Raw genomic sequence first — 55,184 nt, 5'->3', positions numbered from 1 at the left:
AACAGAAGCGGCTCATGGAGAGCGCGCTTTCAGACTAGGAGCATGGCCGGCCCGGATTGAAGAGGGGCAACCCGCAAATGGCACCGTGAATAGCGATGGCTCAAGGCTTTTGCGGCGCAGGCCCGGGATAATCCGCTCCCATGAACACCTCCACCAGCGCCGCCCAGGCCTCTGATTCCACCGCTTTCTCGGCGCTGCCCCTGTCCCCCGAAATGCTGGCCAACCTCCAGCAACTCGGCTATGCGCAGATGACGCCCATCCAGGCCGCCAGTCTGCCGCTGACCCTGCAGGGCAAGGACCTGATCGCCCAGGCCAGCACCGGCAGCGGCAAGACGGCTGCCTTCGGCCTGCCCATGGTCGACCGCCTGAACCCGCGCTGGTTTGCCGTCCAGGCTCTGGTGCTGTGCCCCACACGCGAGCTGGCCGACCAGGTCGCCACCGAAATCCGCCGCCTGGCGCGCGCGCAGGACAATATCAAGGTCGTCACAGTCTATGGCGGCGTGCCCTCGCGCAACCAGATCGCCTCGCTGGAAAACGGTGCCCACATCGTCGTCGGCACGCCCGGGCGCGTGATGGATCTGATGGAGCGCGGCAAGCTCGACATCGGCAACCTCAAGACCCTGGTGCTGGACGAGGCCGATCGCATGCTGGACATGGGCTTTCTCGGCGACATCGAAACCGTGGTGCGCCAATGCCCGGCGGACCGTCAGACCTTGCTGTTCTCGGCCACCTACCCCGATGGCATTGCCTCGCTGGCCAGCCGCTTCATGCGCGATCCGCAGACCGTCAAGGTCGCGACCCAGCACAGCGCGGGCAAGATCGCGCAGCGCTGGTACGAAGTCGGTACTAGAGAAAAAGTGAGCGCGGTGGCCAAGCTGCTGGCACACTTCCGTCCTGAATCAAGCATTGCCTTTTGCAATACCAAGCAGCAATGCCGCGACGTGGTGAGCGAGCTGCAGGCCCAGGGCTTCAGCGCTCTGGCCCTGTTCGGCGAGCTGGAGCAGCGCGAGCGCGACGAGGTGCTGGTGCAGTTTGCCAACAAGAGCTGCAGCGTGCTGGTCGCCACCGATGTGGCGGCGCGCGGTCTGGACATCGCCGACCTGTCTGCAGTCATCAATGTGGATGTCACCCCCGACCCCGAGGTGCATATCCACCGTATCGGCCGCACGGGCCGTGGCGATGCCGAAGGCCTGGCGCTGAATCTGGTAAGCATGGACGAGATGGGCAGCGTGGGCAAGATCGAGCAGCTGCAAGGCCGTGCTTCACAATTCTTCCCCGTTGACGAACTCACGCCCGCTGCCGGTGGCGAGCTGCTGCCACCCATGATGACCATACAGATCATTGGCGGGCGCAAGGAAAAGATCCGCGCCGGCGATGTGATGGGCGCCATGTGCGCCGACTTCGGCTATAGCCGCGAGCAGATCGGCAAGATCAGCGTCAACGACTTTTCCACCTATGTGGCCGTGGATCGCAAGATTGCCTCGGCGGCCTGCGCCAAGCTCAATGCAGGCAAGGTCAAGGGCAAGACGGTCAAGGCTCGTCTGCTCTGAAAATATCGTCAAATTGGCCTCTGACGCTTATCTATCAAGCGCTGCGTGCTCACAAAAAAGCCTTCTCGGACCGAGAAGGCTTTTTGCTTTGGGCAGCGCTTCAGCCTTTGGCGAAGAACAGCCCTGCCATCACGAGCCCCGTGGCCACAATGCCCCAGCGCAGGACATGGGGTGCAATCTTGCGCGCCACGCGGGCTCCCAGATAGCCGCCCAGGGTGGCGGCCACCATCATGACGATGGCCTGCTTCCATTCCACAATGCCGCCCACGGCGTAGATCACCACGGCAATGGCCGTCAGCAGGGCAGAGACCAGGTTCTTCATGCCGTTCATGGCGTTGAGCGAGGTCTGGCCCAGCAGGCCGAACAAGGCCAGCAGCAAAATTCCCAGGCCGCCGTTGAAGTAGCCGCCATAGATGGCCACGATCAGCATGCCAGCAGCGGCTTTGGCCGCCGATGGGGTGGCATGGGCGGCATTCTTGCCCGAGGTCCAGGCGCGCAGCTGCGGCCCGAAGGCGAACATGGCGGTGGCGGCCAGCAGCAGCCAGGGAACGACCTTGCGGAAGGTGGCGTCGGGCGTGAACAGCAGCAGCGCCGCACCGGCGGAGCCGCCGATCAGGGACAGCGCCACCACCTGTTTCATGGACAGGCCCGGCGGGGACTGCATATCGTCTTTGAAGCCCCAGGCGCCCGCCATATAGCCTGGCAGCAGGGCCACGGTGCCCGTGGCATTGGCAATCACGGGTGGCACGCCGGTGAAGACCAGCGCGGGAAGGGTCAGAAAGCTGCCGCCACCGGCGACGGCGTTGAGCGCGCCGGCCGTGAAAGCTGCGGCCAGCAAAAGGGCGAGGTGGCCCAGGTTCTCCATGTTCTTGTCTCCTGATTTTCTCTATCGGCTTTGCGCCTTGTGGTTGGGGTCGATCTTAGGCGCTGGCCCGCGTCGCCTCTTTTCTTTTTCTTGTGTGGTTAATTATTTTTGGAAATAAAAGAATATGAAAACAGTATTTTGAGGAATAAGTGATTGTTTTGACAATCAACTCCTTAGTTAAGGAGTTTTGCCGTGAATCTGCCCCGTTTACTTTCCCGCACCGCCTGGGCCATGCTGGCTGCAAGCTGTGTATCGGGCGCAGCCATGGCTCAGCAGCCGGAGTTTCCTGCGCGCTCCGTCAGGCTGGTGGTGGCCAACGGCCCCGGCAGCGTCCCGGATCTGCTGGCCCGTCAGGTGGGCAATTTGGTGGGCAGGGACTGGAAGCAGGCCATCGTGGTGGAAAACAAGGGCGCGGCTGGCGGTGTCTCGGCTGTGGATGCCGTGGTCAAGGCCCAGCCCGATGGCTACACCCTTCTGGTGGGCGGCGACAGCGCCATCACCATCATGCCCAATGTGCAGCGCAACCTTCCCTATGACGTCAAGAACGACCTGGTGCCGGTGACCAAGCTGGGCCAGTCCGACTTCGTGCTGGTGGCCAATCCCCGCAAGGGCTTCAAGACCTTGCAGGACTTTGTGGCTTATGCCAAGACCCACCCGGGCAAGATCAACTATGCCTCCTCGGGCACGGGCGGCGCCCAGCATCTGGCCATGGAGCAGTTCAAGCAGCGCGCAGGCTTTTTCGCCACGCATATTCCCTATCGCGGCGGCCCTCAGGGCCTGCAGGATGTGTTGGCCGGCCAGGTCGATGTGATGCTGATTGCGATTGCTCCGGCGCTTACCCAGATCCAGAGCGGCAAGCTCACGGCGCTGGCCGTGTCCGGTCTGCAGCGCCATGCACTGCTGCCCCAGGTGCAGACCCTGGCCGAGAGTTACAAGGGCTTTGAGGCTGGTGCCTGGTTCGGTTTGTTCGCACCCAAGGGCACGCCCGCTGCCGTGGTCCAGGCCATCGCCCAGGACACGGACAAGGCGCTCAAGGACCCCGAGCTGCGCAAGAGTCTGCTGCAGCAGGGCATCACCCCCGTGGGGGAGGGCCAACAAGTGTTTGCCAAGCAGATCAAGACCGAAGATGTGCGCGTTGCCCAACTGGTGCGCAGCATTGGCCTGAGCGTCGAGTAAACGGCTTTACGCACCAGCAGAAAAAGCGGCCGAGGGCCGCTTTTCCTTTGCTCTAGGGAAGTGGGTCAGAAGTTGTAACGCAGGCCGATCGAGATTTCGCTGGCCGTCAGCTTGGCACGCATCTGCTCGTCCTGCAGGCCGCGGACGTTGGCGAAGTTGTTGGCACCGCTCTTGGCCTTGCCCATGTCGATATAGCGCCAGCCCAGGTCGATGCTGAGCTTCTGGATAGGCGAATAGCTGACGCCAAAACCCACGGAATACGCCAGATTGCTCTGGGTGTCGCTGATGTACTGACGGCCCGGATTGCCCTGCCAGCCGCTGGACTCCAGACGGGCCAGCCCCAGGCCGGCCATTCCGTACAGCGAGAACCGGGCGTTCAGGGGGAAATCCTTGTATGCATTGACCATCAGGCGCTGCGAGCGGATCTGGTGGTGGTTGAAGCTGGTGGGGAAGCGGGTGGAGCCGCTGGTGAACTCGTTGTTCTTGGGCAGGGTGTACTCGGCTTCCACGCGCCAGTTCGACGGGAGTTGATAACCAAGGGCCAGCGAGCCCCCTGTGGCGGTATTCGACTCGTCGCCAGGCACGAACTGGCCCAGGCCGGGGCGGGCGCTGGAGTCCATGTCGTGGGCTTGGTAGCGTGCGGAATTGATCCGCAGTGCGCCGTAGTAGCTATCGTCGGCAAAAGCGCTGCCTGCGGCAGCCAGGATCAGCAGGGAGGCAAGGCGTTGAAATTTCACGAAAAATCCTAGATCCGATTACTTCAGCAGGTCCTGCACCTTGGCCAGGGCGGCCTGTGCGCATTGGTCGTCCAGATGGCCGCCGGGCGCACCGGCCACGCCCACGGCACCGATCACCTCATTGCCCACCTTCACGGGCACGCCGCCGCCCAGCAGCAGGAAGCCGGGGATGTCCTTGAGGTTGGTTGCGCCGGCGTTCTTCTGGGAGTTCTCCATGATGGCAAGCGTTGGCGCCTTGGCCGATGCCGAGGTGAAGGCCTTTTCGCGGCTGGCTTCCACGGTGTGTGGGCCGGCGTTGTCGGCACGCTGCACGGCGCGCACGCCGCCGGCGCGATCGACCACGGTGGCGGTCACGGCATAGCTGTTGGCGGTGCAGGCCGAGACGGACTGGGCGGCGATCTGGTTGGCCAGCTCTAGCGACATATTCTTTTCCGTGCGCACGGCCTGGGCGTTGGCGGTGCCGGCGGTCAGGGTGGCCAGAGTCAGGGCGGCGAGTGTCAGAGTGCGTTTCATACGTTTTTCCGGGTGGATGGGTATGAACGCAACTGTAGAAAAACGCCACCCGGGCGTCCATGCGGCAGGCTACGCGCCTACCTCCGTAGAACTACGGAGCGGCGTCCTCGACCAGGGCCGCGTAGCGCCGGATGAGCATGGCCAGCGAGTCGGTCTCCAGCTTAGCGAACAGGTTGGCGCGGTGGGTCTCCACCGTGCGCGGCGAGAGCGACAGCGCGCGACCGATCTCCTTGTTGGTGAGCCCCTCCACGATCAGGCCCAGCACCTCGCATTCGCGGCTCGAGAGCTGTGCATAACGCTCGCGCGCCTGCCGGTCGGCCTGGTGGCGCTCGCGCGAGCGTACATGCTGGCGCACGGAGGCCTGCAGCGCCTCGATGAGCAGCTCGTCATCGACCGGCTTCTCAAGGAATTCCGCAGCCCCGGCCTTGAAGGCGCGGCGGCACATCTCCACGGTTCCATGGCCCGTGAGCATGATCACAGGCTGATCCACCCCTTGCGCCACCAGCCTGTCCAGCACCGCCAGCCCGCTGATGCCAGGCATGCGCACGTCGAGCACGATGGCGCCCACGTCGCTGCGGTCGAACTCGGCGAGAAAGACATGCGGGTCGGACCAGGTTTGGACGCGCAGGCCTACCGTGCCTATGAGCAGTGCCAGGCTGTCGCGCACGGCGGCATCGTCGTCCACAAGGTGAATCAGGGGCGAGAGGGAAGAGGTCATGTCGCGTTCAAGGCTGGTGTGCCAGCGGGAGCTGCAGATGGAATTCGGCCCCAGGCCCATCGGCAGGCGAAGGAGAGGATGGCGCCAAAGTGAGCTCGCCTCCCATCGCCTGCGCCAGGCTTTCCGACAGCGACAGGCCCAATCCCAGGCCGCCGGAGCGTGTGGTGTAGAACGGGGTGAACAGGCGCGCTCGCGCCTCGGGCGCCACGCCGGGTCCGGTGTCGCGCACGCTCAGCAGGACCCGCGCGCCCTGGGGGCTAAGGGTGAGGCGCAAGCGGCGCCGGCCGGGCTCGGTCTGCTCCATGGCCTGCAGCGCGTTCATCACCAAGTTGTGGATGATCTGCTGCAAGGCCACAGGCTCGGCGCGCACGGCCGGCAGGTCTGCGGGAGCATCCACCTGCACGGCAATGCTGCGGCGGCGCAGCTCGGGCTCCAGCAGGTGCAGCGCATCATGTACGGCGGTGGACAGGGACAGAGTCTGGACCTGGCCTGACAGGTCGGGCCGCTCGACCACGCGGCGCAGGCGTCCCACGACGGTGCTGGCGCGCCTTGCCTGGGCCACGGCCTGATTCATGGCATGGCGCGCCATGTCCAGATCTGGCTCCTCATCGCCCAGCAGGCGCTGCGCCGCCTGGGTATTGGCCAGCAGCGCGGTCAGCGGCTGGTTGAGTTCATGTGCCATGCCCGCGGCCAGTTCGCCGAACTGGTTGAGACGGGCGACCTGGCCCAGACGCAGCAGCTCTTCTGCCCGGCGTGCGGCCACGCGCTGGCGCAGCAGGGTGCGCAGTGCGGCCAGTGCTGCAGCGCTGGCCGCCGCCCAGGCCAGCATGGTGGCCCAGGGCAACTCGCTCCAGCCCACGTCGCGCTCCAGCACCACATCGAAGGGCTGGCTCTGCGAGGCCAGCAGCTTGTGAAAGTCGTAATTCCAGCCGCGCTCCAGTTGCCGTCCGGCCTGCACGGTAAAGGCTTGGCCCTGATACTGAAGCCGCACGCGCACTGGACTGGTCCGGGCATCCATGGGCCACTCGTCCCAGGGAATGGTGGCATGCAGATCCAGCAGCAGGGCGTGGTCGGCGGCTGGGCCGGCAAGCGCCAGCCATACCCGGCCTTTGGGCAGGTCGGCACGGGCCAGTTCGGCATGGCCGCTTTGCAGCGAGCGGGCCTCTGCCATATCCAGCGCGGCACCCAGGTCATGGGGCCAGTCAGCCGGCCAGCTGCTGTCCGGTAGGCGGCGCAGTACCTCGATGATTTGCGGATAGGCGGCGGGCAGGCGCGGCAGCGGCAAGGCTACCTTGGCACTGCGGCCTTGCGCAGGTGGCTGCAGCAGGGGCAGCATGGCCATTACCGCATCGTGCTGCACGGCACGCTGGCTCAGCAGCCGGTGCACGATGCGCGCATCCGTCACGAATGCATCCTCCAGGGTCTGCAACCGCGCATGCACGAGCCAGCCTGCGCCTGCAATGGCCACCAGGGCCCAGGCCATCAGCCAGGCCAGGGGGCGGCGCCAGTGGGGGATGATCATGGCCGGTGTTGTCGCGGATTATTTGGCGTAAGGGTCTTCGTAACCCATCTCCTTCATGATGTCGGTCTCGTAAGCCTCCATCTCTTCGGCGTCTTCCTCGCTGGTTTCGTGGTCCCAGCCCTGGGCATGCAGCGTGCCATGCACCAGCAGATGGGCGTAATGCTCTTCCAGGCTCTTGTTCTGCTCCTGGGCCTCGCGCTCCACCACGGGGGCGCAGAGCACCAGATCGGCCATCACGCAAGGCTCCTGCTGATAGTCGAAGGTCAGCACATTGGTCGCGTAGTCCTTTTTGCGGTACTCGCGATTGAGCTTGCGGCCTTCCTCTGTATCCACGATGCGCACCGTGATCTCGGCATCCACGGCCAGCGCATGGCGGATCCAGCGCGTGACGCGGCTGCGGCTCAGCAGTTCGCGATGGGCGGCGGCCTCTGCGCTGGGACCGAATTGCAGCGATAGTTGCAGTTGATTTAAGGTCATTTTGGCTTTTAGCCCTTATGAGGTAAGCGCTAGTAGCTATTAATTTTGATTAAAGTTCGTCTGCCGTTGGCAGCGGGCGGGTCGTTCGGGGGCTGCTGCGGTGCTTGGGCGCCGAAGTGCCTTCGGACACGCGGCCGCGTGCGTCATAGGCGTCCACAATGCGGGCCACCAGCGGGTGGCGCACCACGTCGGCGCTGGTGAAGTGGTTGATGGAGATGCCCTTGACCCGTTTGAGGACGCGCTCGGCATCGACAAGTCCGCTGGGTGCTCCCTTGGGCAGGTCGACCTGGCTCACGTCGCCCGTGACCACGGCCTTGGCGCCAAAGCCGATGCGGGTCAGAAACATCTTCATCTGCTCGGGCGTGGTGTTCTGCGCCTCGTCCAGGATCACGAAGGCGTTGTTCAGCGTGCGTCCGCGCATGAAGGCCAGCGGCGCGATCTCCAGCGCATTGCGCTCGAAAGCCTTCTGCACCTTCTCGTAACCCATCAGATCGTAGAGCGCGTCATACAGCGGGCGCAGATAGGGGTCCACCTTCTGCGTCAGGTCGCCGGGCAGAAAGCCCAGGCGTTCGCCGGCTTCCACGGCGGGCCGGGTCAGCACGATGCGCTGCACGGCGCTGCGCTCCAGCGCGTCCACGGCGCAGGCCACGGCCAGATAGGTCTTGCCCGTGCCGGCCGGGCCGATGCCGAAGCTGATGTCGTGATTGGCGATGTTTTCCAGATACAGCGCCTGGTTGGGCGTGCGGGCGCGCAGATCGGCACGGCGCGTAGTCAATTGCGGAGCCGTCAGGTCGGCCTCCAGCATCTCGACATCGCCGGCCAGCATGAGCTGCAGCGTATCTTCCGCAATCACGTAGTCGGCGATCTCATAGAGAGCCTGAAGCAGCTCCAGCGCCTCATTGGCCTTGGCCTTGGGGCCGTCGATCTTGAACTGCTCGTGGCGGTGAGCGATCTTGACGCCCAGCGCGATTTCGATGGTGCGCAGATGCGCATCTGCCGGGCCGCAGAGATGGGTCAGGCGCGTATTGTTATGGGGTGTGAAGGTATGGCGCAGGATCACGCGGATAATTTCTCAAAAGAATCGCCGCACGGTGCGGCAAAGGATTTCAATGATAGGCAAATTGACTGGAACGCTGCTGGAAAAAAACCCGCCCGAAGTCCTGGTGGACTGTGCCGGTGTGGGCTATGAGGTGCAGGTGCCCATGAGCACCTTCTACAACCTGCCTGCCAATGGTGCCAAGGTAGCCTTGCTGACCCATTTTGTGGTGCGGGAAGACGCCCAGCTGCTGTTCGGCTTCGGTACGGCCCGCGAGCGCCAGACCTTCCGCGAACTCATCAAGATCACCGGCATAGGACCGCGCATGGCACTGGCCGTGCTCAGCGGCATGAGCATCGATGATCTCGCGGACGCGGTATCGCAGCAGCAAGCAGGGCGATTGGTCAAGGTGCCCGGCATCGGCAAGAAGACCGCCGAGCGTCTGCTGCTGGAGCTCAAGGGCAAGATCGGCGCGGATACCGGTGCGCAGTCGCTGTTTGCCAATAACAACGACCAGAACGATATTCAGCAGGCACTGATGGCGCTGGGCTACTCGGACAAGGAAGCATCGGCCGCCCTCAAGAAACTCCCACCCGATGTAGGGGTGAGCGAGGGCATTAAGCTCGCGCTCAAGGCTTTGACCAAATAGCTTCGCTGGCCCTGTGCCAGTCCGATCGTGAACTGCAGGAGAACACGATATGCATTGGTGGATACAGGGCAGGCGCATTCCCTCTCTATGCGCAAGCCTGATGCTGGTGGTGCTGACCGCTTGCGGCGGCGGAGGGGGCGGAGGCAGTGTTCCGGACCCGGGCCCTGGCGGCGCAGGTGTCGGTAACGGCGGCAATGGTGCGGGCGTCGCAGAGACCAGTCCTCCGCCGGGTCCGCCCACGGCCTATGTGCTGGATTCGCTGATAGTGCCTGTCGCCCAGACTGCGGCTTCGGCCAGAGGCGTGGCCGTGGCATCCGTGGCCGTGCGACCCAAGGCCGTCGATCTGGCTTTGCCGCAGTGGAACGACGCGCCTTTGCCGGTCATGCCCATGCCTGGTGTGCCCATGCAAATAGGGGCGCCGCGGGCGCTGTCTTCGCTGCAGTCCACTGGCGACATGGCACGTACGTTGCGATGGGCCGGGGCACCGGATGGCGGACAGGTGGCGGCGATAAGCATCACATCGACCGGCGCCCATGGCCTGCGGCTGGGGCTGGTGGTCGATGCCATGCCCGATGCCGCCGAGCTCAGGCTGTACCGCAAGGATCGCAGCAAGACCGGGTTCGAGACCACGGGCAAGGCCATCAACGAGGCCATTGCGCGCAACCGTCGTGTCGACGGCGATACCCGGGCGGCTGGCATCTGGTGGACCCCCGACCTGGGCGCCGATGAGGTCACACTGGAGATTGCACTGCCTGCGGGACTGTCGACATCGCAGCTGCGCATTGCCATTCCCACACTCACCCATGCCTATGTCAACCTGGCCCTGCCCGTGGAGCTGGAGCTGCGCGATAGCCTTGTGCCCAGAAATGTGGGTGATGCAGCAGGTTGTGAGCTCGATGCCAGCTGCGCCGATCAGTACGCGGTCGAGCGCAATGCCGTGGCGCGCATGACCTATGTGGGCTCCGACAACCGCTACTACTACTGCACGGGCTCCCTGCTGAACAATACCAAGCGGGACTACACGCCGTACTTTCTATCGGCCAGTCACTGCATCTCGACGCAGGTAGCCGCCACTTCGCTGCGCACAGACTGGTTTTTCCGCTCGGCAAGCTGCAATAGCTTCGAGCCGAATGCAAGTACCTCGGCGCTGCAGCGCGGTGCCACGCTGCTGTATTCGACCGCTGTGACCGATGCCACGCTGATGCGACTCAATGAGGTGCCACCTGCCGGCGCGACGCTGGCCGGCTGGGATGCGAGAGGAACGGCGGTGACGGGGACGGCCATCTACGGACTGCATCACCCGCAGGGCGATTTGCTCAAATACAGCGAAGGCCAGGTGCAAAGCTACAGAAACTGCAGTCTGGGCGCCGGCAGCATCACCTGCAGCCCGGGCAATGCCCAGAGCGATTTTGTGAACGTCGGCTGGAGCAAGGGCGTGACCGAAGGCGGCAGCAGTGGCTCGGCCATGTTTGCGGGCGGACGCGTCGTGGGCACGTTGTCCGGCGGCAGCAGCTCGTGTACGGTCAGCGGCGGCTCCGATGTCTACAGCCGCTTCGACCGGACCTTCAGCAGCCAGATCGGGAACTGGCTGGCGCAGTGACCGAGGGCCGGGCCTATTTCCCCTGCAACTGCCTGACGGCCGCCTTGGTCTGCTCCACATGGGCCAGCGGGTCGCTGCTGACAAGGGCGAACTTCACCTTGCCGTCCTGGCCCACCACATAGGAGATGCGGTCGGCCCTGGCAGGGTTGGCGGCAGCACCCGCGTCATAGGCCTTGATGGTGACGGCCCGAGGGTCCGATGCCACGGCAAACTGGTCGCGGCAGGCCTCGGTGGAAAAGCGCTTGAGGGTGTCGATATCGTCATGTGACATGCCCACCACCGTGGCTTTCATGGCGGCGAACTGGGGCGTGGCTTCGGCAAAGGCATGGGCTTCCAGCGTGCAGCCCTGGGTGAAGGCCTTGGGGAAGAAGTACAGCACCACCGGCCCTTTCTTGAGCGCCTCGGCCATATCGAAGTCAAAAGCCTTGCCGGCAACGGCCGCGGGCGTCTTGAAGCCAGGTGCTGCATCGCCGGCCTTGAGCGCAGCCTGGGCAGCGACGGACAGGCAAAGCAGGGCGGCCGTACAGGCCAGGGTGTGAATACGCATGAAAAAGCTCCTCGGATCTTTGCCGTCATTGTGCGCAAAGCCAGGGGCCGGCCGTCAATGTGGGGCACAGCAACTGTGGGATTTTGTTTCCCCTGTATTTTTAATCAGTGTCCCTGTCATGCTTGGGGCACAATTGCTGCCATGACGATTCATGTGGACGAATTTGCGGCCAGCCCCGCACCTGCACGCAAGGCCAGAAGCGCGGCCGCCGACCCCGAGGCGGCTGCGCCGCGCATGGTTTCGGCCGGGCATTCGTCCCAGGGCGAAGAGGCGCTGGAGCGTGCCCTGCGCCCCAAGCAGCTCGACGAGTATGTGGGCCAGGCCAAGGCGCGAGAGCAGCTCGAGATCTTCATTGGCGCTGCCAAGAAGCGCAGCGAGGCGCTCGATCATGTGCTGTTGTTCGGCCCGCCGGGCCTGGGCAAGACCACGCTGTCCCACATCATCGCAGCCGAGCTGGGCGTGAACCTGCGCCAGACCAGCGGCCCGGTGCTGGAAAAACCCAAGGATCTGGCGGCGCTGCTCACCAATCTCGAGCCCAACGATGTGCTGTTCATCGACGAGATTCACCGACTGAGCCCGGTGGTCGAGGAAATCCTCTACCCGGCGCTGGAGGACTATCAGATAGACATCATGATTGGCGAAGGCCCGGCTGCACGCTCCATCAAGCTCGATCTCCAGCCATTCACGCTGGTGGGCGCGACCACGCGCGCCGGCATGCTCACCAACCCGCTGCGCGATCGCTTCGGCATCGTGGCGCGGCTGGAGTTCTATACCTCGGAGGAGCTCTCGCGCATTGTCAGGCGCAGCGCCGGACTGCTCAATGCGCCGATTGACGCGGAAGGCTGCTTCGAGATCGCGCGCCGCTCGCGCGGCACGCCGCGCATTGCCAACCGCCTGCTGCGCCGCGTGCGCGACTATGCCGATGTCAAGGGCGACGGCCGCATCACGCGCGAGATTGCCGACAAGGCGCTGGCCATGCTCGATGTGGACCCCCAGGGCTTTGACATCATGGACCGCAAGCTGCTCGAAGCCGTGGTGCATCGTTTCGACGGCGGCCCGGTAGGTCTGGACAATATCGCGGCGAGTATCGGCGAGGAGTCGGGCACCATCGAGGATGTGATCGAGCCCTATCTGATCCAGCAGGGCTTTTTGCAGCGCACCCCGCGCGGCCGCATGGCCACCCAGGCCGCCTACCGGCACCTGGGCCTGCAGCCCCCCGGAGACAATGCAGCATAAAACTGGCGCAACCCAAACCAGAGACATCGAGCAAGGGCCGCCCCGCAGCGAAGATGTCGTCCCCCTGGGGGAAGCCGCGCAGCGGCTCAGGGGGATCAATTGCTCTGCGGTCCGGCGTTCCAGAAGGCCTGCAGCACGCCGGGCAGGGCTTCGATCTGCGTGACCACCTGGTCCAGCTCCTCGGCATGCACGGCCGTGGCGAACAGCTCGGCCTCGATTTCGGTGTTGTGCGGCGGAATCTCGTGCTTTTCGACTGCGCGCACTGGGTAGTTGGCCGCCTCCAGCAGCTCCTGCATGCCCTCGCGCACATCGGCCTGGGCTTGCTGGCCGCAGATCACATAGACATAGTAGGTGGCCTCGCTGGCATGCTCGGCCACGGGATGGCGGTTGATGTAGTTGACCACGGGGCGCAGCAAGGTGTTGCTGGCCAGCACGAACAGGGTGGCAAGGCCGGCCTCGGGCAGCAGGCCCGCGCCCGCGCAGGCGCCCACGGCGGCCGAGCCCCATAGCGTGGCGGCGGTGTTCAGCCCCGTGATGTTGGCTCCTTCCTTCATGATGGCGCCGGCACCCAGAAAGCCCACGCCCGAAACCACATAGGAGATGACGCGCGTGGCGCCGTCCGCGCCTGAGACGCGCATGGCCAGGTCGACGAACACGGCCGCGCCCACGGCGACCAGGGTATTGGTGCGCAGGCCCGCCGTGCGCTGGCGTATCTGGCGCTCAAGGCCGATGATGCTGCCGCAGACAAAGGCCACGAGAAGACACAGCACCGTGTTCAGCGTGGCGAGCAGATTGAAGTTCTGTAGGGATTGCATGAAGTTCTGATTGTTATTGGTTATGGACAGGTGCTTGGGTTCATGAAATATGCGGCCCGGAGCTCACCAGCCGTACTTGCGGATATAGACGCGCTTGAGCAGCGTGGTCAGCACAGCATAGGCCAGCAATATGACGATGAGCCAGGGGAAATAGCCGAGCGGCAGGGCCTGCAGCTTGAAATGTCCGGCCAGCGGGCCCATGGGCAGGAAGATGCCTATGGCCATGATGGTCGCCGTGGCGGCCAGCAAGGGCCAGGAGGCACGGCTTTGCACAAACGGGATCTTCGGCGTGCGGATCATGTGCACGATCAGCGTCTGCGTGAGCAGCCCCACCACGAACCAGCCAGACTGGAACAGGCTTTGCTCTGCGGCCGTGCTGGTATGGAAGACGAACCACATCAGCGCGAAGGTGAGCACGTCGAACAGCGAGCTGATGGGGCCGAAGAAGAGCATGAAGCAGCCCAGGTCCTGAGGGTTCCAGCGCAGCGGCCGCGCGACCATTTCCTCGTCCACGTTGTCGAAGGGAATGGCGATCTGCGACAGGTCGTAGAGCAGGTTCTGCATCAGCAGTTGCATGGGCAGCATGGGCAGGAACGGGATGAAGGCCGAGGCGATCAGCACCGAGAACACGTTGCCGAAGTTGGAGCTGGCCGTCATGCGGATGTACTTGAGCATATTGCTGAAGGTGCGGCGTCCTTCGAGCACGCCCTGCTCCAGCACCATCAGGCTTTTCTCCAGCAGGATGATGTCGGCCGCCTCGCGGGCGATGTCCACGCCGCTGTCGACGCTGATGCCGATATCGGCGGCGCGCAGCGCGGGCGCGTCGTTGATGCCGTCGCCCATAAAGCCCGTGACATGACCGTTGGCGCGCAGCGCATGCACGATGCGCTCCTTGTGCAGCGGCGTCAGGCGGGCGAACAGCAGGTGCGACTCCACGGTGCGGCGCAGTTGCTCTTCGTCCATGGCTTCGATGTCGTTGCCGACAATCGCCTCGTCCACCTGCAGACCCACGTCGCGGCAGACCTTGCGTGCCACCAGTTCGTTGTCGCCCGTGAGTACCTTGACCGCCACACCGTGCTGCAGCAGCGCAGCAATGGCGGCCTGGGTGGATTCCTTGGGCGGGTCGAGAAAGGCCACGTAGCCGATCAGGGTCAGTCCGGCCTCGTCGGCGATGCCGTAGGTGTTCTTGTCGGGCGGCACTTCCTTCATGGCCACGGCCACCACGCGCAGCCCCTCGCTGTTCAGGCCCTCGGTGACGGCGCGCACCTGCTCGCGGCGCTCGGGCGTGAGCGGCAGCCGCGTGTCTCCGTCGCGCCCGCTGTCTCGAATATGTGTGCAGACCTCCAGGATTTCCTCGACCGCCCCCTTGCAGATCAGCTCGTGGTGGTGATTGCGCTCGGCCACCACCACGGACATGCGCCGGCGCTGGAAGTCGAACGGAATTTCGTCGACCTTGCGGTAGTCCTCGTTGACATGCAGCCGCGTGTGCAGCTCCACATGCTCGAGTACGGCACGGTCCAGCAGGTTCTTGAGCCCGGTCTGGTAGTAGCTGTTGAGGTAGGCGAACTGCAGCACCTCGTCGCTGGGACGGCCCTGCACATCGGTGTGGCGCTCCAGTGCGATGCGGTCCTGCGTCAGCGTGCCGGTCTTGTCGGTGCACAGCACATCCATGGCGCCGAAGTTCTGGATCGCGTCCAGGCGCTTGACCATCACCTTCTGGCGCGACAGCACCACGGCGCCCTTGGCCAGCGTGGAGGTGACGATCATGGGCAGCATCTCGGGTGTCAGGCCCACGGCCACCGACAGCGCGAACAAAAAGGCCTCGCCCCAGTCGCCCTTGGTGTAGCCGTTGATGAACAGCACCACGGGCACCATCACGGCCGCGAAGCGGATCAGCAGCCAGCTGACGCTGTTCACTCCTTGCTCGAAGGCGGTGGCAGTGCGGTCCTGGTGGGTGATGCGCGCTGCCAGTGTGCCGAAATAGCTCTGGTTGCCGGTGGCGACGACCACGGCCATGGCCGAGCCCGAGACCACATTGGTGCCCATGAAGAGCAGGTTGCCGGCTTCCAGCAACTGGCCGGCCTGCAGGGCGGCGAGGGTGCGAGCATCCTTTTCCACGGGCAGCGATTCGCCCGTCATGGCCGCCTGGCTCACGAACAGGTCCTTGGCGGACAGAAGGCGGCAGTCGGCCGGGATCATGTCGCCGGCCGACAGGGCCACGATGTCTCCGGGCACCAGCTCGCGCATGGGCAGCTCGGACAGCGAGGTGTCATGGCCTCCGCCGCTGTCGCGAAAGTCTGCGGCCGGTGCATCGGTCTTGCGGCGCACGGTGACGCGGTTGCTGACCAGGGCCTGCAGGCGTGCTGCGGCGCGCCGCGAGCGCCCTTCCTGGACAAAGCGCAGCAGCGTGGACAGCAGCACCATGCTGGCGATGACGATGGTGGCTTTTTCGTCCTCGGTGACATAGGAGACCACGGCCAGCAGCGTCAGCAGCAGGTTGAAGGGGTTGCGGTAGCAATGCCACAGGTGTTGCCATGCGGGCAGCGGCCTTTCATGCGCCACCTCGTTGGGCCCATGGCGTAGCTGGCGCTGCCGGGCCTGCTCGGGGCTCAGGCCCCGGCTCGATGTGTCCAGCTGCTGCAGCAGCGCAGCCACGGGGCTGCAGGCGGCGGATTGCAGGGCCTGTACCTGTGTCGCAGGCACTGTGACGGCTGTGGTCGGGCCGCCAGCGGGCATGGGCTGGCGGCCGAAGAGGCCGGCCATGCGGTGGCTGCGCAAAAAGGCCCGGAACAGATTTTTGAGAGTCTGCATCACGGCCTCCGGTCAGTGCAGCGTCTTGCCGGAGGTGCCCAATCGCGTCCAGGGCTGCTGCACCTGGCTGGCGCGCAGCTGGTTGTCGATGCGGTTGCGCTGCTCGCGGGTCAGCAGCGACAGCGCATCGGCGCGCTGGCGGATGCTGAGATTGGCCATGGCGCTGGCCATGAGGGGCGCTGCATGGCGGTCGACCAGGTGGCGCAGCACATCGGTGCGGCGCTCGCTCAGTGCCGAGATCACGGCATGGGTCAGGCCATGGTGGCGGGTAGAGTCATTGAAGCGGGATGCGGGGCGGCTGCGTTGCAGCACGCGCAGCCAGGCGAGGCGTTGCATGGGCATACTCCTTGGGGGTGACCCGGGAGCTGCCCGCCGCTGCTAGGGCATCAGGCGCGCGACCCCGGGACGGGGTTCCAGTTCGTGCGCGCAGCCAAGAGGGTCACACGCACGGCAATGGGCTGACAGTGCGCCGCGAAGGGCGCGCTGCAAGATCGACTAGGGTCGGGATCCATACGTGTTCCTTGGTTGAAAGTGAATGAAATGCGGGCCGGAGTCGGTCCGCGACGAGGCTGCTCAGCGTACGCTGCGGCTGCTCAGAAAGCTGCGGATGCGATGCGTGGGCCAACTGGTCAGTGCATCGAGCTCCAGCGTCTGCTCCAGCGCTTGCGGCAAGGCTGCCGGTGCGGCGGGCGCTGCCTGGCGGGGCATAGCGCGGGCGCGCAGCAGCAGGGGGCGCAGCTGGTGCAGAGAGCGGGTCAGGCGGTTGCTCATGGCGTTCTCCTCATCGGTTGAGGGAGCGGGCCAGGCGGCAGCGCGGCACAAACGTTTTGGCGCAGCCACGAGCCGGGGTAAACCAGAGCGAATGGCGGCGCGAAAACTCAGTGAGGAGCAGAGCTTGCGAGCTTGAAGCCTCTAGCCGTGCTGCGCACGGCAGGGCGGCCCGAAGGTCGGGAAGCCAAACAGCAAGTTGCGAGGATCGCGAGGGCGAGGGATGCGGGGCGGTCGATGACGACTCCCGATCCGGGGGAGTCTGTCAGTCGGCCAGCTTCGCAGCCATTGCGGCGTGCGATAAATCACTGGTTGAACTGGCACTGTCCACGTGGGGACTCCTGAAATTGCGATCTGGCAATTATCGGCCGAGACCGGGTTCAGGGTCAACCCTAGGTGGTTTTCAGCTGCAATTGCGCCGGGGCCTGGCGGGTTGCAGGCTCGGCCCATGGGCGCACACAGCCCCAGACGATCAGGGCCTGTGCGGCGTAATAGCTGCCGAGCACGCTCACTGCGGACCAGGGCAGCGGCTGCACAAAACGGTTGATGGCCAGGATGGAGTCGCTGAGCATGAAAAAGCTGGCGCCCAGTGCGGTCAGTAGTGCGGCGCGGCTGCGCAACTGACGATAGCGTCCCCAGGCCTGGGCCGCCATCAAGGCGATGACACCGACATAGGCGGCCACGGGCAGACGCAGGGCGGCGGGCAGGCCATGGGTCCAGAGAAAGACATACATGGCGGCGCCGATCGCAGCCACCAGCAGCAGTGCGCGGCGGTCGGCAAACCAGGCAACATCAAGCTTGAATAGCGCAACGTAGCAGACATGGGCCAGCAAAAAGCTGACCAGGCCGGGAATGAACAGACTGGTGGGCAGCTGTCCGTCCAGCATCAGGAATACATCGCCAGCCATGGAAAAAACAATAGCTGCCAGCAGCAGATGAACATGCTTTTGAGGCAGGTTTTGTATAGTTTTTGAGTTCTGCTTTGCGCAAGAAGCTACGCATATAAGAGCAAAAACCATGGTGGCAGGCTTGAACAGCCAATGCCATTGCTGCAGACCGAGTGCTGCCGTGGCCGTGGCCAGTGCGCCGCTTTGCAGCATCAGCGCCAGCCACAGACTGATGCGTCCCTGCATGGCAGCGCCCAGAGCCCATTGCCCGGTGAGCAGCACGCCGAACCAGATCAGATTGGCGGCCAGCGGCGACTGATCGGCATGCCAGAGAAAGACCGAAGTGCCCGCAACCAGCGCCGCAAACTGCAGGCCGGCAAACCAGCGCAGCGCAGTGCCCATCGGAGGCGCATAGATGATGCGGTGCTCGTCCAGATCGAAGGCGGGCTTGGGAAAGTGCTGCGCCACATCGGCTGGCCGCCAGCCCGGCGGCTTGAACCAGACGCGAAGCTTGTCCAGCCAGCTGCGTGCATGCCAGCTGTCATGCGCCAGCTGGCGGTAGACGCTGAAGTTGGCCCAGAGCGGGTCCCAGCTCTTGAGCAGGCCGCGCGTGCCGTAGACGCAGGGCTCCTCATCATCCTCGGTCTTGTAAGTGCCGAAGAGCCGGTCCCAGACGATGAGAATGCCGCCGTAGTTGCGGTCCAGATAGCGCTCGTTGACGGCATGGTGCACGCGGTGATTGCTGGGCGCGCAGAACCAGCGGTCGAACCAGCCCAGCTTCCTGACCTGCTCGGTATGCACCCAGAACTGGTAGAGCAGGTCGATCAGCCCGACCACGGCAAACACCAGCGGCGGCACGCCGGCCAGGGCCATGGGCAGATAGAAGATCCAGCCCAGCAGCGCGCCGGAGCTGGTCTGGCGCAGCGCGGTGGAGAGGTTGTAGGCCTGACTTTGGTGGTGCACGGCATGGGCGGCCCAGAGCACGCCCACTTCATGGCCCATGCGGTGCAGCCAGTAGTAGCAGAGGTCGTAGAACAGCAGGGCCAGCAGCCAGCCCGGCAGGCTGAGCCAGAAGGCATCGGCCTCGATCAGAGCCACATGGCTGGCCACGACGGTGTAGATGCCCAGCGTCAGCAGCTTGGTGAAGACGGCGCTGGTCTGGCTCAGTACGCCCAGGTTCAGCGAGCTGATGGCATCGGCCAGCGCATAGGCATTGCGCCCGCGTTTTAGGCTGATGGCCCATTCCACGGCAATCAGTGCGAAAAAGACCGGCGTGGCCAGAACGATGACTTGGCTGGGGGAGAGCATGGTCATCGATTGTGGGCAGGGCGCGGCGCGCAGCGCCTCGCATCTTCCCTAGTTGCGGCTCTTGGCGCTGGCTCTCACAACCGTATGCCGCGCTTGTGGATCAACGCGCCCCAGCGCCTGGTCTCCACGGCGATAAGCTCGGTGAAGCGTGCCGCATCCAGCGCCAGGATTTCCGCATCGGTGGCTGCCAGCCGCGCGCGCACTTCAGGCATCGCCAGCGCGCGCTGGAACTGTTGGCTCAGCCACTCGACCACCGGCGCGGGCGTCTTCGCCGGTGCGGCAATGCCGTACCAGGACTGCACCAGGATATCGGGATAGCCGGCCTGCGCGATGGTGGGCACCTCGGGCAGCGAGCGCGTGCGCGCTGCGGCGTTGACAGCCAGAGCCCGTACCTTGCCGGACTGGATCAGCGGCAGCACCAGGTTCTGCGAGATCAGCGCGAACTGCAGCAGGCCGGAGCCCAGGTCCAGCAGCGCCGGCGGCTGGCCTTTGTAGCTCACGTTGGTCAAGCGGATGCCGGTGCGCTCGAAGAACAGTTCCTGTGCCAGGTGGATGGAGCTGCCGGTGCCGGGGTTGGCTGCGTTGAACTCGCCCGGTCTGGCGGCAGCCAGCGCGACGAACTCCTTCAGCGTCCTGGCAGGAACCGTGTCGTGCACCACGAACACCGTCGGCGGCGCGGCCACGCCGCACACTCCCACGAAGTCCTTGCTGCGCGCCTTCATCTCGGGCATCAGGTGCTCGCCCACCGCGAGGATCGGCGCTACGCCGAGCAGCGTGTAGCCATCGGCCGGGGCCTTGGCCACCGCATCCAGGCCGATGCGACCATCGGCACCGGGACGGTTCTCGATCACGATGCGTTGCGGCAGTGCGTTGGAAAGCGGGTCGCAGACGGCGCGCAGCACCACGTCGACGACGCCGCCTGCGGGGTAGGGCACCACGATGCGGATCGGTCGATCGGGGTAGCCGTCCGGGCTCGGCGCGGTGCCTGCGCGGGCCATGCCGGGCACCAGGCCGGCCAGCAACAGTTGAAGGTGGAATTGCCGACGGTCCATGCTTGTCTCTCCGGTTCTAGGCGATGTAACCTGCCATTGATTGCAGGGCCTGGCGTGTCTCGGTCACCAGGCGGTCCATCACGGCAGCCACGGGCTCGATTCCGCGCAGCCAGTGCACGCTCTGCCCTGCGGCCTCGTACATCAGCGGCCCGATCTGGTGCTGTTCCACCGCTGCCAGCAGATCGCCGGTGAGAGCCTGCTGGTAGGGCATAGACAGTGGCTCGGGTGCGCCGGGCTGTGCCCAGGCGTCGCTGAACGCGCTGCGCAGCACGCGGCAGGGCTTGCCGCTGTGGGCGCGCGTGATCACCGTGTCTTCGCTGTCGGCAGCGATCAGCTTCTTTGCCAGCGCCTGCGGCATTTCGTGCTCGCGCGTGCCCAGCCATAGCGTGCCCAGCCAGGCACCCTGCGCGCCCAGGGCCAGCGAGGCCGCCACCTGTGCCCCGGTGCCTATGCCACCGGCCGCGATTACTGGCCGTCCCTCGGCTGCCGCCACTATCTGCGGCACCAGCGTGAAGGTGCCGATGGGCCCTGTGTGGCCGCCCGCGTCATAGCCCTGGGCCACCAGGATGTCGGCCCCGGCTGCGATCGCCTTTTGAGCATGGCGCACGCTGCCGACCAGGGCGATGGTGTGCAGGCCGCACGCCTTGATGCGTGCCAGCGCCTCCACCGGCGTGCCGACGCCGGCGGCAAAGACCTCGATATCGCTGCCCGCAATGGCGTCCACCTGCTCCTCGAACAGGCTCTGCGAGCGCACGTACTGCGAGAAGAAGTTGCCTTCGGTGGCCGGCGGCACGTCGTATTGCCTGAACAGGCCCTGCACGAAATCCCTGTGCCCCTGCGGCAGTGCGGCAGCCACGGCTGCGCGGTCGTCGTGTTCGGGCAGGCCGGAGGGCAGCAGCAGGTCCACGCCCACCGGGTGTTCGGGGCACAGTTCGCGCAGCTGGCGCAGCTTCTTCTGCAGCTCGTGCGGGCCGTCACGCGCGGCGGCATAGACGCCCAGCCCGCCGGCCCGTGAGATCGCGGCGGCCACTTCGATGCGGTGGGCCAGACCAAAGATGGGCAGGCGTATGCCCAGCCGGCGGCAGAGGTCGTTGGTCAGTGCATTGCTCATGTCCACAGCTCCGGCTCCATGTCCAGGCAAGGGTGCTGCGGCAGCACTGCGGCACGGCGCAGCACATGGCGGCCGATCAGCGTCTTGTGAATCTCGCTGGTACCCTCGCCGATCTGGTTCATCTTGGCGTCACGCAGGAAGCGCTCCAGCGGGAAGGCCTTGAGGTAGCCGTTGCCGCCCAGCAGTTGCAGGCAGTCGACCACGATGCGCATGCACAGGTCGGTGGCATGCAGCTTGGCGATCGATGCATGGATGGCCACGTCGGCATCGCCTGCGTCGTAGCGCTGCGCGGTGCTGTAGACCAGACAGCGTGCGGCCTCGATCTGGGCCGCCATCTCGGCCACCATCCACTGGATGCCCTGGTGCGCACCCACCGGCTGCCCGAAGACCTGGCGCTGGTTGGCGTACTGGGCGGCAATCTGCAGCGCGCCTGCGGCGCGGCCCAACGCAATCGCAGCGTGGCCGATGCGTGCGCGCAGCAATGTGTCCTGTGCCAGCGCCATGCCTTCGCCTTCCTTGCCGAGCAGGTGCTCCGGCGCGATGTGCACGTTGTCGAAGCTGACCAGCGCGATCGGCACGCCGTACCAGCCAAGCTTGGGAATCACCGGCGATACCATGATGCCGGGCGTGTCGCGTGGCACGACGAAGGCACTCAGTCCGCGGCCGCCGCCGGGTCCGTCGGCCTGGCGCGCCACCACCACGAACATGTCGGCTACGTTGGCGCGCGTGATGAACTTCTTCTGGCCATTGAGCGTCCAGCCGCCCTGCGGTGCCGGCGCATAGTGCGCCCCCAGCCGCGCCACGTCGCTGCCTGCGCCAGGCTCGGTCAGTGCGAAGGCCGACTGGCGTGCGCCGCTGGCCAGGTCGGGGATCAGCGCGCAGCGCAGCGCCTCGCTGCCACCGGCCACGATGGGGCGCGAGGACAGGTCGGTGCCAGTGACCAGCGAAGCGGCCGTCGAACACACAGACGCTACTTCCTCGATGATGCGCACGCGCAGCATCATCGACGCCTCGCTGCCGCCGTGCGCGCGCGGGAACGCTGTGGCGACGATGCCTTCGCGACATAGCAGCCGGAAGGTATCCCAGGCGAAGACGTCCTGCTGCGCCACGCGGTCGGCGTCCGGCCCGATGCGCTCGGCCACCAGAGTTTTCACGCGCTCAAGCAGTGAGGCTTCATCGGGGGACAGGCGTACAAGCGGGTGGTGAGGTTCGGGAATCGACATGGGGTCTCCTTTGTGTCAGATGTGCCTCAGATGACGCCTGCCTCGCGCAGGCGGGCCAGTTCGGTGGCAGGCATTGCCAGCTCGCCCTGGTAGAACGCTTCGTTGTCCTGCCCCAGTGAACCGCCGGCGTGGCGGATGCTGCCGGGCGATCGGGCGAACCGCGGCACGACATTGGCCATGCGCACGCTGCCGAAGTCCCGGTCGGGCACGTCGCAAAGGGCCTGACGAGCGCGCATGTGCGGGTCGGCCTCGATCTGGTCAATGCCGTAGACCGGGGCGATGGTGCCCTGCGCCGCTTCGAAGGCGGCCAGTACCGCCGCCAGTGGATGTGCTGCGCACCAGGCCGCGAAGATGCCGTTCAGCTCCTGGGCATGCTGCACGCGGTCACGGTTGTTGGCGAAGCATGGCTCGTCTATCAGTTCGGGCCGGCCTATGGCGCGGCAGTTGTTGGCAAACATGGCATTGGTGCTGCCCGACAGCGATACCCATTGCCCGTCGGCAGTGCGGTAGACCGCGGCCGGTGCAGAGTACTGGTTGGCATTGCCCGAGCGCTGATACACGGTGCCTAGCTGCTCGTGCTGGATGGGCAGGAACTCGAGCAGCTTGAGCGTGGCCTCGGTCAGCGATAGATCGATTTCCTCGCCCGGGGCCTGCGGGTTGCGGGCGCGGCGCCACAGCGCAGCCAGCACGCCTACCGCGCCGAACAGTCCGCCGACGTTGTCGGCCAGTGGGTAGCCTGAGTGCATGGGCGCTCCCTGGGCTTCGCCGCTGATGTAGGTCAGGCCGCCCATGGCTTCGAACAAGCGTGCAAAGCCCGGCCGGTCGCGGTAGGGGCCGCTCTGGCCGAAGCCCGTGGTTCGCAGTATCACCAGGCTGGGCTGGGCCTGCCACAAGGCCTCTTTGGTCAGGCACCAGCGGTCCAGCGTGCCGGGGCGGAAGTTCTCGATCAGCACATCGAACTGAGGCAGCATGCGCAGCAGCAGCGCGGCGCCCTCGGGCTTGCGCAGGTCGAGCGTGACCAGGCGTTTGCCGCGGTTGGTTACTTTCCACCACAGAGGCTTGCCGTCCTTGTGCGGTGGGAAGTCGCGCATGCCGTCGCCTGCGCCGGGCAGTTCGGCCTTGACGACGCTGGCGCCGTAGTCGGCAAGGAGGGCCGCGGCCGAGGGCGCGGCAATGATGGTGGCGATGTCCAGGACGCGCAGTCCGGTGAGAGGTCCGTTCATGGTGTGCATGTCTCCTGGAGGTCAATGTAGAAAACAGCTAGCCGCGAGCCAACCAGAAATATGAGAATCAGATATCTCGCTTTCAGATGGATGCAGAAGCTGCCATGACCCACGCCACCGAAGCCCTGGAGTTGCTGACACTGAAGTCGCTGAGGACGCTGGCCGCTGCGATCCAGGGCGGTAGCCTGACACGCGCGGCCGTCGAGCGTGGACTGGCGCAGTCGGCCGTGAGCCGGCAGATCGCCGAACTGGAGCGCGCACTGGGCGGCGCGCTCTTCTATCGCACGGGACGCGGCGTCAAGCCCACGGCACTGGCCGAGCAGATGCTGCCGCGCGTTTCGGCTTTGCTGTCCGAGGCCGAGGCGCTGGTGCGCCTGGGCAAGGAGCTGACCGGTGTGCCCAGCGGCCTGGTTACGTTGGGCCTGGTGCCGGGTGTGGCCGGCTTCATGGCCGCGGCGCTGTATGGCGAGGTGGCGCAGCGCTTCCCCGAGATCCGGCTGCGCGTCATAGAGGGCTATAGCGGGGACATGGAGGTGGCGCTGAGCCAGGGCCGCATCGACATGGCGATCCTGAACCGCTACCGGGCCAGAGGCAGCAACAGCTACCGCAAGCTGGCCGATGCGCAGATCTGCGTGGTGGGCCGCCAGAGTGTGCTGCAGCGCATGCTGGCGCCGGCGGATACGGCCCTGCCGGTCAGCATGGCCCTGCAGGCGCTCGAGCGCCTGCCGCTGGTGCTGCCGGTGCCTCCCAACGCCATCCGCAACCTGCTCGATGAGCAGACAGGCCGGCAGGGACTGCGGCTGAACGTGATCCTGGAGGGTAGCTCCTCGGTGATCCTCAAGAGCATGCTGGCTCGGCACGACTGCGCCACGCTGCTGCCGCGCCATGCCGTCAGCGAGGAGCTGGCCTGTGGCAGCCTCGCAGCCATTCCGCTGGCGGAGCGGGTATTTCGTCAGCATGTGGTGCTGGCTACCAGCAGTCAGCGCCCTTTCACTCTGGCAGGCAAGGCGGTGGCGGCCCTGGTAGCCGAGACCGCCGGTGCCTTGATGGCCCGGCAGGCAGTGCTTTGAGGTCGTGGATCAGAGGCTTCCAGGGGTAAGCATCGATTGCTAAGTAGTTTTATTTATGAGATTTCGCGAGAAGCGAGTCGATAATTTCGCCCATCTCCCCGGTCGGCCAGTTGTCTTGACCTGCCGGCCTGCACGGGCACTCCGCCGTCCGCATGCTGCGACAAGGTGCCCGTGACCCACTGCTGCCTGTACATGTCCATACCACGCCGCTCTCTTGTCGCGACCGCCGCCCTGATGGCTGCGGCCGGTTTTTCCGCTCCCGTTTTTGCCGCCGCCGATGCCTGGCCCGCCACCAAGCCCATCACGCTGATCGTGCCGTTCAGCGCCGGTGGCAATGTGGACACCACGGCGCGCCTGATCGGCCAGAAGCTGGGCGAGCGCCTGCACCAGTCCATCGTGGTGGACAACGTGCCTGGCGCCGGCGGTGTGCTCGGGGTGAGCAAGGCCGTCAAGGCCCCGGCCGACGGTTACACCTTGCTCATGGGCTTTGACGGCCCCATCAGCATTGCCCAGCTGGTGAATTCCGCCGTCAAGTACGACGCCGAAAAGGATCTGACCCCTGTGGGGCTGACCACCATCGCACCCGTGGTCGCCGTGGCCCGTCCCGGCCTGCCGGCGCACAATCTGAGCGAGCTGATTGCCCTGGCGCGCTCCAAGCCCGGCTCGTTGACCTACGCCACTTCGGGCGTGGGCACCATGCTGCATCTGGCCATGGAAATGCTGCAGGAGCGCGCCAAGATCAAGCTGGTGCATGTGCCCTATCGCGGCGGTGCCCAGATCACCAGCGACGTGATGGGCGGTCAGGTCGATGTGGGCATGCTCACCACCGTGAGCGCCGTGCCCATGATCCAGCAGAAAAAGCTCGAAGGTCTGGGCGTGACATCGGCCAAGCGCATCGATGCCATCCACGCCGTGCCCACCTTTGGCGAGACGGCCGAACTCAAGGGCTTTGACCTCAACACCTGGACGGGGCTGTTCGTGCCCGCCAAGACGCCTCAGGCCGTGGTCACGCGCCTGGCCACCGAGCTCGATGCAGTGCTCAAGATGCCCGATGTGCGTAAGCGCCTGGAAGATGGCGGCGCCACGCCCGGCTCCGGCACCCAGGCCAGCTTTGTCCAGTTCCTGAAGAAGGAAAAAGCCGGCTATGCCCAGATCGTGAAGTCGGCCAACATCCAGGCGGAATAAGCCATGGCCGCGCCTCTGAACCCGGTGCATGCCGAGATCCATCCGCCCGTGCTGCCCGAAGTGGCCGCCGTCGCGGACGAGATGCTGGCCCTGCGCCATGATCTGCACGCCCATCCCGAGCTGGCCTACGAAGAGCATCGCACCGGCGATATCGTGGCCGCCAGGCTGGCCGGATGGGGCTACGAGGTCCATCGCGGCCTGGGCGACACCGGCGTGGTGGGGACGCTGCGCTGCGGCGACCATGCCAATGGCAAGCACATTGGCAAACGTCTTGGCCTGCGCGCCGACATGGATGCGCTGCCTATCCGTGAAGCCACGGGCCTGTCCTATGCCAGCCGTCACGACGGCAAGATGCATGCCTGCGGCCACGACGGGCACACGGCCACCTTGCTGGCCGCAGCAAGGGTGCTGGCCGGGCGCAAGAACCAGCTCCAGGGCACGCTCAATCTGATCTTCCAGCCCGCCGAGGAAGGCCATGGCGGCGCGCAGAAGATGGTGGAGCAGGGGCTGTTCGAGCTGTTTCCCTGCGATGCGCTCTACGCCTTTCACAACGAGCCAGGCTACCCGGCCGGGCAGTTCGGCTTTCGCCCGGGCGTGATGTATTCCAGCTCGGACACGGCCATCATCACCATCCGCGGAAAGGGCGGACATGGCGCCATGCCCCATGTGGCCGTGGACCCCATCGTCGTGGCCTCGCATCTGGTGCTGGCGCTGCAGACCATACGCTCGCGCGAGATCGACCCCAACGACATGGCCGTGGTCACCATCGGTGCCATCCATGCGGGCGATGCGCCCAATGTGATTCCCGAAACCTGCGAGCTGCGCGTGACCATCCGCGCGCGCTGCCCCGAGGTGCGCCAGCAGCTGCGCGAGCGCATCACGGCCATGGCCCATGCCCAGGCCGCAGTCCACCGCGCCACGGCCGAGGTGGATTACAAATGGCGTTATCCGCCCGTCATGAACGACAAGGCGGCTACCGATTTCGCAGTCGGTGTGGCCCGCGAATTCCTCGGCGAAGCATGGTTGATTCCCGATCTGCAGCCGCTGCAGGCCAGCGATGACTTCGCCATCATGCTCAACCAGGTCCCCGGCAACTACTTCATCGTCGGCAACGGCATGGGCGAGGGCGGCTGCATGGTGCACAACGCAGCCTATGACTTCAACGACAACCTGCTGCCCGTGACTGCCTCGTATTGGGTGAAGCTGGCCGAGAGCTATCTGGGGCGCGACTGAGTTTTGTATGAGTGAAATCAACCTCTCCGGCCAGAACCTGCCCGGCTTCGATGCCACGACCGACTATTGGCAAGCCACCGTCACCGAGGCCGAGCTGAGCCAGTTGCCGCTGCCGCCCTATGCGAAGAGCTATCCGGCCAGACTGCCCGACGGCCGCTATCTGCTGCTGCCGCTGCGCGGCATGCCCACGGACGATGGTTCCGCCCCCGACCGCTGCGTGGCGTCGCTGATTGCCAACCAGGCTTCCATTGAAGTGGTCGAGCAACTGGCGTTGCACATGGCGCAAGGCGCCGGGGCGCATGACTTCGATGTGGTTGTCGGTCTACCCACGCTGGGCCTGGCTTTTGCGCCACTGGTGGCGCGCCACCTGGGGCGCAGCCGCTATGTGCCGCTTGGTTACTCGCGCAAATACTGGTATCGCGACGAGCTCTCCGAGCCCGTCAGCTCCATCACCACGCCGGGCAAGGGCAAGCTGCTCTATATCGACCCGAACCAACTGGGCCTGATTGCCGGCAAGCGCGTGCTGGTGGTGGACGATGCCGTGAGCTCGGGCACGACCATGATGTCCGGCCTCAAGCTGTTGGAGCGTTGCGGCGCCGAAGTGGCCGCCATTGCCGTGGCCATGCGCCAGGGCACGCAGTGGCAGCAAAAGCTGGTGCGTGCCGATGGCAGCGCCATCCCCGTGGTCGCGGCCTACGACTGTCCGCGCATGGAGCGCCGCGCCGACGGCTGGTGGCCTGAAGGCTCATAAAAAGAGAGCTTCTGACGACTTTCACGCATGAAGTTCAGGCTGTTTATGCCTTGAGATCATTGCATTAAATACGCTAATAGCTCTTCTTTTAATAGCTATCAAAGTTCGAGGCAGGAGCGAATCAGGTCAGCGCACCGCGCCCGTCGACGGTGAAGATGCGCTCGACCACGCCCTTGAGCCGGCCACCGCGCACGCCGATCAGATGGTCGTGCAGATTGACCGTGGGGTCGCAGTGGCCGGGAATCAGCCACAGGCTCTCGCCCAGCGCGGGCAGCCAGCCGCTGTGGTTGCCCGCGTCGGCATCGGGGTGCAGCACACCGTGCTCGTCGCCGCCATTGGCAAAGCGCAGCGCGTTCTCGGGCGGCAGCGCATGCAGCTTCGGCAGGCCGGAGTCTATGGCATGGGCCTTGTGGCCGGCGTCGCAGACGGCATGATCGCCGCTGAGCGACATGACCTGGGTCTTGACGTAGAGCGCATGCTCGAACAGGGGCTGGGCCGGGTCGCGCTGGTTGGCCGCGTAGTCGGCGTCCATGAAGAGGAAGGAGCCGGGCTGGATTTCGCCATAGATGCCGCTGGCGGCCTCGTTGACCATGGTGCCCGTGCCGGCACCCGTGATCAGCGGAATGGCCAGGCCAGCGCGGTCGAACTCATGGCGCGTGCGGTTGACGAGCTTGAGCACCTGCTCGATGGCGGTCTTGCGCTCCTCGGCGCTGCGCAGATGCTGGGCGCCGCCGTGGTAAGCCTGCAGGCCCGCAAAGCGCAGCGTGGGCTGCGCTGCAATCGCCTGTGCCAGGCCCAGGGCGGCTTCGCCGGGCTCTGCGCCGCAGCGGTTCTGGCCGACATTGATTTCCACCAGCACATCCATGGCTGCATCGCCTGCCTGCGCATCCTGCAGGGCCCGCGCCAGCCGGGTGATGCCTTCCTCGCAATCCACGGCCAGGGCCAGCCGGCCGCCCTGGGCATTCAGTGCCCTGGCCAGAGCCGCCACGCGCGCCAGCTTGGTCTGGGAGATGACTTCGTTGCTGATGAAGATATTGGTGATGCCGCCCTGGGCCAGTGCCTCGGCCTCGCTGACCTTCTGCACGCAGTGGCCGCAGGCGCCGGCATGTTCGAGCAGATGGGCGATATGCGCGCTCTTGTGCAGCTTGGCATGCGGACGCCAGAGCACGCCATGCTGCTGGGCAAAGCGGGCCATGCGCTCGATATTGCGGTCCATGGCGTCCAGGTCAATGACCAGGGCGGGCGTATCTATGCGTTTGACGGCCTGGCCGACCAGGGTCTGCAAATGCTCAGGAATGTGCTTCATCTCGGCTGCCTTGCTGAAGGTGTGCGGTATCTGCCCAGCCTACCAAAGACAGGCCGTCAGGCGTCCAGAGCAGGCGATTGATGGCGCAGTTGCTCAGCTCCCAGGTGCGTGGCGTCTGGAAATCCTGGCGCGTGGCCAGGCGGTAGAGCACATCCATCACGCCGCCATGGGCGACCAGCACGATCTGCTCGCCCTCATGCTTGCGTGCAATCCGGTCCACGGTGGCAAAGATGCGCTCGCGCAAGGCCTGCAGCGAGTCGCCACCCCCGGGCGGGGCATAGGCCGGGTTGCGCGTGCGCCAGAGCTGGGCGTCCTCAGGCTGGGTGGCTTCCACATCCTTGAAGGTGCGGCCCTGGAAATCGCCGAAGCAGCGCTCGCGCAGGCCGGCGGTGGTGTGTAGAGGCGCACCGGATCTCTGGGCAATCGCCTGCGCAGTGACATGGGCACGCTGCAGGTCGCTGCTGTAGATGGCGGCAATGCTCTCGTCGGCCAGTGCCTGGGCCGCCTGCTCGGCCTGCCACAGGCCGGTGTCGTTCAAGGGGATATCCAGATGCCCCTGGATACGTCCATCGACATTCCAGGTTGTCTCTCCGTGCCGGATGGCAATGATGCGCGTGGCGTGCATGTCTTGGCTCGTTCAGCGTAGGTTGTTTTATTGAACAGTCATTGTCTTGCAAACAAAGTGTGCCTGTACCCCGGTCTGTTGTTACGGACTTTTCGACGCTCGGCCTGCATCGTGGCGCAGCCGGCAAGAAAAAAGGCCTGCAACCACGATTGCAGGCCTTTTGGGCATTGCAGCGCTTGCGCTTCAAGCGCCGGCTGCCATGTCTTTTGGTGTCAGATCAGCGATTTGGCATTGTCCAGCACAAAGTCGCAGGCCTTTTCCTTGAGGTTGCTCTTGACCTTGTCCAGGCTGAAGCTCTTGCCGTCGGCGCCCGTGACCATGCCCATCAGCCCGTTCTGGTAGCCCTGATCCTTGGGTTCTTCCTTCTGGCCCAGGCCAAGCTTGCCCAGCAGCTGATTCTTGACCTGGGCGGCCTTGTCGGCGTTGAGGTAGTTGTTCTTCATGCAGTAGGTGAGGACACCGGCGGCATTGCTGGCCGTGCCGGAGCTCAGATTGCCCAGGCCCAGGGCCGACAGTGCCGAAGAGCCTCCGGAGCCGCCGAGCATGCCGCCCAGACCAGAAGCGCTGGAGCTGCTCTCGGCCGCGCCGCCGCCCAGCTGACCGCGCAAGGCGTCGCCGAGGCCGCTGGCATGGGCGCTGAAGGCACCCGCGGCCACTGTGGCGCAAAGCAGGCTGGAGAGAGCAAATTTCTTCATGACTTCATCCTTTTCATGGCGAGGGCCCAGGCAGGAGGCCCTGGTTCAAAGCGAGCTGCACGTTAGCACGCGGCAGGCCCGGCAACTGTTGAAGATTGCAAATCAACGTGCCGGAGCCACGGTGGCCGGTGCCACGTTGGCCGGGGCGGCTGGCGTGACCGATGCGGCGGGCTGTGCGGGTGCTGCAGGCGCGCCGCTGGCAGGCTGCGCTGCCGGCGGCTGGATGACGGTGCGCACATTGCGCTGGCCCTGCGGCGGCTTGGGGAAGCCCGTCAGCGCAGCATCAAACAGAATGCCGAAGATGGCCGGGTCGTCGGTCCACACATCCTGGCGCTGGGCCGAGGTTTCGTAGACGATCTGCTGGGTCTTGATATCGCGCATGACGATGCTCACGGCGCGGTAGTACTCCAGCGGCGGCTCGTTGAACATCATGCCGCCGCCAAAGCCCCAGCCGAAGCCGCGGCCGTAGCTCATGCCCCAGCCCCAGCGCGGGCCCCAGTAGGGGTCGTAATAGGGCCAGCTGGCCCAGTCGCGCGCATAGCGTGCCATGGCGCTGATCTGCACCACCAGGCTGGCGTGCGAGTCATCGCGTGTCAGGCCGACGCGGGCCAGCGCATGCTGGGCCTGGGCTTCCACGGCCGCGAAGTTCACCTGGCCCTGCTGCGAGGGCAGGGTCTCCAGCCGGTAGGTGGCCGGCACGGGGATGGTGTTCAGTGCGGAAAAGCTCTGCACCGTGCTGTTGACCTCACGCACCGTGCTGCAGCCGGCCAGCAGGGCCGTCGCAGTCAGGGCCGCAAGGCCGATCCAGCGTAAGGAGGTTTTGCGCAGGTTCATGATGATTTCTCTGAAAACGACAAAGGCCCATGGGATGGGCCTTTGATTGGACAGCAGGGTCCGGTTTTAGTTCAAAAGTCCGCTCAGGACAGTTGTACCACTTGTACTCCGCCGGGCAGGGCGGCCATGGTTGGCAGCTCTTCATGGTCAAAGGCCATGTCGCCGTTGGGATCGGCAATGCCCGTGGCCTTGGCGTTCCTGAAGTCATGCAGCTGGGGGTCCATCATGTGCGTGGTGACAATGTTGCCCATGGCGCGGAACATGCTCTCGATGCGGCCGGGGAACTTCTTGTCCCACTCGCGCAGCATATTGCCCACGGCCACGCGCTGCAGGCCGTCCTGGCTGCCGCAGAGGTTGCAGGGGATGATGGGGAAGTTCTGGTACTGGGCCCAGCGCGTCGTGTCCTTCTCGGGCACATAGCACAGGGGGCGGATCACCACATGCTTGCCGTCGTCGCTGACCAGCTTGGGCGGCATGCCCTTCATGCGGCCGCCGTAGAACATGTTGAGCATCATGGTCTGCACGATGTCGTCGCGGTGATGGCCCAGGGCCACCTTGGTGCAGCCCAACTGGTCGGCCACCTTGTACAGGATGGCGCGGCGCAGGCGCGAGCACAGGCCGCAGGTGGTCTTGCCTTCGGGCACGACGCGCTTGACGACGCTGTAGGTGTCCTGGTTCTCGATGTGGTAGTCCACACCGATGCTCTGGAAGTACTCGGGCAGCACATGCTCGGGGAAGCCGGGCTGCTTCTGGTCCAGGTTCACGGCCACGATGTCGAACTTCACGGGCGCGCGCTTTTGCAGCTTGCGCAGGATGTCGAGCAGGGTGTAGCTGTCCTTGCCGCCGGACATGCAGACCATGACCTTGTCGCCTTCCTCGATCATGTTGTAGTCGAGGATGGCCTTGCCCACTTCGCGGCACAGGCGCTTCTCGAGCTTGATCTGTTCGCGCTCGATCTTGATCTTGCCGGGCTTGGCGGCTTCTTCGCCGTTGGCGTTCTCTGCGGCCGCAGCATCGGCGGCTTCTGCCTCTTTGGCAATCCAGGGGTTGTCGTTTACTGCATTCATGGGGTTCACCATTGTCCGGTTTCGATGCGAATGGCTACTTCGCAGTCGTCAAAAATTTCCAGCTTCGCAATTTTCACACGCACGCCGCGCACGCCGGGCAGCTGCAGCAGGCGCTGGGCCAGCTTGCCGATCAGGCTCTCGAGCAGGTTCACATGCTCGGAGGTGCATTCGTCGATGATGATCTGGCGCACCTTGCGGTAGTCCAGCACATGGAGGATGTCGTCATCGCGCGGAGCCAGGGGCTGGGGGCCGAGATTGAGTTCGGCGTCGACCTGGATCGGCTGAGGCTCTTGTTTCTCATGCGCAAGAATCCCGAGGCTGGCGTCGAAGCGCAGCCCGGTGAGCGTGAGAATCTGTTGTCCGGAAGTGGAAGTCATGGAAAAGGGTGCGGCCTCGACGGGCTCACATCATCGAAAAATCGCGCTCGAAGCGCTGTAAATGTTGGCCGCCATCGACCAGCATGGTGGTGCCCGTCATGGATCGGTTTTCCAGTGCAAAGCACACGGCGGCGGCAATGTCCTCGGACGAGGAGGAGCGTCCCAGCGGGCTCATGGCGTGCAGGGTCTCGAACTTTTCCTGGCTCAGCATATGGCTGGTCAGCGTCAGGCCCGGCGCCACGCCCACCACGCGCACGCTTGGCGCCAGCGCCAGGGCCAGCATGGTGTTGGCGGCTTCCAGAGCCGCCTTGGAGAGGGTGTAGCTCAGGAAATCGGGGTTCTGGTTCCAGAGCTTCTGGTCCAGCACATTGACCACGGCGCCCTGGGCCGACTCTTCGCCCGCCGCCGCACGCTCCTGCACATGGGCGTGCAGAGCCTGGGACAGCAATATGGGCGCACCCGTGTTGCTGCGCATATGCGCTTCCAGCGCCACATAGCTGAAGCTCTGGGCATCGTCATGCTCGAACAGCGAGGCGTTATTGACCACGGCGTCGATGCGGCCAAAGCGCTCCACCACACGCGGCACCAGTGAGCGCACCGATTCCTCGTCAAAGAAGTCCGCGTCAAAAGCCGCGCTGTCGCCCGACAACTGCGCGCAGGAAGCCACGGTCTGCATGGCTTGCTCGCTGGAGTCGCGATAGTGCACAGCCACTTGCCAGCCCGCGCGGGCCAGGGCCAGGGCCATGTCACGTCCAAGGCGACGGGCGGAACCGGTCACCAATACTGTGCGTGGTCGGGCGGGTGAGGACATTCGTGGAAAATGCGGGTTGTGACGACAGAACCCTCAAGTTTAACGAGCGCCTTGCAATCCCGCATTGCCAAGGAGATTGCCGCCGTGGGCGGCTGGCTGCCTTTCGACCGTTTCATGGAGCTGGCGCTCTATGCGCCGGGCCTGGGCTATTACGCCAATGAAACGGCCAAGTTCGGTGCCATGCCGGAGTCGGGCAGCGACTTTGTGACGGCGCCGGAGATTTCACCTATTTTTGGCCAGTTGGTGGCGTCCCAGTTACGGGAAGCGCTACAAAAAACGAATACCCGCGAGATCTGGGAGTTCGGCGCGGGAACCGGCGCGCTGGCGCTGCAGATCCTCGACGAGCTGGCGGCTCAGGGTGCGTTGCCCGAGCGCTACACCATCGTCGATCTCTCGGGAACGCTGCGCGCGCGCCAGAAGCTGGCGCTGGCCAAATACGAACATCTGGTGCGCTGGGTGGATGCGCTGCCGGACGCCATGGAGGGCGTGATCGTCGGCAACGAGGTGCTGGATGCCATGCCGGTGCAGCTGCTGCAGCGCACCGCAGGCCAATGGCATGAGCGCGGCGTGGTGTTCGGCGCAGGCGGCGATGAGGCGGCTTTTGCCTGGGAAGACCGTCCCACCGAACTGCGCCCGCCTGTGGATATCGGTGGCCCGCATGATTTTCTGACCGAAATCCACCGCCAGGGCGAGGCATTTATCCACACCCTGGGCGAGCGTCTGGTTCGCGGTGCCGCCTTCTTCATCGATTACGGCTTTGGCGAGAGCGAGTACTACCACGAGCAGCGCCATATGGGGACCCTGGTCTGCCACTACCAGCATCAGGTGGACAACGACCCTCTGGTGCTGGTCGGCCTCAAGGACATCACGGCCCACGTCAATTTCACGGGCACCGCCGTGGCGGCCCAGGATGCGGGCTTCGACGTGCTGGGCTATACCAATCAGGCGCACTTTCTCATCAACTGCGGACTTGCGCCCAAGCTCGATGCGGTCGGCATCAAGGCCCGCTCCATGGCCTCCAAGCTGGTCATGGAGCACGAGATGGGCGAGCTGTTCAAGGTTGTTGCCCTGTCCAAGGGCGTGGAGCCCTGGATGCCGCTGGGCTTTGTGCAGGGCGACCGCACGCACCGGCTATAGCGTCTGCGTGCCCGCCGAGCTCACTGCTTTTCGAGCTTGGCGGCCTGGATGATGCTGCCCCAGTGCTTGTACTCGGTGCGCGTGAAGTCGCGGAACGCGCTTGAGCCGAGCAGACGAGGTTCGCCGCCCAGGGCCGCGACCCTGGCCTTGAACTCGGGGCTGCTGGCCACCTTGAGCGTGGCGGCTTCAAGTCGCTGGACCACGGCGCGTGGTGTCCCCTTGGGGGCCAGCACGCCGTTCCAGGTGGCGGTGACAAAGGACGGAAAGCCGCTTTCCTTCATGGTCGGAACCTGGGGCAGCTGCGGCAGGCGCTCGGCCGAGGTCACGGCCAGCGCCTTGAGCTTGCCGCCCTGGATGAAGGGCAGTGCCGGCGTGATGTTCTCGAAGATGAAATCGATCTGGCCGCCGATCAGATCGGTCAGTGCCGGAGCGCTGCCCTTGTAAGGCGCGTGAACCAGGTCCAGTTTGGCGGCGCTCTTGAGCAGCTCACCCGACAGATGCACGGTGGAGCCCATGCCCGGCGAGCCATAGCTCATGCCGGTGCGGCGCTCGCGCGCGTAGCTCACCAGCTCGGCCACCGATTTGACCGGTGTTTTCGATTCGTTGACCACCAGCACGTTGGGAATCGAGGTCACCAGAGCTACGTACTCGAAGTCGTCCAGGCTTTTCTCGCTGAGATTGCGGTACAGGCTGGGATTGATGGCCTGCGTGCCTGCCGTGCCGAACAGCAGCGTGTAGCCGTCATTGGCGGCAGCCGCGACGCGGCTGGCACCGATGGCGCCGTTGGCTCCGGGGACGTTCTCCACCACGACCGGCTGGCCCAGGGCCTCGGCCAGACCCTGGCCGACCAGGCGCGCCACGACATCGGTATTGCCGCCGGGCGAGAAAGGCACGACCAGCTTGAGCGGGCGATTGGGGAAGCTGTCGGCAGCCGCTGGCAGGGCCAGGCTGGCGCCCAGCAGCGCTGCGGTCAGAAGAAACTGTTTGCGTGAAAAGGTCTGGGGCACGGTATGTCTCGTTGTTTGTTGTTGGCGGGCCGTGACGGCAGACGCATGGGCCCGGGCCCTGCATGGCGCAGGGCTTGGACATCATGGGCAGAGGGGGGAATTGAGGTCAATCAATCTTTGGGAAGCATGTCATGCATAAACGGAATGGCTGCCTGACAGCATGGGCGCGCAGGCCGTCAGGACAGTGCGCCCCTATACTTGCGGTCTCATGATTCGCTGGTTGATCGTCATTTTTCTGGCCCTGTTGCTCGTCAACGGGCTGCACGGCTGGCTGCAGCGCATAGGGCTGGGGCGTCTGCCCGGCGACTTCCGCTTTCGGCTGTTCGGCAAGGAGTTCTTCCTGCCGGTGGCCAGCACCGTGCTGCTCAGCGTGGTGGCGGCGCTGATTGCCCGCTTTGTGAAGCTCTGAGATCGTAAACACGTTCTGAGTCGGGCCGACTTGAATCTGCAGGCTTTGGCTGCACATACGGGCCTGAGCCCGATCAGTGCCTGCTGGCACCAGCACCGTCAGGCATTGCCAAAGAAAGTACGACTTACGCAAAGCGGGTTCAGGCAAGGCGACTGTCCCAGGAGGCAGGCCGTTGTCGCATTCTTTTTTGCGTAAATCCTAGAAAGGTTGCCCCTGTGTCCGAATCCCTGCACTACGTCTGCCCTCACTGCCACACCACCAATCGCATCGCCAAAGAGCAGCTGAGCAATCAGCCTGACTGCGGCAGCTGCCACCAGCCGCTGGTGACGGGCGAGCCCGTGGCCCTGGACAACGACAGCTTTGCCCGGCACACCGGCCGCAGCCAGTTGCCCGTGGTCGTGGATTTCTGGGCCCCCTGGTGCGGCCCCTGCCGCATGATGGCGCCGGCCTTTGCCCAAGCGGCCCAGCAACTGGCGGGGCAGGCGCAACTGGTCAAGCTCGATACCGAGGCTTATCCACAGGCTGCAGCACCGCTGGGCATTCGCAGCATTCCGACCATGGTGGTCTTCAAGGAAGGCAAGGAACTGGCACGCATCTCCGGGGCACTGCCTGCCTCGGAGATCGTGCGCTGGGTGCGCTCTGTGATCTGAGCGGCGGCTTCGCGCGAGCCGGCCCGCTCACCCGGCCCCGGTTCGGGGCCGGTTAGCCTGGCTCAGGCGGCGATGTCCAGCACCACGCGGCCTTCGATCTTGCCTTCGTGCATGCGGGCAAAGATGTCGTTGATGTTTTCCAGCTTGTCGGTGGATACGGTGGCCTTGACCTTGCCCTGAGCAGCAAAGTCCAGCGACTCCTGCAGGTCCAGGCGCGTGCCGACGATGGAGCCGCGCACCGTGATGCCCTTGAGCACCATGGAGAAAATCGGCAGCGGAAAATCGCCAGGTGGCAGGCCGTTGAGCGAAATCGTGCCGCCGCGACGCACCATGCCCAGAGCCTGCTCGAAAGCCTTGGGCGACACGGCCGTGACCAGCACGCCGTGGGCGCCCTCGATCTCTCTTTGCAGATAGGCCGCCGGGTCGGTGTTCATGGCGTTGACGGTGACGGTGGCGCCCAGCTGGCGTGCCAGCGCGAGCTTGCTGTCGTCGATGTCGACCGCCGCGACATTGAAGCCCATGGCCTTGGCATATTGCACAGCCATATGGCCCAGGCCGCCGATGCCGGAAATCACCACCCAGTCGCCGGGCTTGGCATCGGTGACTTTCAGGCCCTTGTACACCGTGACTCCGGCGCAGAGCACGGGGGCGACGTCGATAAAGCTCACGTTGGATGGCAGGTGGCCCACATAGTTGGGGTCGGCCAGTGCGTAATCGGCAAAGCCGCCGTTGACCGAATAGCCGGTATTGGTCTGAGATTCGCACAAGGTTTCCCAGCCGCCTATGCAGTGGCGGCAGAAGCCGCAGGCGCTGTGCAGCCAGGGCACGCCCACGCGATCGCCTTCCTTGACATGCTTGACGTTCTTGCCCACCGCAGCCACGTAGCCCACGCCCTCGTGGCCGGGAATGAAGGGCGGATGAGGCTTGACAGGCCAGTCGCCTTCGGCCGCATGCAGATCGGTGTGGCAGACGCCGGAAGCAGCGATCTTGACCAGGATCTGATCGTCTGTCGGTCGGGGCACCGGCATTTCTTCGATCGTGAGCGGCTTCCCGAAGGAACGCACCACGGCGGCTTTCATGGTCTGGGGTAAGGACATCAGAGCACCTCCTTGAAGCAAGAGGGCAAGGCCGTGGCCTGTGGGCCGGACACTTGCCCGTCAAAGAACCATACCGGTATGGAATGGGTGTTGCAGCGGGCTTCGTGACCCGCTGCATGGCCCGGGCGGAGCGAACCGCCGCAGCCGTCTCGTACTGTGCAATGGCTGCAGCATAGCTTCTTTGACTTAACTCAAGCCGCGCCCATCCCTGCCTTCTGGGCCTTGGCGCGCGGACGGCTAGGCGCCGTCTTCCAGATAGGCGGCAATCGCCTGCTCGCGCGCCTTGCTCACTGCGTCGCCGATGGCCTTGCCCTTGAGGCCGCGCTGCGCTGCGGTCTGGGCGACCGGGCCGGTTTCCACGGCAAGCGCCGCTTTCAGGGCATTGCCCAGGCGCTGGCGCTGCGGATAGGCCGCATCTTCAAAGCCCAGACGTCCGCGCGCGTCGCATTCGCAGGCCAGCAGGGCTTCCTCGAAGCGCTGGGGCTTGCGTATGGCATCGCAGCGCTCGAGCAGGCGCAGCAGGGCGGCGGCATTGAGTTCGTGGCTGCGGTGGATGTTGCCATGCTCGCGCGCCACGACCTCGGCCAGCTCCTTGCAGTCGTTGGGCACGCGCCAGCGCTCGCAGACCTGCAGCAGCAGGCGGGCGCTGCGCTGCTCATGGCCGATATGGCGGGGCAGCACATCGGCTGGAGTGGTGCCTTTGCCGAAGTCATGGCACAGGCAGGCAAAGCGCACGGACAGCGGTGCCTGCAAGCGGGCCGACATGTCCAGCACCATCATGGCATGCACGCCGCAATCGATCTCGGGGTGGTATTCGGCGCGCTGGGGCACGCCCCAGAGCTTGTCGAGTTCGGGCAGCAGCCGGACCAGCGCTCCGCATTCGCGCAGGATCTCGAACATGCGCGAGGGCCGGGCCTCCATCAGGCCGCGGCTGATTTCCTGCCACACGCGCTCGGGCACCAGGGCATCGACCTCTCCGGCCGCCACCATCTCGCGCATGAGTTCCATGGTCTCGGGCGCGACGGAAAAATCGGTGAAGCGCGCCGCAAAGCGGGCCAGACGCAGAATGCGTACCGGGTCTTCGCGGAAGGCATCGGTCACATGGCGCAGCACGCGATCCTTGAGATCCTGCTGGCCGTGGTAGGGGTCCACCAGGTCTTCGAGGTTGTCGTTGCCTGTCCAGTCTGCGGGAGCAGCGATGGAGTTGATGGTGAGATCGCGCCGCGCCAGGTCTTCTTCCAGCGTCACATCGGCGGCGGTGTGGACCACAAAGCCGCGATAGCCCATGCCGTTCTTGCGCTCGGTGCGTGCCAGCGCATATTCCTCATGGGTCCGGGGGTGCAGAAACACCGGAAAGTCGCGCCCCACGGGTACGAAGCCGCGCGCGCTCATCTGCTCCGGCGTGGCGCCAACCACCACCCAGTCCGTATCGTTGACGGGCAGGCCCAGCAATGCATCGCGCACCGCACCGCCTACCTTGAAAACCTTGAATTCACTCATGCTGCAATGGTAGTGGCTGCGAGCGGGCCTGCAGATACCGCAATCGCGGGAGCCAGGCCTCAGCGCTGCTGGCGATAGGGCTCTTCAAACTGCAGAAAGTCCTGCTCGGCCAGCGCGGCCTGAATCCATTCCTGGGTGGCTGGCAACTGGGTGACGCGCTGCACATAGGCGCGCACAGGGGCCGAGGTCGGCAGGCCGTAGCTGTTGATGCGCATGCACACCGGCGCAAAAAAGGCATCGGCAATGCTGAACTGGTCGAACAGCATGGGGCCGCTGGCTGCGCTCAGCAGCGGGGTCCAGAGTTCTTCGAGTTGCTGGACATCGCTGCGCAGATCGGCATGCTCGGCCCAGAGCCGGGCTCCGGTTTCCTGCAACTGGGCTTCGATGTTCATGGGGCAGAAGCTGCGCAGCGCGCCGAAGCCGCTGTGCATCTGCGCCACCAGGCTGCGCGCGCGGGCGCGCTGGGCTACGGTCTGCGGCCACAGATGCTTGTCGGGAAAACGCTCGGCCAGGTATTCGCAGATGGCCAGGCTGTCCCAGATGATCAGTCCCTCGTCGACCAGCAGCGGCACCTTGCCGGTTGGTGCGAGTGCCAGCGCCTGCAGCTTGAAGCTGGAGTCGGGCGCAAAGCTGTCAAAGCGCAGTGTGAGCTCTTCGAAGCTGATGCCGCTTTGGCGCATCAGCACCCAGGGGCGCATGGACCAGGACGAGTAATTCTTGTTGCCGATATAGAGCTTCATGGCGGACTCCTGTGTGGTTTGTCGAGCAGCTTATCAAGCTTGGGTCTGACGGTCTGTGTGTTTTGATTCCACAGTCATGTCTCGGCGGCGCGGCGGATGATGTAATTGCAGCACTATGGCAAATACTTCGACTTCTTCTGCAAGCCCGGCCGCTCAGGTGGCCGGGGCCGGTCACCACAAGGGCGCGCTGGTGCTGTTCTCGGGCGGCCAGGACTCGACCACCTGCCTGGCCCAGGCCCTGGCCATGTTCGAGCGCGTGGAGACGCTGGGCTTTGACTACGGCCAGCGCCACAGCGTGGAGATGCAGGTGCGCGCCGGTGTGCGCGAGCAGCTGGCTGAGCGTTTTCCCCTGTGGGCGCCTCGTCTGGGCGAGGACCATGTGCTGTCGCTCGACGTGCTCAAGCAGATTGGCGGCTCGTCCCTGACCGAGGATGTGGCTTTTGCCATGCAGGCCGACGGCCTGCCCAACACCTTTGTGCCGGGCCGCAACCTGCTGTTTCTGACGCTGGCCGGCGCGCTGGCCTATCGCCGCGGGCTGACGGTGATCGTCACCGGCGTCTGCGAGACCGATTACTCGGGCTACCCCGATTGCCGCGACGACACCATGAAGGCCCAGCAACTGGCGCTGAACCTGGGCCTGGAGCGCCGGCTGCGCATCGATACGCCGCTGATGTGGCTCGACAAGGCCCAGACCTGGCAGCTGGCCCATGATCTGGGCGGCAGCGATCTGGTGGAGCTGATCCGCACCGAGACCCATACCTGCTATCAGGGCACGCGCGATGCGCTGCACGAGTGGGGCTATGGCTGTGGCAGCTGCCCGGCCTGCGAGCTGCGTGCATCGGGCTGGCGCAACTGGCGCGCCAGCCAGTCCGCAGCTTGAAATTGATAGCTTCTTGCGCTTGATAAAAAAGGACTTCAGGCTGATATAGAGCTGAAGTCCTTTGATTTAAAGCGGTAGATGCTCCTTAATAAGGAGCATTTTTTCGATCGGCCCGATTCAGGCGCTGGGCCGCGTGGCGATCTGCCCGGCCTGAATCTGCGCCGTCATCTGGCTGAGCCAGGCCTGGCTCTCGGGGCGCTCGAACAGAAAGTCCCAGATGGCATCGTGCTGGCGCGGTGTCAGGCCAAGCGCGCCATGGCGGCGCATATGTGCTTGCAGCCGCAGCACCTCGGGGTGCGTGAGCGGCAGCTGCATCACGGTCAGTGGCGGGCGCTGGCGGTAGCGGCGCTGGGGAATGTTCTTGCGGGGACGACTCATGGCAAAGCGATTCAAAGGTTAGACGGGCCAGACTACGCCGTTGTCGTTGAGGATGGCGTCCAGCGGCTGGTCATGGGCCTCGGGCTGGAAGTCATCGACATAGCCATTGGTGTAGCCCAGACCCACGGTGAAGGGGCGTGGGCTCAGCTCGGCCAGCGTGCGGTCATAGAAACCGCCACCATAGCCGAGGCGGTAGCCGCCGGCCGCATAGCCTACGCAGGGGACAAACAGCAGCGTAGGCACCAGCAGTTCGGTATCCTTGGGCTTGGGAATGCCATAGGCGTCCTCCTCCATCGGGCAACCGGGGTACCAGGCGTGAAAACTCAGCGTCTTGCGCTGTTTGTCTATCACCGGCAGCCCGATCCTGCGCCTTTGTGGAGTACCCTGTAGCTCGCCATCTTCCTTCCAGCGATGCAGGGCTGGCAGCGGATCGAATTCACCCTTGATGGGCCAGTAGGCACCAATCACGGTATCGGGCCGCTCCATCAGCCAAAAGCGCATCACCTGCTGCAGCGCATCGGCGCGTTGCAGGCGATCTGGAAGGTTGAGGCGCAGTTCAATCAACTTGCGGCGTAACGCTGCTTTGTCCATCGGATAATTTCCTCCATGCACTGGCTGAAGATTTTGACACCGCTTTGTGCGGCTTCCCTGTTGACTGTAGCTGCTCCGTTTGCGCAGGCACAAAACCCGGGCGACGCCGTGTTGCTGGATATGCAAAAAGCATTCCGCAGCCGCAATCAGACGGCGCTTACCCAGCTCCTGCCACAGGCTGCCGGTCACCCCCTCGAACCTTGGGCCGCTTACTGGGAACTCAAGAACCGCCTGGAAACCGCGTCGCCCGATGAAATCCAGGGCTTTCTGAACCGCTATGCCGGCACCTACCACGAAGACCGCTTGCGCAACGACTGGCTGCTGCTGCTGGGCAAGCAGCGTGACTGGAGTACCTTCGGCCAGGTCTATCCCAAGTTCCGCATGCGCGACGACAAGTCCGTCACCTGCTACGCCCTGCTGGCCGACGCCTTGCAAGGCCGGGGCGCGCCCAATGTGGGCCAGCAGGTGCGCGATCTGTGGATGGCGCAAAAAGATGCCGATGACGGCTGCACCACGGCCGCCGGCCAGCTGTATGCGAACAAACTGATCACCGACGCCGATGTCTGGCGCCGTGCCCGTGTGGCCACCGAAAACAATCGCCAGAAGGCGGCCCGTGATGCGGTGGCCATCGTCGCCCCCGAGGCCGCCGACCAGGTGGCGCAGGTGTTTGCCTCGCCCGCCAAATACCTGGCAGGCCAGAGCAAGGCGCGCGGCCGCGAGCGCAAGGAACTGGCCCTGCTGGCCCTGATCCGCATGGCGGCCAGCGATCCCGATGCGGCTGCCACCCAGATCGACGGCGGCTGGGGTGCCCAGCTCAACGGCGAGGAGCGCAACTGGGCCTGGGCCGTGGCCGGCAAGCAGGCCGCCTTCAAGCTCTCGCCCGATGCCAATAGCTACTTTGGCAAGGTGCGCCGCAACGAGGATCTGAGCGACGATCTGCTGGGCTGGAAGGCCCGCGCCGCCTTGCGCGCCGGCGACTGGAAGGCCGTGCGTCGTGCCATCGACGCCATGGGGCCGGAGCGCACCGACCCGACCTGGGCCTACTGGAAGGCCAAGGCCATGCTGGCGGGCCGCCCCAATGCCGAGGAAAAGGCCGAAGCCCGCCAACTGCTGGAGGACACGGCCGGCAGCAGCAGCTTCTACGAGCAGCTGGCGCTGGAGGAAATCGGCCAGCGCATCACCGTGCCGCCCGCGCCCGCGCCGTTGACGGCGCAGGAAAAGGCGGCGGCGCGCAGCAACCCCGGCCTGAGCCGCAGCCTGTATGCGATTGGCATGGGGCTGCGCAGCGAAGGCGTGCGCGAGTGGAACTACTCCACCAATCTGCACCAGCCGGGAGGCATGGAAGATCGCGAACTGTATGCGGCCGCCGATCTGGCCTGCGAGCGCCAGGTCTGGGATCGCTGCATCAACACCAGCGAGCGCACCAAGACCTTTGCCGACTGGAAGCAGCGCTTTCCCATGCCCTATCACGACACGGTGCTGGCCAAGTCGCGCAATATCGGGCTGGACCCGGCCTATGTCTATGGCCTGATCCGCCAGGAGAGCCGCTTCATCATGGATGCACGCTCGGGTGTGGGCGCCTCGGGGTTGATGCAGGTGATGCCGGCCACGGCGCGCTGGACGGCCAGGAAGATCGGCATGACGGGCTTCACTCCCGACATGATCAACGACCGCGACACCAATATCACCATCGGCACCTCCTATCTGAAGCTGGCGCTGGATGACTTCGAAGGTTCGATGGCGCTGGCTGCCGCGGGTTACAACGCCGGCCCGGGCCGCCCGCGCAACTGGCGCAACGGACCCACGCTGGATGCCGCCATCTGGGCCGAAAACGTGCCCTTCAGCGAGACCCGCGACTATGTGAAGAAGGTGCTCTCCAACACCACCAACTATGCGGCGCTGATCACCGGCCAGCCTCAGTCGCTCAAAAGCCGACTGGGCACCGTAGGCCCGCGCCCGGCCAATGATCCCGAGACCATGAAGGACTTGCCATAAGCGGGTGTTTCGATGAGCTGATGCTCATTTAATGATAGTGAAAAGCGCTCTGCCCGAAAGGTGTGGAGCGCTTTTTTATTGAACGCTTCAAGGGCTCGAACAAGACCCGCGCCGAGGCGCGCGTGAAATAGCATGCAAAGCCACTTGTAGGTGAATAACCTACAAACAGATGGCGAATGAGACTGGTTTGCGTTTACAAAAGTACATAATTGCAACCGTCAGAGCCCATAACGTCACATACAACCTCGGCTTTGTCTCCCTTTAGCTGCCAGCCAGCTGTCCAGAAGGCCCACCGGGCCGCCGCTTCCTACCCGTATCTGTGAACGACCTGCCCGAGGCAGGCCGAGGAGTCATCATGTCCAACGCAGCTCTCAGCCGTGCCCGCCACATTCGCTGGCAACCCCGTTTACTGGCCCTGGCCGCTGCCGCCGCATGCGCCGGCAATGCTTTTGCACAAGCCAGGGAGTCCACCATGGAGGAGGTGGTTGTCTCTGCCTCCGGCTTCGAGCAGGAGCTGAAAAATGCCCCAGCCTCCATCTCCGTCGTGACGCGCCAGGAACTTGAGACCAAGAACTTCCGCGATCTGGCCGAAGCCCTGCAGGGCGTGGAAGGCATTGATGTGATGGGCGGCACCGGCAAGACCGGCGGTCTCGACATCAGCATCCGTGGCATGCCCAGCGACTACACGCTGATCCTGATCGACGGGCGCCGCCAGAACGTGGCGGGCGACGTCACGCCCAACGGCTTCGGCGCCGCACTGACCAGCTTCATGCCGCCCATGTCGGCCATCGAGCGTATCGAGGTCATTCGCGGCCCCATGTCCACGCTCTATGGCTCGGACGCCATGGGCGGCGTGATCAACATCATCACGCGCAAGGTCAGCAAGGAGTGGGGCGGCGAAGTCAGCGTGGGCGCCGGCATTCCGCAAGACAGCGAATGGGGCAACCAGTACAGGAGCAGCTTCTACATCAACGGCCCCATCAAGCAGGATCTGCTGGGTCTGGCCGTGCGCGGCAGCACCTTCAACCGCGATGCCGCCGACTGGGTGCTGGCCCCAGGCGCCGCCCAGCCCGCACAGGCGCGCAACCCCGCGCCAGCTCAAAGCCGCCAGCACAGCCTGGGCGCCAAGCTGACGCTGACGCCCAGCCGCTATCACGACATCTGGCTGGACGTGGACCAGGCCCGCACCTGGTACAACAACGAGGATGGTCGTCTGGGCAGCCGTGATGCACTCAATCCTGTCGACAAGAATGGCGATCCAGCACTGCCCGGCTACCGCGACGCCCTGCGCTTCAACCGCGATCAGGTCAGCATCGGTCATACCGGCCGCCTGGGCTTCGGCACGCTGGAAAGCAGCCTGATGCATACCGAAACCGAGACCATTGGCCGCACCATTCCCAGCGCATCGGTGCCCAAGGGCGACCCACGCGGCGGCGCCGATCGCGAACTGAAGACCACCAATCTGGTGCTGGACAGCAAGCTGGTGGCGCCCGTGGGCGATGCCCATATGCTGACCGTGGGCGGCCAGTTCTGGGATGCCAAGCTCAAGGACGGGCTGCTGCCGCAAAGCCACAAGCAGACCATGTGGGCGCTGTTCGTGGAAGACGAATGGCGTCTGCGCGAGGGCCTGACCGCCACGCTGGGCGGCCGCTATGACCACCATGATGCCTTTGGCGGCCAGTTCAGCCCGCGAGCCTATCTGGTCTGGGATGCAACGACGAACTGGACCTTCAAGGGCGGCGTGAGCCAGGGCTTCAAGGCGCCGCGCCTGAATCAGCTGATCGACGGTGTCAGCGGCGTGACCGGCCAGGGCCAGACCATCAGCATCGGCAACCCCAATCTCAAGCCCGAGACCAGCACCAATGTGGAGCTGTCGGCCCTGTTCGACAACAAGGCGGGCTGGACCAGCGCGGCCACCTTCTTCCATAACGATGTCAAGGACAAGATCGCCTCGGGCGGCTCTTGTGATCCTAACAAGCCTGGCTCGGTCTACATCTCCAGCTGCGCATACAACCCCACGGCCGATTACTCCATCAATGTGGACAAGGCCAAGACCTGGGGTCTGGAGCTGAGCAGCCGCGCCCAGCTGGCCAAGGACTGGGCCGTCAAGGCCGGCTACACCTGGACCAATAGCGAGGTGATCGAGAGCGGCGTCAAGAACGGCCAGCTCGCCAACACCGCCAAGCACATTGCCAATGTGCAGCTGGACTGGACGCCAACCGGCCAGTGGCGCCTGTGGGCGCGCGGCGAGTACCGTGGCAAGAGCCCGCGCTTCAGCGGCTCCTACGACAATCTGAGCAAGGCCAACAGGGACGTGTATGACGCCGTGGGCGATATCAAGGGCTATGCGCTGTTCCATCTGGGCGGCAGCTATCAGGTCAACAAGAGCCTGAGCATCAACGCCAGCATCTTCAATCTGTTCGACAAGGACTTCCGCAAGTATCAGCAGGTGAGCGTCAACGGCACGCCGACCTGGGTGAACAGCTATTTCCAGGGCGGCCAGAGTGTGTCGGGCGTGACCCAGGCCGGTCGTACCTTCTGGATCACGGCGAACATGAAGTTCTGATGCTGAGCGCCTCACAAGCGGCATGAGCTTCTGAATCAGGAGCTGTCAGCGCAGTTCAATCATCGGTTTCAAACTGTTTTATGTCTGAAACCATTGATGAAAAAGCGCAGGCAGCTCCTGTTTTCATACTGCTGATTATTGCTTACACTTCTTTACAAATACTGGTTCTGCGCATGGCAGACCAGCACCGAATGAGGGGGAAGTCGCAATGTCAACAGCAAGAGGCCGCGTGCTCATCGCCACGCTGGGGCTGGTCTGGGCCGGTGCCCTGACGGCACAGCCCGTCTACAAATGGGTGGATGCGCAAGGGCAGACGCATTACGGCTCGCAGCTGCCGCCACAGCAGGCGGATGCATCGCAGGTAAAGGTCTCGCCCAACGGCAGCTCGGGGGCGGGCGCGGGGCGCTTTGGCGAAGGACCGGAGACACGCAATCCCGACGGCACCAGGAAGCTGCCCAAGGGCGCTCAGGAAATGGCCGACGGTCTGGCCCAGGGCCTGAGAAAGGTCGACGGCAAGGAAGTGGCGCTGAACTGCGCGCTGGCGGTGGACAACATCCGCAGCCAGATCGAGACCATGCTGGAAAACGGCCAGAAAAACCTCAGGGGCGGCTATATCACCCAGGCCCAGTACGACAGCTCGGCGGGCAACTTCGTGAAGCTGCGCTCCCAGGCCACGGTCAGCGACTGCAAGGCCGCCACGGGCCGCTCGCGCGATATGTACCAGTGCATGACCAGCATGCACAACCATCTGGTCGGCTGCGCCGAAAAGCACAGGCCCTGAGCTGCTCGGCCGGTTTCAGAAAACTTCTCAGGTCTCGGCCCACATGCGCAGCAGGTTGTGATAGTGGCCGGTCAGGCTGACGGTTTCCTCGGTTTCACCGAACTTTCCGCGCAGGCCCGTGATGGCCTGATCCATCTCGAACAGCATGGCCCGGCGTGCATCGTCGCGCACCATGCTCTGGGCCCAGAAGAAGGAGCAGATCCGCTCGCCGCGTGTCACTGGCTCGACCCGGTGCAGGCTGGTTGACGGGTAGAGAATGAGGTCGCCCGCAGGCAGCTTGACCTCGTGCGTGCCGTAGGTGTCGACCACGACCAGCTCGCCGCCCTCGTAGTCCTCGGGCTCGCAGAGAAACAGCGTGCAGGACACATCGGTGCGCAGCCACTGCTCGGAGCCCGCGACGCGGCGAGCCGCGCCGTCCACATGCAGGCCGTAGGTCTCGCTGTCGCTGTAGCGGTTGAACAGCGGCGGCATGGTGCGCGCGGGCAGGGCGGCGCTGAAGAACAGCGGGCTGGCGGCCAGCGCCTGCAAGATGATGCGGCCCTGCTCCTGGGCCACGGGCGAGTGCTCGGGCAGCTGCCGGTTGCGCTTGACCTGGGCGCCCTGGCTGCCCACGGTGGCGCGGCCGTCGACCCAGTCGGCGGCAGCTATGGCGGCACGCATGCTGGCGACCTGCTCGCGGCTCAGGACATTGGGGATGTGCAGCATCATGGTGAGAATCTTTTGAAATGGAGACGCCCCGCTTGGGCGAGGCTGCAGGTCGGAAAGTGGATCGCTGTCGCTGAAGACGGCGCGACCCAGGTAAGAGACATCAAGCAAGGGCCGCCCCGCAGCGAAGATGTCGTCCCCCTCCGGCGCTCAGCGCCAGAGAGGGGGAAGGCGCGTCAGCGCCTCAGGGGGAGAACTTCCAATCAGAACTTGAAGTTTGCCGTCAGACGGGCCGAGCGTGCAATGCCGGGGAAGTAGCGGTAGCCGCTCTTGTTGATGGCCGCCACATAGTCCTTGTCGAACAGATTGAAGACATTGAGCTGGATGTCCAGATTCTTGTTCACGCGGTAGCTGGCCATGGCGTCAAACACCCAGTAGGAGTCCGTGTGGCTGGGCGTGCCCACGGCACCGTCGGTGCCGCGCTTGAGGCCGCCCGCATAGCGCGCGCCGCCGCCAATCGTCAGGCCGAAGGGCAGCTGATAGGTGCTCCAGAGGCTGAAGGCATTCTTGGGCGTATAGGTCAGACCGTTGCTGGCGTCGGCTGCCACCAGGGCACCGGTGTCGACCTTGGTGTTCTGCACGGTGTAGCCCGCGCTCACGCCCCAGGCCTTGTTGATCTGGCCGATCACGCCCAGCTCCAGGCCCTGCACGATCTTCTTGCCGGTCTGGCCCACGGTGCCGTCGGAGTTGGTGACGATCTCGTTGGTCACTTCGGTGCGGAACAGCGCGCCGCTGAGCATCAGGTTCTTTTCCATCAGCTCCCATTTGCTGCCCAGCTCCAGCGTCTTGGCTTTCTGCGGGTCCATATTGGGGTTGGCGGCATTGTTCAGGGCGGCCGACAGCGCAAAGTTGCTGCCGCCCGGTGGCTGCTGCGAGAGAGCGTAGTTCATGTACACGCTGCCATTGGGCGCGGGCTTGTAGAGCAGGCCGGCCTTCCAGCTCAGCAAGGTGCCGGACTTGCTCAGGCCGTCCGAGGTGGTGGGCACCACGGTGCCAGCAGGGTTGCTGCCGCAGGGCTGGGTGGTCGAGGTGGCCGTGCAGACCGCCATGGCGTTGTACGAGGTCTTGTAGCGGTCCAGGCGCAGGCCCAGATTGGCCTGCCACTGGTCGTTGAACTTCAGCGTGTCGAAGGCATACAGCGCCACGGTGTCGGTCTTGCCCTTGCTGTCGGCGCCGTTGCGTACATAGGCAGGCAGCGTGACGCTGGCGTCGGGGTTGTACACGCTGACCCGGCTGGGTACCGAGCCCGAGGTGGCCAGGCCGTAATTGGTCTGTTCCTCGCGCGTCAGCTCCAGGCCCAGGCTCAGATCATGCTGCACGCTGCCGGTGGCAAGGCTGGTGCTCAGATTGGTCTGGTTGGTCAGGATGCGGTTGACCTGATCCTTGGTGTTGATGAGGCGCGCCATCGACCATGTGGATGGATCGGCGGGGTTGGGAGTCTGCAGCGAATTGCTGCCAAGCACGCCGCCCGCAGAATATCCCTGGCCCATGATGGCCGAGAGCAGATAGTCCTGCTTGGTCTCGCCCCAGCGCGTGGTGTTGCGCAGCTTGGTGGTGGACGAGAAGTCATGCTCTACCTTCAGCGTCGCCATATTGGCCGTCACATCGTCGTGGTCGGAGGCCGTGCCGTAGAAGTTCTTGCTGTTGACGCGTGCTGCAGAATCCAGAAAGGCGCGGCGGCCCGCATAGCCCGCAGCGTCGGGAGAGGTGTAGCCAGGCAGGCCGATGGTGGCAACGCCGCCGTCGGGCACATTGCTCTGCTTGATGTGCAACAGGTTCACGAACACGCGGGTGGGCGAGTTCAGGCCGAAGGCGAACGAGGGCGCAATGCCCCAGCGGTTGTTCTCGATGCCGTTGCGGCCCGCCACATTGGCGTCCTGCGCCATGGCGTTCAGGCGCACGGCCGTGCCGGTCTCGGTATTGATGACGCGGTTCAGGTCGATGCTGGCGCGTTTGTAGCTGGCCGAGCCCAGGCCCAGGGAGCCGCCGAAGCTGTTGTTCAGATTGGCCTGCTTGCTCACCAGATTGATGGCACCTGTGGGGGCGCTGCGGCCGTAGTCCGTGCCGGCCGGGCCCTTGGTGACTTCGACCTGGTCGATGTTGAACATATCGCGCGAGATCGAGCCTATGTCACGCACGCCGTCCACATAGATGCTGCTGGAGCTGTCGAAGCCGCGCATATAGACGGCGTCGCCGGTGCTGGTGTTGCCGTTCTCGCCCGCGTAGAAGGTGCCGGCGCCGGGCACATTGCGCAGTGCCTCGGTCAGCGTGGTGGCGCCTTGCTCCTGCAGCAGTTGCTCCTTGATGACGTTGACGGTCTGCGTGGTGTTGACCAGCGGCTGGGTGAACTTGGGCGAGGACAGCTGGCCGGGCGTGTAGCCGGTGTCGGCCTTGCCTTCCACCTTGACTTCCTTGAGCGTGGTTTCTGTGGACTGGGCCTGCGCTGGCAGTGCCAGCGTGGCGCCGGCCAGCACGGTGGCGCAGGCGACCAGGCCGGCGGAGGAAGGCAAGCGGCCCGCGGAATGCTTGCGGCTTTGGATATAGATGTTGGATTGAGCCATGTTGAAAGGACTGGAAGTGAAGACAGTTGGCTGGCTGGTACTGGCTGTCTGCACTTGTGATGCGAGCGCAGACGCGGGTGGCGTCCGGGCGAAGTCCTGGCTGGCTAAAGCGTACTCGGGTACGAATGCAGCGAATGATAATGATTCTTAATATAACTTTGCGAAAGTTTACGGAGAATCATGCTCGGCGTTGTTGCATAGCAACATGGTCGGGATAGGCGGGCGCTCGCTTCACTTCGAATATGAGAGCTACTACCGCCTTTTCTATCTGCATTTCAAGGTGCTAGAGCATTGAAATCATCGAGCAGCATGCGTTGGCTGCTTCTTTTTTAGAGTATTTACGGTCGCGTAGTCTGGGCGCTGTCCCTGGCCTGCAGCAGCAAATCATGCAACAAGGCCTGCTGGGCCGCAGGAAAGTCGCTGAGCAGCTCGGTGGCTATCTGCTCGCGCCGGCTTCTGAGCTGGTCGAACAACTGCTGTCCCCTGGTGCTGAGCTGCAGGCAGCGTACGCGCTTGTCGGCTTCGCTGGCAGAGCGCTCCAGCCAGCCCTTGTCCTGCAACTGGGCCAGGGTGCGCGCCATCTGGGCCTTGTCGGTGTGACTGTGCTCGACCAGTTCCTTTTGAGTGATGCCGGGGTGGCGACCGGTGTGCATGAGGATGCGGAATTCGTTGAAGGTCAGCCCCGGTTGCACCGCTTCAAGCGACTCAAGCAGGCGCGCGCGAAACAGGTGCAGCAGATCGTGCAGCACCTCGAACACTTCGGCAGCGATGGATGAACTCATGGTGGGAAAGGTTGTTTGTTGACTTAGTCAACTTATTGATGGATATTTAGTGGACTTTATCAACTTAATGAAAATCATGTCCAACACCGAGACAGTGTCCATCATGCAGCGTGTACGTCACGAATTTCGCTCCCGCCATGTGCAGTTGCTGGCGCGCGAGCAGCTCAGCCCCGGCTTTATCCGCCTGACCGTGGGCGGCCCCGAACTGGCAGGCTTTGTCAGCGCGGGCTTTGACGACCATACCAAGCTCATCCTGCCCCAGGCCGGGATGGACAGGCCCAATCTGCCGCAGATGGTCGACGGTCGCCCGCATATAGCCGGCGAGCGCCCCACCATGCGCGACTACACGCCGCTGAACTACGAAGCCGCCCGCAACACGCTGCAGCTGGAGTTCGCCGAGCATGGCTCGGGCCCCGCCGTGGAATGGGCACGCACAGCCCCCATTGGTCAGTGGCTGGGTCTGGCCGGCCCGCGCGGCAGCCTGGTCGTGCCCGCCGATCTGGACTGGCATGTGCTGCTGGGCGATGAAAGCGCCATGCCCGCGATGGAGCGCCGTCTGGCGGAGCTGCCGGCCGGCAGCCGCGCCATCGTGCGGGTGCAGATCGGCAATCAGGTCGATCAACGCCACTGGAGCAGCGCCGCAGCGCTGGACCTGCAGTGGGTGAGTTCGCTGGCCGATGCGGTGGATGCTCTGGAACTGCCCGAAGGCGAGGGCTTTGTCTGGGCTGCAGGCGAGAATCGTGCCATGGCCGATCTGCGCAAGCGCATCCTGGCCAAGCCCGGAGCCAATCCCAAGCGCATGCGGATTGCGTCCTACTGGAAGCAGGGCGAGGCCGCCCACCACGAGGAACTGAGCGCGAATGACTGAAGAGCCAAGTCCGCCTTCACGACTCACTGCAATACTGCGTCGCAAGCTGCACAAGCGCTACACACCCCTGGTGTTTGCCTTTTACATGGCGCTGATCATGGCGTTCTTCATGTGCTGCATCATCGTGGCTGCCAACGGCGGCCTGGGGGAGGGCTATGGATGGCGAGTGCTCAAGGCCTATGCGCTGGCCATGCCTTCGGCCTTTGCTTGCGTGGTGTTGGTGCGTCCGCTGGTCATGCGGCTGGTTGTCGCCACCGTGCAGCACTGAGCGCTCCTCACTGATTGAGCAGGATGGGAGTACCGGTTGCATCGCGCCGCAGCTCGGCCGCGCCGCTGGCAAGCAGACTCTCGATCAGGCTTTCCAGCCATTGCTGCGCGGTCTGCGCGCCAAAGTAGCTCTGGTGCAGGATGCCGAAATAGGGGGTGGCACAAACCCAGTCCTGCAGATCCTGCACCCTGATGCTTTGCCACTCCAGCAGCTTGTATTTGAGCAGTACCTTGGCGGCATAGCTGGCATGGCGTTCCGGAGACTGGACAAAGCCTGCCAGCCGCTTGCGGGCAATGCCCAGAGCCGCCTGCACATCGCCAAACAAGCCGCCGTGTCCGGGAATGACGAGGCGGGGCTTCAGCCGCTCGATCACGTCCAGTGTTGCGGCGACCTCGTCGAAGGCGGCAATGCCTTCGATCTCGGGGAAGACCACGCCAAAGCCGTTTTCCCATAGCGCATCGGCAGAGATCAGGATGCGGCTGTCAGGCTCGAACAGAATCACCGAATGGGGATCATGGCCGGGGGCTGCATGGATCTGCCAGTCGCGCCCCGACAGGCGTACCGCGCTGCCTGGCTGCAGCAGGCCCGTGATGGCAAAGCGTGGGCATTCCTGGCCCGTGGGGGCGTAGCTGAGGGCGGCGTCGTCCCAGCTGCGTACCTGCTCGGCTTGGCCTGGTGCGATAAAGGTCTGCACCTGTGGATAAGCCTGCTGTAGTGCAGCATTGCCTCCGCAATGGTCGCTGTGCAGATGGGTGTTGAGAATGCGCGCCAGCGGCTGACCTTCCAGCGTGCTTTCGATCAGCGCCAGTGTTTGTGCGGAGTGCGTGACATAGCCGGTGTCGATGACGGCAGCACCTTCGGCATCGCCGGCCTGCGCGGCAAAGACGATATTGTTGGCCGACAGCCAGCCGCGCTCCAGCACGGTCATGCCGGGCGGCAGTGGGACATGCATTGCCGGGGATGCATTCATCGGACTGGTCTCCTGTGCGGTGCTTTGTGTTTTGCACAAGCCTAGCAGACCGCTCATCACGCAGCTGTCGCGTGGGCGAGCTGCTCAGTGCGATTCGACCGAAGGCAGGATGTTGCGGCGAATCACCACGGGCTTGCCGCCAAAGCGCTGCTTGGACAGCCAGTGCGCCAGGGCCGAGTCGAGATGCGTGGCGTGGCCGGGAAACCAGTCCACCAGGGCCTTGGTCAGATCGCGGCAAAGGGCTACATTGCCTTCGGCGAGCTTGACGCGGACCTCTGCCACCGACTTGAGCACGGCCGCATGTTCGTCGATATGGCAGTCGCGTGGAGGGAAGCCGGTACTCAGCATCCATTGGTCCTCTTCGGAAAAGTGGTGCTGCAGATGGCTTTCCATGGCTTGCAGCAGACTGGGCAGCTCGCTGTCTTCGGCGGTTTGCAGCAGGGCAATCAGCTCGACGAATTCCTCGTGCAATTCGTCCATGGGCCCGTGGCCCATGAGCAGATGGTCTCCCCAGACCAGGGTGGCGGTGTGGCTCATGGCAATGTCTTCTTGTGAATGCTTCGGAGTGCGCGCAGCTTGTCTCTGAAGACCATTATGCAAGCCGTATCGGTGGGCAGGCATCCTCCAAAAGAGGGGGGGCGGTCTGCCGTGCGGGCAAAGAAAAAGCCCCTTGAACCGAAATTCAAGAGGCTTTGTCTGGTGCGCGATACATGGATCGAACATGTGACCCCTGCCGTGTGAAGGCAGTGCTCTACCGCTGAGCTAATCGCGCTTTAACTGGTGGGTGATACATGGATCGAACATGTGACCCCTGCCGTGTGAAGGCAGTGCTCTACCGCTGAGCTAATCACCCGAAGACCGCAATTCTAGCAGCAACTTTGGAAGTCTTCGGGAAAACTCGTAAATTTTCTGAAAAAACTCAGTTTGACCGCAGCTCGCGCCGCAGGATCTTGCCCACGTTGGTCTTGGGCAGCTCGTCGCGGAACTCGATATAGCGTGGCCGTTTGTAGCCCGTCAACTGCTCCTGGCAGTAGCGCATGACCCGGTCTTCCGTCAGCGAGGGGTCGCTGCGCACCACATAGACCTTGATCGATTCGCCCTGCTGATCGTCCTTGACGCCCACGGCTGCGCATTCGAGCACGCCGGGGCACATGGAGATGACGTTCTCCAGCTCGTTTGGATAGACGTTGAAGCCGCTGACCACCATCATGTCCTTTTTGCGGTCGATGATGCGGGTGTATCCCTCGTCGTCCAGCACACCGATATCGCCGGTGCGCATATAGCCGTCGGCCGTGAAGGCCTTGGCGGTCTCTGCAGGCTGGTTGTAGTAACTGTGCATGACGTTGGGGCCCTTGATGCAGAGCTCTCCCGCCTGGCCGTTTGGCAGGTCGTGGCCTTCATCGTCCTTGATGGCGATCGAGATGCCGGGCAGAGGCAGGCCTATGGTGCCGGTGAACTCCTTGTTGGTCACGGGATTGTTCGTGCCTATGGCGCAGGTCTCGCTCATGCCCCAGCCTTCGA

Annotated in this window: 54 protein-coding genes and 2 tRNA genes (1 of these 56 running past the window's edge); 18 read left to right on the top strand and 38 right to left on the bottom strand. The window is 64.4% G+C overall.

All coding sequences use genetic code 11. From position 1 onward, the window contains the following. Positions 1-140 precede the first annotated feature (140 nt). The gene (gene dbpA, locus CSE6_RS19430) at positions 141-1,550 is read left to right on the top strand and encodes an ATP-dependent RNA helicase DbpA (RefSeq protein ID WP_059441275.1); all 1,410 of its coding nucleotides are present in this window, start codon (positions 141-143) and stop codon (positions 1,548-1,550) included. 100 nt (positions 1,551-1,650) lie between these two features. On the opposite strand, the gene CSE6_RS19425 is transcribed toward dbpA, so the two are convergent. After that, a complete protein-coding gene (locus tag CSE6_RS19425) occupies positions 1,651-2,415 on the bottom strand; it encodes a sulfite exporter TauE/SafE family protein (RefSeq protein WP_034354738.1) in 765 nt (254 codons plus the stop codon). Between the two features lie 192 nt (positions 2,416-2,607). Here CSE6_RS19425 and CSE6_RS19420 point away from each other — a divergent pair, with 192 nt between their 5' ends. After that, positions 2,608-3,591, top strand: a complete 984-nt coding sequence (locus tag CSE6_RS19420) for a tripartite tricarboxylate transporter substrate binding protein (RefSeq protein ID WP_059441274.1) — start codon at positions 2,608-2,610, stop codon at positions 3,589-3,591. A 65-nt stretch (positions 3,592-3,656) separates the two neighbouring features. Here CSE6_RS19420 and CSE6_RS19415 read toward each other — a convergent pair whose 3' ends face one another. The 6 genes from CSE6_RS19415 to CSE6_RS19390 all read right to left on the bottom strand — a co-directional run bounded on the left by CSE6_RS19415 (position 3,657) and on the right by CSE6_RS19390 (position 8,618). Next, a complete protein-coding gene (locus CSE6_RS19415; RefSeq protein WP_059441273.1) occupies positions 3,657-4,328 on the bottom strand; it encodes an outer membrane protein in 672 nt (223 codons plus the stop codon). 18 nt (positions 4,329-4,346) lie between these two features. Continuing rightward, complete coding sequence (locus CSE6_RS19410; protein ID WP_059441272.1) at positions 4,347-4,841, bottom strand: heme-binding protein; 495 nt, start codon at positions 4,839-4,841, stop codon at positions 4,347-4,349. Between the two features lie 91 nt (positions 4,842-4,932). Beyond that, entirely contained in the window at positions 4,933-5,559 is a 627-nt protein-coding gene (locus CSE6_RS19405; RefSeq protein WP_034354728.1) for a response regulator transcription factor, read from the bottom strand. 7 nt (positions 5,560-5,566) lie between these two features. Then, positions 5,567-7,081 carry a sensor histidine kinase gene (locus tag CSE6_RS19400; RefSeq protein ID WP_059441271.1) on the bottom strand — a complete coding sequence of 505 codons (1,515 nt, stop codon included), beginning with the start codon at positions 7,079-7,081 and terminating at the stop codon, positions 5,567-5,569. Positions 7,082-7,099: 18 nt separating this feature from the next. Next, the gene (ybeY, locus tag CSE6_RS19395) at positions 7,100-7,558 is read right to left on the bottom strand and encodes an rRNA maturation RNase YbeY (protein WP_034377242.1); all 459 of its coding nucleotides are present in this window, start codon (positions 7,556-7,558) and stop codon (positions 7,100-7,102) included. A gap of 49 nt (positions 7,559-7,607) precedes the next feature. Then, positions 7,608-8,618 carry a PhoH family protein gene (locus CSE6_RS19390; RefSeq protein ID WP_059441270.1) on the bottom strand — a complete coding sequence of 337 codons (1,011 nt, stop codon included), beginning with the start codon at positions 8,616-8,618 and terminating at the stop codon, positions 7,608-7,610. Positions 8,619-8,667: 49 nt separating this feature from the next. On the opposite strand from CSE6_RS19390, the gene ruvA reads away from it, so the two are divergent. Then, positions 8,668-9,243, top strand: coding sequence for a Holliday junction branch migration protein RuvA (ruvA, locus tag CSE6_RS19385; RefSeq protein ID WP_012839968.1), 576 nt, complete (start codon positions 8,668-8,670; stop codon positions 9,241-9,243). 49 nt (positions 9,244-9,292) lie between these two features. Further along, positions 9,293-10,843, top strand: a complete 1,551-nt coding sequence (locus CSE6_RS19380) for a serine protease (protein ID WP_059441269.1) — start codon at positions 9,293-9,295, stop codon at positions 10,841-10,843. A gap of 13 nt (positions 10,844-10,856) precedes the next feature. On the opposite strand, the gene CSE6_RS19375 is transcribed toward CSE6_RS19380, so the two are convergent. Further along, positions 10,857-11,390 carry a peroxiredoxin gene (locus CSE6_RS19375; RefSeq protein WP_003068738.1) on the bottom strand — a complete coding sequence of 178 codons (534 nt, stop codon included), beginning with the start codon at positions 11,388-11,390 and terminating at the stop codon, positions 10,857-10,859. A gap of 141 nt (positions 11,391-11,531) precedes the next feature. On the opposite strand from CSE6_RS19375, the gene ruvB reads away from it, so the two are divergent. Beyond that, on the top strand, positions 11,532-12,626 hold the full coding sequence (ruvB, locus tag CSE6_RS19370; protein WP_012839966.1) for a Holliday junction branch migration DNA helicase RuvB: 1,095 nt from the start codon (positions 11,532-11,534) through the stop codon (positions 12,624-12,626). Between the two features lie 95 nt (positions 12,627-12,721). Here the strand turns inward: ruvB and CSE6_RS19365 are convergent, their stop codons facing one another. The 9 genes from CSE6_RS19365 to CSE6_RS19325 all read right to left on the bottom strand — a co-directional run bounded on the left by CSE6_RS19365 (position 12,722) and on the right by CSE6_RS19325 (position 23,824). Continuing rightward, complete coding sequence (locus tag CSE6_RS19365) at positions 12,722-13,441, bottom strand: MgtC/SapB family protein (protein ID WP_034354715.1); 720 nt, start codon at positions 13,439-13,441, stop codon at positions 12,722-12,724. Positions 13,442-13,504: 63 nt separating this feature from the next. Further along, the gene (mgtA, locus tag CSE6_RS19360) at positions 13,505-16,252 is read right to left on the bottom strand and encodes a magnesium-translocating P-type ATPase (RefSeq protein WP_059441268.1); all 2,748 of its coding nucleotides are present in this window, start codon (positions 16,250-16,252) and stop codon (positions 13,505-13,507) included. 12 nt (positions 16,253-16,264) lie between these two features. Further along, entirely contained in the window at positions 16,265-16,588 is a 324-nt protein-coding gene (locus tag CSE6_RS19355) for a hypothetical protein (protein ID WP_045838764.1), read from the bottom strand. A gap of 237 nt (positions 16,589-16,825) precedes the next feature. Beyond that, positions 16,826-17,023, bottom strand: coding sequence for a hypothetical protein (locus CSE6_RS19350; protein WP_034354705.1), 198 nt, complete (start codon positions 17,021-17,023; stop codon positions 16,826-16,828). Between the two features lie 389 nt (positions 17,024-17,412). Then, the gene (locus CSE6_RS19345) at positions 17,413-19,215 is read right to left on the bottom strand and encodes a lysoplasmalogenase family protein (protein ID WP_059441284.1); all 1,803 of its coding nucleotides are present in this window, start codon (positions 19,213-19,215) and stop codon (positions 17,413-17,415) included. A gap of 74 nt (positions 19,216-19,289) precedes the next feature. Then, positions 19,290-20,267, bottom strand: coding sequence for a tripartite tricarboxylate transporter substrate binding protein (locus tag CSE6_RS19340; RefSeq protein WP_059441267.1), 978 nt, complete (start codon positions 20,265-20,267; stop codon positions 19,290-19,292). A gap of 16 nt (positions 20,268-20,283) precedes the next feature. Continuing rightward, a complete protein-coding gene (locus tag CSE6_RS19335) occupies positions 20,284-21,378 on the bottom strand; it encodes a nitronate monooxygenase family protein (protein ID WP_059441266.1) in 1,095 nt (364 codons plus the stop codon). Beyond that, positions 21,375-22,601 (bottom strand): acyl-CoA dehydrogenase family protein, encoded by a 1,227-nt coding sequence (locus tag CSE6_RS19330; protein WP_059441265.1) that lies wholly within the window; start codon positions 22,599-22,601, stop codon positions 21,375-21,377. The genes CSE6_RS19335 and CSE6_RS19330 overlap by 4 nt, the downstream gene beginning before the upstream one ends. Positions 22,602-22,627: 26 nt before the next feature. Further along, the gene (locus tag CSE6_RS19325; protein WP_059441283.1) at positions 22,628-23,824 is read right to left on the bottom strand and encodes a CaiB/BaiF CoA-transferase family protein; all 1,197 of its coding nucleotides are present in this window, start codon (positions 23,822-23,824) and stop codon (positions 22,628-22,630) included. Between the two features lie 104 nt (positions 23,825-23,928). On the opposite strand from CSE6_RS19325, the gene CSE6_RS19320 reads away from it, so the two are divergent. The 4 genes from CSE6_RS19320 to CSE6_RS19305 all read left to right on the top strand — a co-directional run bounded on the left by CSE6_RS19320 (position 23,929) and on the right by CSE6_RS19305 (position 28,063). Further along, complete coding sequence (locus CSE6_RS19320; protein WP_238585745.1) at positions 23,929-24,894, top strand: LysR family transcriptional regulator; 966 nt, start codon at positions 23,929-23,931, stop codon at positions 24,892-24,894. A gap of 192 nt (positions 24,895-25,086) precedes the next feature. After that, on the top strand, positions 25,087-26,079 hold the full coding sequence (locus tag CSE6_RS19315) for a tripartite tricarboxylate transporter substrate binding protein (RefSeq protein WP_059441263.1): 993 nt from the start codon (positions 25,087-25,089) through the stop codon (positions 26,077-26,079). A gap of 3 nt (positions 26,080-26,082) precedes the next feature. After that, positions 26,083-27,312, top strand: a complete 1,230-nt coding sequence (locus CSE6_RS19310; protein WP_059441262.1) for a M20 aminoacylase family protein — start codon at positions 26,083-26,085, stop codon at positions 27,310-27,312. Between the two features lie 7 nt (positions 27,313-27,319). After that, positions 27,320-28,063: a phosphoribosyltransferase gene (locus CSE6_RS19305; protein ID WP_059441261.1), complete on the top strand. Its 744-nt coding sequence runs from the start codon at positions 27,320-27,322 to the stop codon at positions 28,061-28,063. Positions 28,064-28,184: 121 nt separating this feature from the next. Here CSE6_RS19305 and CSE6_RS19300 read toward each other — a convergent pair whose 3' ends face one another. The 7 genes from CSE6_RS19300 to CSE6_RS19270 form a co-directional block, all read right to left on the bottom strand. Beyond that, on the bottom strand, positions 28,185-29,369 hold the full coding sequence (locus CSE6_RS19300) for a DSD1 family PLP-dependent enzyme (RefSeq protein WP_059441260.1): 1,185 nt from the start codon (positions 29,367-29,369) through the stop codon (positions 28,185-28,187). Continuing rightward, positions 29,353-29,994, bottom strand: coding sequence for a histidine phosphatase family protein (locus CSE6_RS19295; RefSeq protein WP_034354687.1), 642 nt, complete (start codon positions 29,992-29,994; stop codon positions 29,353-29,355). Before CSE6_RS19295 ends, CSE6_RS19300 begins: the two co-directional genes overlap by 17 nt. Positions 29,995-30,206: 212 nt before the next feature. Then, positions 30,207-30,689 carry a DUF2501 domain-containing protein gene (locus tag CSE6_RS19290; protein WP_003068777.1) on the bottom strand — a complete coding sequence of 161 codons (483 nt, stop codon included), beginning with the start codon at positions 30,687-30,689 and terminating at the stop codon, positions 30,207-30,209. Between the two features lie 102 nt (positions 30,690-30,791). After that, complete coding sequence (locus CSE6_RS19285) at positions 30,792-31,523, bottom strand: DUF4136 domain-containing protein (protein ID WP_059441259.1); 732 nt, start codon at positions 31,521-31,523, stop codon at positions 30,792-30,794. Positions 31,524-31,606: 83 nt separating this feature from the next. Further along, a complete protein-coding gene (gene ttcA, locus CSE6_RS19280) occupies positions 31,607-32,602 on the bottom strand; it encodes a tRNA 2-thiocytidine(32) synthetase TtcA (protein WP_059441258.1) in 996 nt (331 codons plus the stop codon). Then, positions 32,596-32,967 carry a dihydroneopterin aldolase gene (locus CSE6_RS19275; protein ID WP_003050921.1) on the bottom strand — a complete coding sequence of 124 codons (372 nt, stop codon included), beginning with the start codon at positions 32,965-32,967 and terminating at the stop codon, positions 32,596-32,598. The genes ttcA and CSE6_RS19275 overlap by 7 nt, the downstream gene beginning before the upstream one ends. Positions 32,968-32,992: 25 nt before the next feature. Continuing rightward, on the bottom strand, positions 32,993-33,778 hold the full coding sequence (locus CSE6_RS19270; RefSeq protein WP_059441257.1) for an SDR family oxidoreductase: 786 nt from the start codon (positions 33,776-33,778) through the stop codon (positions 32,993-32,995). 9 nt (positions 33,779-33,787) lie between these two features. Between CSE6_RS19270 and CSE6_RS19265 the strand changes: the two genes are divergently transcribed. Then, the gene (locus CSE6_RS19265) at positions 33,788-34,915 is read left to right on the top strand and encodes a class I SAM-dependent methyltransferase (protein ID WP_193751148.1); all 1,128 of its coding nucleotides are present in this window, start codon (positions 33,788-33,790) and stop codon (positions 34,913-34,915) included. 20 nt (positions 34,916-34,935) lie between these two features. Here the strand turns inward: CSE6_RS19265 and CSE6_RS19260 are convergent, their stop codons facing one another. After that, positions 34,936-35,922, bottom strand: coding sequence for a tripartite tricarboxylate transporter substrate binding protein (locus tag CSE6_RS19260; RefSeq protein WP_012839951.1), 987 nt, complete (start codon positions 35,920-35,922; stop codon positions 34,936-34,938). A 208-nt stretch (positions 35,923-36,130) separates the two neighbouring features. Between CSE6_RS19260 and CSE6_RS19255 the strand changes: the two genes are divergently transcribed. Together CSE6_RS19255 and trxC are read left to right on the top strand one after the other, a co-directional pair. Continuing rightward, positions 36,131-36,331: a DUF2905 domain-containing protein gene (locus CSE6_RS19255; RefSeq protein WP_012839950.1), complete on the top strand. Its 201-nt coding sequence runs from the start codon at positions 36,131-36,133 to the stop codon at positions 36,329-36,331. Between the two features lie 215 nt (positions 36,332-36,546). Further along, positions 36,547-36,981 (top strand): thioredoxin TrxC, encoded by a 435-nt coding sequence (trxC, locus tag CSE6_RS19250; protein ID WP_059441256.1) that lies wholly within the window; start codon positions 36,547-36,549, stop codon positions 36,979-36,981. A gap of 62 nt (positions 36,982-37,043) precedes the next feature. On the opposite strand, the gene adhP is transcribed toward trxC, so the two are convergent. From adhP to CSE6_RS19235, 3 genes are all read right to left on the bottom strand, one after another. Then, positions 37,044-38,078, bottom strand: a complete 1,035-nt coding sequence (adhP, locus tag CSE6_RS19245; RefSeq protein WP_034377221.1) for an alcohol dehydrogenase AdhP — start codon at positions 38,076-38,078, stop codon at positions 37,044-37,046. A 237-nt stretch (positions 38,079-38,315) separates the two neighbouring features. Next, positions 38,316-39,578, bottom strand: a complete 1,263-nt coding sequence (locus CSE6_RS19240) for a multifunctional CCA addition/repair protein (protein ID WP_059441255.1) — start codon at positions 39,576-39,578, stop codon at positions 38,316-38,318. Between the two features lie 59 nt (positions 39,579-39,637). Beyond that, positions 39,638-40,318 carry a glutathione S-transferase family protein gene (locus tag CSE6_RS19235; RefSeq protein WP_003050937.1) on the bottom strand — a complete coding sequence of 227 codons (681 nt, stop codon included), beginning with the start codon at positions 40,316-40,318 and terminating at the stop codon, positions 39,638-39,640. Positions 40,319-40,433: 115 nt separating this feature from the next. On the opposite strand from CSE6_RS19235, the gene queC reads away from it, so the two are divergent. Next, a complete protein-coding gene (gene queC, locus CSE6_RS19230; protein WP_034377218.1) occupies positions 40,434-41,198 on the top strand; it encodes a 7-cyano-7-deazaguanine synthase QueC in 765 nt (254 codons plus the stop codon). Positions 41,199-41,315: 117 nt separating this feature from the next. Here queC and CSE6_RS19225 read toward each other — a convergent pair whose 3' ends face one another. Next, positions 41,316-41,576: a hypothetical protein gene (locus CSE6_RS19225; protein WP_012839944.1), complete on the bottom strand. Its 261-nt coding sequence runs from the start codon at positions 41,574-41,576 to the stop codon at positions 41,316-41,318. A gap of 18 nt (positions 41,577-41,594) precedes the next feature. After that, positions 41,595-42,167 carry a 5-formyltetrahydrofolate cyclo-ligase gene (locus tag CSE6_RS19220; RefSeq protein ID WP_003067985.1) on the bottom strand — a complete coding sequence of 191 codons (573 nt, stop codon included), beginning with the start codon at positions 42,165-42,167 and terminating at the stop codon, positions 41,595-41,597. Positions 42,168-42,182: 15 nt separating this feature from the next. On the opposite strand from CSE6_RS19220, the gene CSE6_RS19215 reads away from it, so the two are divergent. The 3 genes from CSE6_RS19215 (at position 42,183) to CSE6_RS19205 (ending at position 47,509) form a co-directional block, all read left to right on the top strand. Continuing rightward, entirely contained in the window at positions 42,183-44,162 is a 1,980-nt protein-coding gene (locus CSE6_RS19215) for a lytic transglycosylase domain-containing protein (RefSeq protein WP_034354648.1), read from the top strand. A gap of 355 nt (positions 44,163-44,517) precedes the next feature. Then, a complete protein-coding gene (locus CSE6_RS19210) occupies positions 44,518-46,728 on the top strand; it encodes a TonB-dependent receptor domain-containing protein (RefSeq protein WP_059441281.1) in 2,211 nt (736 codons plus the stop codon). Between the two features lie 208 nt (positions 46,729-46,936). Then, complete coding sequence (locus CSE6_RS19205) at positions 46,937-47,509, top strand: DUF4124 domain-containing protein (RefSeq protein WP_034404338.1); 573 nt, start codon at positions 46,937-46,939, stop codon at positions 47,507-47,509. A gap of 27 nt (positions 47,510-47,536) precedes the next feature. Here CSE6_RS19205 and CSE6_RS19200 read toward each other — a convergent pair whose 3' ends face one another. The 3 genes from CSE6_RS19200 to CSE6_RS19190 form a co-directional block, all read right to left on the bottom strand. Then, positions 47,537-48,217, bottom strand: a complete 681-nt coding sequence (locus CSE6_RS19200) for a Fe2+-dependent dioxygenase (protein ID WP_059441254.1) — start codon at positions 48,215-48,217, stop codon at positions 47,537-47,539. Positions 48,218-48,417: 200 nt separating this feature from the next. Further along, complete coding sequence (locus CSE6_RS19195) at positions 48,418-50,775, bottom strand: catecholate siderophore receptor Fiu (protein WP_059441253.1); 2,358 nt, start codon at positions 50,773-50,775, stop codon at positions 48,418-48,420. A gap of 338 nt (positions 50,776-51,113) precedes the next feature. Then, positions 51,114-51,557 carry a MarR family winged helix-turn-helix transcriptional regulator gene (locus CSE6_RS19190; RefSeq protein WP_059441252.1) on the bottom strand — a complete coding sequence of 148 codons (444 nt, stop codon included), beginning with the start codon at positions 51,555-51,557 and terminating at the stop codon, positions 51,114-51,116. A gap of 67 nt (positions 51,558-51,624) precedes the next feature. On the opposite strand from CSE6_RS19190, the gene CSE6_RS19185 reads away from it, so the two are divergent. Continuing rightward, on the top strand, positions 51,625-52,425 hold the full coding sequence (locus tag CSE6_RS19185; protein ID WP_034354633.1) for a siderophore-interacting protein: 801 nt from the start codon (positions 51,625-51,627) through the stop codon (positions 52,423-52,425). Then, positions 52,418-52,693 (top strand): DUF2798 domain-containing protein, encoded by a 276-nt coding sequence (locus CSE6_RS19180; protein ID WP_034404330.1) that lies wholly within the window; start codon positions 52,418-52,420, stop codon positions 52,691-52,693. The genes CSE6_RS19185 and CSE6_RS19180 overlap by 8 nt, the downstream gene beginning before the upstream one ends. Before the next feature lie 7 nt (positions 52,694-52,700). On the opposite strand, the gene CSE6_RS19175 is transcribed toward CSE6_RS19180, so the two are convergent. From CSE6_RS19175 to CSE6_RS19155, 5 genes are all read right to left on the bottom strand, one after another. Then, positions 52,701-53,663, bottom strand: a complete 963-nt coding sequence (locus CSE6_RS19175) for an MBL fold metallo-hydrolase (RefSeq protein WP_034391117.1) — start codon at positions 53,661-53,663, stop codon at positions 52,701-52,703. An 84-nt stretch (positions 53,664-53,747) separates the two neighbouring features. Then, positions 53,748-54,200, bottom strand: a complete 453-nt coding sequence (locus CSE6_RS19170) for a bacteriohemerythrin (protein WP_059441251.1) — start codon at positions 54,198-54,200, stop codon at positions 53,748-53,750. 160 nt (positions 54,201-54,360) lie between these two features. Beyond that, a tRNA-Val gene (locus tag CSE6_RS19165) sits at positions 54,361-54,435 on the bottom strand. Between the two features lie 6 nt (positions 54,436-54,441). Beyond that, positions 54,442-54,516: transfer RNA gene (locus tag CSE6_RS19160), tRNA-Val, on the bottom strand. Positions 54,517-54,582: 66 nt separating this feature from the next. After that, a protein-coding gene (locus CSE6_RS19155; RefSeq protein ID WP_059441250.1) for an AMP-binding protein crosses the window boundary here: on the bottom strand, positions 54,583-55,184 show its 3' portion. Its footprint extends 1,108 nt past the window's final position; the window shows 602 of its 1,710 coding nt (coding positions 1,109-1,710); its start codon lies beyond the right edge, outside the window; the stop codon is at positions 54,583-54,585.

This window comes from Comamonas sp. E6, from assembly GCF_001010305.1.
In the GTDB taxonomy this organism is placed as follows: Bacteria; Pseudomonadota; Gammaproteobacteria; order Burkholderiales; family Burkholderiaceae_C; genus Comamonas; species Comamonas thiooxydans.
The sequence above is the reverse complement of the archived record's forward strand: the minus strand, read 5'-3'. Positions and strand labels throughout refer to the sequence as shown.

What these genes read in the sequence shown, in the direction of transcription:
- dbpA (WP_059441275.1), top strand. Translation starts at nt 141, where the DNA reads ATGAACACCTCCACCAGCGCCGCCCAGGCCTCTGATTCCACCGCTTTC.
- CSE6_RS19425 (WP_034354738.1), bottom strand. Translation starts at nt 2,415, where the DNA reads ATGGAGAACCTGGGCCACCTCGCCCTTTTGCTGGCCGCAGCTTTCACG.
- CSE6_RS19410 (WP_059441272.1), bottom strand. Translation starts at nt 4,841, where the DNA reads ATGAAACGCACTCTGACACTCGCCGCCCTGACTCTGGCCACCCTGACC.
- CSE6_RS19405 (WP_034354728.1), bottom strand. Translation starts at nt 5,559, where the DNA reads ATGACCTCTTCCCTCTCGCCCCTGATTCACCTTGTGGACGACGATGCC.
- CSE6_RS19400 (WP_059441271.1), bottom strand. Translation starts at nt 7,081, where the DNA reads ATGATCATCCCCCACTGGCGCCGCCCCCTGGCCTGGCTGATGGCCTGG.
- ybeY (WP_034377242.1), bottom strand. Translation starts at nt 7,558, where the DNA reads ATGACCTTAAATCAACTGCAACTATCGCTGCAATTCGGTCCCAGCGCA.
- ruvA (WP_012839968.1), top strand. Translation starts at nt 8,668, where the DNA reads ATGATAGGCAAATTGACTGGAACGCTGCTGGAAAAAAACCCGCCCGAA.
- CSE6_RS19380 (WP_059441269.1), top strand. Translation starts at nt 9,293, where the DNA reads ATGCATTGGTGGATACAGGGCAGGCGCATTCCCTCTCTATGCGCAAGC.
- CSE6_RS19375 (WP_003068738.1), bottom strand. Translation starts at nt 11,390, where the DNA reads ATGCGTATTCACACCCTGGCCTGTACGGCCGCCCTGCTTTGCCTGTCC.
- ruvB (WP_012839966.1), top strand. Translation starts at nt 11,532, where the DNA reads ATGACGATTCATGTGGACGAATTTGCGGCCAGCCCCGCACCTGCACGC.
- CSE6_RS19365 (WP_034354715.1), bottom strand. Translation starts at nt 13,441, where the DNA reads ATGCAATCCCTACAGAACTTCAATCTGCTCGCCACGCTGAACACGGTG.
- mgtA (WP_059441268.1), bottom strand. Translation starts at nt 16,252, where the DNA reads ATGCAGACTCTCAAAAATCTGTTCCGGGCCTTTTTGCGCAGCCACCGC.
- CSE6_RS19355 (WP_045838764.1), bottom strand. Translation starts at nt 16,588, where the DNA reads ATGCAACGCCTCGCCTGGCTGCGCGTGCTGCAACGCAGCCGCCCCGCA.
- CSE6_RS19350 (WP_034354705.1), bottom strand. Translation starts at nt 17,023, where the DNA reads ATGAGCAACCGCCTGACCCGCTCTCTGCACCAGCTGCGCCCCCTGCTG.
- CSE6_RS19345 (WP_059441284.1), bottom strand. Translation starts at nt 19,215, where the DNA reads ATGCTCTCCCCCAGCCAAGTCATCGTTCTGGCCACGCCGGTCTTTTTC.
- CSE6_RS19340 (WP_059441267.1), bottom strand. Translation starts at nt 20,267, where the DNA reads ATGGACCGTCGGCAATTCCACCTTCAACTGTTGCTGGCCGGCCTGGTG.
- CSE6_RS19335 (WP_059441266.1), bottom strand. Translation starts at nt 21,378, where the DNA reads ATGAGCAATGCACTGACCAACGACCTCTGCCGCCGGCTGGGCATACGC.
- CSE6_RS19330 (WP_059441265.1), bottom strand. Translation starts at nt 22,601, where the DNA reads ATGTCGATTCCCGAACCTCACCACCCGCTTGTACGCCTGTCCCCCGAT.
- CSE6_RS19325 (WP_059441283.1), bottom strand. Translation starts at nt 23,824, where the DNA reads ATGAACGGACCTCTCACCGGACTGCGCGTCCTGGACATCGCCACCATC.
- CSE6_RS19320 (WP_238585745.1), top strand. Translation starts at nt 23,929, where the DNA reads ATGACCCACGCCACCGAAGCCCTGGAGTTGCTGACACTGAAGTCGCTG.
- CSE6_RS19315 (WP_059441263.1), top strand. Translation starts at nt 25,087, where the DNA reads ATGTCCATACCACGCCGCTCTCTTGTCGCGACCGCCGCCCTGATGGCT.
- CSE6_RS19310 (WP_059441262.1), top strand. Translation starts at nt 26,083, where the DNA reads ATGGCCGCGCCTCTGAACCCGGTGCATGCCGAGATCCATCCGCCCGTG.
- CSE6_RS19305 (WP_059441261.1), top strand. Translation starts at nt 27,320, where the DNA reads ATGAGTGAAATCAACCTCTCCGGCCAGAACCTGCCCGGCTTCGATGCC.
- CSE6_RS19300 (WP_059441260.1), bottom strand. Translation starts at nt 29,369, where the DNA reads ATGAAGCACATTCCTGAGCATTTGCAGACCCTGGTCGGCCAGGCCGTC.
- CSE6_RS19295 (WP_034354687.1), bottom strand. Translation starts at nt 29,994, where the DNA reads ATGCACGCCACGCGCATCATTGCCATCCGGCACGGAGAGACAACCTGG.
- CSE6_RS19290 (WP_003068777.1), bottom strand. Translation starts at nt 30,689, where the DNA reads ATGAAGAAATTTGCTCTCTCCAGCCTGCTTTGCGCCACAGTGGCCGCG.
- CSE6_RS19285 (WP_059441259.1), bottom strand. Translation starts at nt 31,523, where the DNA reads ATGAACCTGCGCAAAACCTCCTTACGCTGGATCGGCCTTGCGGCCCTG.
- ttcA (WP_059441258.1), bottom strand. Translation starts at nt 32,602, where the DNA reads ATGGTGAACCCCATGAATGCAGTAAACGACAACCCCTGGATTGCCAAA.
- CSE6_RS19275 (WP_003050921.1), bottom strand. Translation starts at nt 32,967, where the DNA reads ATGACTTCCACTTCCGGACAACAGATTCTCACGCTCACCGGGCTGCGC.
- CSE6_RS19270 (WP_059441257.1), bottom strand. Translation starts at nt 33,778, where the DNA reads ATGTCCTCACCCGCCCGACCACGCACAGTATTGGTGACCGGTTCCGCC.
- CSE6_RS19265 (WP_193751148.1), top strand. Translation starts at nt 33,788, where the DNA reads ATGCGGGTTGTGACGACAGAACCCTCAAGTTTAACGAGCGCCTTGCAA.
- CSE6_RS19255 (WP_012839950.1), top strand. Translation starts at nt 36,131, where the DNA reads ATGATTCGCTGGTTGATCGTCATTTTTCTGGCCCTGTTGCTCGTCAAC.
- adhP (WP_034377221.1), bottom strand. Translation starts at nt 38,078, where the DNA reads ATGTCCTTACCCCAGACCATGAAAGCCGCCGTGGTGCGTTCCTTCGGG.
- CSE6_RS19240 (WP_059441255.1), bottom strand. Translation starts at nt 39,578, where the DNA reads ATGAGTGAATTCAAGGTTTTCAAGGTAGGCGGTGCGGTGCGCGATGCA.
- CSE6_RS19235 (WP_003050937.1), bottom strand. Translation starts at nt 40,318, where the DNA reads ATGAAGCTCTATATCGGCAACAAGAATTACTCGTCCTGGTCCATGCGC.
- queC (WP_034377218.1), top strand. Translation starts at nt 40,434, where the DNA reads ATGGCAAATACTTCGACTTCTTCTGCAAGCCCGGCCGCTCAGGTGGCC.
- CSE6_RS19225 (WP_012839944.1), bottom strand. Translation starts at nt 41,576, where the DNA reads ATGAGTCGTCCCCGCAAGAACATTCCCCAGCGCCGCTACCGCCAGCGC.
- CSE6_RS19220 (WP_003067985.1), bottom strand. Translation starts at nt 42,167, where the DNA reads ATGGACAAAGCAGCGTTACGCCGCAAGTTGATTGAACTGCGCCTCAAC.
- CSE6_RS19215 (WP_034354648.1), top strand. Translation starts at nt 42,183, where the DNA reads ATGCACTGGCTGAAGATTTTGACACCGCTTTGTGCGGCTTCCCTGTTG.
- CSE6_RS19210 (WP_059441281.1), top strand. Translation starts at nt 44,518, where the DNA reads ATGTCCAACGCAGCTCTCAGCCGTGCCCGCCACATTCGCTGGCAACCC.
- CSE6_RS19205 (WP_034404338.1), top strand. Translation starts at nt 46,937, where the DNA reads ATGTCAACAGCAAGAGGCCGCGTGCTCATCGCCACGCTGGGGCTGGTC.
- CSE6_RS19200 (WP_059441254.1), bottom strand. Translation starts at nt 48,217, where the DNA reads ATGATGCTGCACATCCCCAATGTCCTGAGCCGCGAGCAGGTCGCCAGC.
- CSE6_RS19195 (WP_059441253.1), bottom strand. Translation starts at nt 50,775, where the DNA reads ATGGCTCAATCCAACATCTATATCCAAAGCCGCAAGCATTCCGCGGGC.
- CSE6_RS19190 (WP_059441252.1), bottom strand. Translation starts at nt 51,557, where the DNA reads ATGAGTTCATCCATCGCTGCCGAAGTGTTCGAGGTGCTGCACGATCTG.
- CSE6_RS19185 (WP_034354633.1), top strand. Translation starts at nt 51,625, where the DNA reads ATGAAAATCATGTCCAACACCGAGACAGTGTCCATCATGCAGCGTGTA.
- CSE6_RS19180 (WP_034404330.1), top strand. Translation starts at nt 52,418, where the DNA reads ATGACTGAAGAGCCAAGTCCGCCTTCACGACTCACTGCAATACTGCGT.
- CSE6_RS19175 (WP_034391117.1), bottom strand. Translation starts at nt 53,663, where the DNA reads ATGAATGCATCCCCGGCAATGCATGTCCCACTGCCGCCCGGCATGACC.
- CSE6_RS19170 (WP_059441251.1), bottom strand. Translation starts at nt 54,200, where the DNA reads ATGAGCCACACCGCCACCCTGGTCTGGGGAGACCATCTGCTCATGGGC.